General features: G+C 56.7%; 53 protein-coding genes and 1 pseudogene (2 of these 54 running past the window's edge). 29 read left to right on the forward strand and 25 right to left on the reverse strand.

All coding sequences use genetic code 11. From position 1 onward, the window contains the following. Positions 1–94, forward strand: partial view of a RecQ family ATP-dependent DNA helicase gene (locus QT231_RS06720; RefSeq protein WP_308336141.1) — the 3' end only. It extends 1,913 nt beyond the left edge of the window; 94 of the gene's 2,007 nt are visible here — the last part of the coding sequence; its start codon lies off the left edge, out of view; its stop codon occupies positions 92–94. A gap of 10 nt (positions 95–104) precedes the next feature. On the opposite strand, the gene QT231_RS06725 is transcribed toward QT231_RS06720, so the two are convergent. From QT231_RS06725 to QT231_RS06745, 5 genes are read right to left on the reverse strand one after another with little or no spacing between them, the layout of a single operon-like run. Next, positions 105–1,526: an FAD-dependent oxidoreductase gene (locus tag QT231_RS06725; RefSeq protein WP_308336142.1), complete on the reverse strand. Its 1,422-nt coding sequence runs from the start codon at positions 1,524–1,526 to the stop codon at positions 105–107. Next, on the reverse strand, positions 1,526–2,458 hold the full coding sequence (locus QT231_RS06730) for a polysaccharide deacetylase family protein (RefSeq protein WP_308336143.1): 933 nt from the start codon (positions 2,456–2,458) through the stop codon (positions 1,526–1,528). The genes QT231_RS06725 and QT231_RS06730 overlap by 1 nt, the downstream gene beginning before the upstream one ends. 4 nt (positions 2,459–2,462) lie before the next feature. Continuing rightward, the gene (locus QT231_RS06735) at positions 2,463–3,416 is read right to left on the reverse strand and encodes a polysaccharide deacetylase family protein (protein WP_308336145.1); all 954 of its coding nucleotides are present in this window, start codon (positions 3,414–3,416) and stop codon (positions 2,463–2,465) included. A gap of 28 nt (positions 3,417–3,444) precedes the next feature. Then, the gene (locus QT231_RS06740) at positions 3,445–4,110 is read right to left on the reverse strand and encodes an isochorismatase family protein (protein WP_308336146.1); all 666 of its coding nucleotides are present in this window, start codon (positions 4,108–4,110) and stop codon (positions 3,445–3,447) included. Positions 4,111–4,167: 57 nt separating this feature from the next. Next, positions 4,168–5,073, reverse strand: coding sequence for an oxaloacetate decarboxylase (locus tag QT231_RS06745; protein WP_308336147.1), 906 nt, complete (start codon positions 5,071–5,073; stop codon positions 4,168–4,170). Positions 5,074–5,299: 226 nt separating this feature from the next. Between QT231_RS06745 and QT231_RS06750 the strand changes: the two genes are divergently transcribed. The 6 genes from QT231_RS06750 (at position 5,300) to QT231_RS06775 (ending at position 11,309) form a co-directional block, all read left to right on the forward strand. After that, on the forward strand, positions 5,300–6,106 hold the full coding sequence (locus QT231_RS06750) for a GntR family transcriptional regulator (RefSeq protein WP_308336148.1): 807 nt from the start codon (positions 5,300–5,302) through the stop codon (positions 6,104–6,106). A 143-nt stretch (positions 6,107–6,249) separates the two neighbouring features. Beyond that, positions 6,250–7,677, forward strand: a complete 1,428-nt coding sequence (leuC, locus tag QT231_RS06755) for a 3-isopropylmalate dehydratase large subunit (protein ID WP_308336149.1) — start codon at positions 6,250–6,252, stop codon at positions 7,675–7,677. Then, complete coding sequence (leuD, locus tag QT231_RS06760) at positions 7,677–8,315, forward strand: 3-isopropylmalate dehydratase small subunit (RefSeq protein ID WP_308336150.1); 639 nt, start codon at positions 7,677–7,679, stop codon at positions 8,313–8,315. The genes leuC and leuD overlap by 1 nt, the downstream gene beginning before the upstream one ends. Positions 8,316–8,427: 112 nt before the next feature. After that, complete coding sequence (dctP, locus tag QT231_RS06765) at positions 8,428–9,426, forward strand: TRAP transporter substrate-binding protein DctP (protein WP_308336151.1); 999 nt, start codon at positions 8,428–8,430, stop codon at positions 9,424–9,426. A gap of 63 nt (positions 9,427–9,489) precedes the next feature. Then, on the forward strand, positions 9,490–9,996 hold the full coding sequence (locus QT231_RS06770) for a TRAP transporter small permease (protein ID WP_308336152.1): 507 nt from the start codon (positions 9,490–9,492) through the stop codon (positions 9,994–9,996). Then, positions 9,996–11,309 (forward strand): TRAP transporter large permease, encoded by a 1,314-nt coding sequence (locus QT231_RS06775; protein ID WP_308336153.1) that lies wholly within the window; start codon positions 9,996–9,998, stop codon positions 11,307–11,309. The genes QT231_RS06770 and QT231_RS06775 overlap by 1 nt, the downstream gene beginning before the upstream one ends. Before the next feature lie 85 nt (positions 11,310–11,394). On the opposite strand, the gene zigA is transcribed toward QT231_RS06775, so the two are convergent. The 5 genes from zigA to QT231_RS06800 form a co-directional block, all read right to left on the reverse strand. Further along, positions 11,395–12,621 (reverse strand): zinc metallochaperone GTPase ZigA, encoded by a 1,227-nt coding sequence (gene zigA / locus QT231_RS06780; protein WP_308336154.1) that lies wholly within the window; start codon positions 12,619–12,621, stop codon positions 11,395–11,397. 111 nt (positions 12,622–12,732) lie between these two features. After that, a complete protein-coding gene (locus QT231_RS06785) occupies positions 12,733–13,008 on the reverse strand; it encodes a TIGR03643 family protein (protein WP_308336155.1) in 276 nt (91 codons plus the stop codon). An 8-nt stretch (positions 13,009–13,016) separates the two neighbouring features. After that, complete coding sequence (locus QT231_RS06790; RefSeq protein WP_308336156.1) at positions 13,017–14,396, reverse strand: PepSY-associated TM helix domain-containing protein; 1,380 nt, start codon at positions 14,394–14,396, stop codon at positions 13,017–13,019. A gap of 96 nt (positions 14,397–14,492) precedes the next feature. After that, positions 14,493–15,125, reverse strand: coding sequence for a class I SAM-dependent methyltransferase (locus QT231_RS06795; protein ID WP_308336157.1), 633 nt, complete (start codon positions 15,123–15,125; stop codon positions 14,493–14,495). A gap of 285 nt (positions 15,126–15,410) precedes the next feature. After that, complete coding sequence (locus tag QT231_RS06800; protein WP_308336158.1) at positions 15,411–15,758, reverse strand: helix-turn-helix transcriptional regulator; 348 nt, start codon at positions 15,756–15,758, stop codon at positions 15,411–15,413. Between the two features lie 471 nt (positions 15,759–16,229). Between QT231_RS06800 and QT231_RS06805 the strand changes: the two genes are divergently transcribed. From QT231_RS06805 to mdoH, 3 genes are all read left to right on the forward strand, one after another. After that, positions 16,230–18,578, forward strand: coding sequence for an EAL domain-containing protein (locus QT231_RS06805; RefSeq protein ID WP_308336159.1), 2,349 nt, complete (start codon positions 16,230–16,232; stop codon positions 18,576–18,578). A 356-nt stretch (positions 18,579–18,934) separates the two neighbouring features. Beyond that, positions 18,935–20,518 (forward strand): glucan biosynthesis protein G, encoded by a 1,584-nt coding sequence (locus QT231_RS06810; RefSeq protein ID WP_308336160.1) that lies wholly within the window; start codon positions 18,935–18,937, stop codon positions 20,516–20,518. Positions 20,519–20,522: 4 nt separating this feature from the next. Beyond that, complete coding sequence (mdoH, locus tag QT231_RS06815) at positions 20,523–23,054, forward strand: glucans biosynthesis glucosyltransferase MdoH (RefSeq protein ID WP_308336161.1); 2,532 nt, start codon at positions 20,523–20,525, stop codon at positions 23,052–23,054. 105 nt (positions 23,055–23,159) lie between these two features. On the opposite strand, the gene QT231_RS06820 is transcribed toward mdoH, so the two are convergent. Beyond that, a complete protein-coding gene (locus QT231_RS06820; RefSeq protein ID WP_308336162.1) occupies positions 23,160–24,107 on the reverse strand; it encodes a helix-turn-helix domain-containing protein in 948 nt (315 codons plus the stop codon). Positions 24,108–24,320: 213 nt separating this feature from the next. Between QT231_RS06820 and QT231_RS06825 the strand changes: the two genes are divergently transcribed. The 8 genes from QT231_RS06825 to QT231_RS06860 all read left to right on the forward strand — a co-directional run bounded on the left by QT231_RS06825 (position 24,321) and on the right by QT231_RS06860 (position 33,164). Next, positions 24,321–25,733: an ethanolamine ammonia-lyase subunit EutB gene (locus tag QT231_RS06825; protein ID WP_308336163.1), complete on the forward strand. Its 1,413-nt coding sequence runs from the start codon at positions 24,321–24,323 to the stop codon at positions 25,731–25,733. Next, positions 25,726–26,562, forward strand: coding sequence for an ethanolamine ammonia-lyase subunit EutC (gene eutC / locus QT231_RS06830; protein ID WP_308336164.1), 837 nt, complete (start codon positions 25,726–25,728; stop codon positions 26,560–26,562). Before QT231_RS06825 ends, eutC begins: the two co-directional genes overlap by 8 nt. 158 nt (positions 26,563–26,720) lie before the next feature. Beyond that, positions 26,721–28,154 (forward strand): ethanolamine permease, encoded by a 1,434-nt coding sequence (gene eat / locus QT231_RS06835; protein ID WP_308336165.1) that lies wholly within the window; start codon positions 26,721–26,723, stop codon positions 28,152–28,154. A gap of 111 nt (positions 28,155–28,265) precedes the next feature. Continuing rightward, the gene (locus tag QT231_RS06840; protein WP_215119287.1) at positions 28,266–28,766 is read left to right on the forward strand and encodes a CIA30 family protein; all 501 of its coding nucleotides are present in this window, start codon (positions 28,266–28,268) and stop codon (positions 28,764–28,766) included. A 164-nt stretch (positions 28,767–28,930) separates the two neighbouring features. Further along, positions 28,931–29,314 (forward strand): photoactive yellow protein, encoded by a 384-nt coding sequence (pyp, locus tag QT231_RS06845; protein WP_308336166.1) that lies wholly within the window; start codon positions 28,931–28,933, stop codon positions 29,312–29,314. Between the two features lie 132 nt (positions 29,315–29,446). Further along, positions 29,447–30,592 carry an AMP-binding protein gene (locus QT231_RS06850; protein ID WP_308336167.1) on the forward strand — a complete coding sequence of 382 codons (1,146 nt, stop codon included), beginning with the start codon at positions 29,447–29,449 and terminating at the stop codon, positions 30,590–30,592. A 75-nt stretch (positions 30,593–30,667) separates the two neighbouring features. Next, positions 30,668–32,419: a bifunctional isocitrate dehydrogenase kinase/phosphatase gene (gene aceK, locus QT231_RS06855; RefSeq protein ID WP_308336168.1), complete on the forward strand. Its 1,752-nt coding sequence runs from the start codon at positions 30,668–30,670 to the stop codon at positions 32,417–32,419. 31 nt (positions 32,420–32,450) lie between these two features. Then, positions 32,451–33,164 carry an NAD-dependent deacylase gene (locus tag QT231_RS06860; RefSeq protein WP_308336169.1) on the forward strand — a complete coding sequence of 238 codons (714 nt, stop codon included), beginning with the start codon at positions 32,451–32,453 and terminating at the stop codon, positions 33,162–33,164. 5 nt (positions 33,165–33,169) lie between these two features. Here the strand turns inward: QT231_RS06860 and bioA are convergent. The 6 genes and pseudogenes from bioA to bioB form a co-directional block, all read right to left on the reverse strand. Continuing rightward, a pseudogene (bioA, locus tag QT231_RS06865) lies at positions 33,170–34,441 on the reverse strand (adenosylmethionine--8-amino-7-oxononanoate transaminase). Beyond that, positions 34,438–35,127 carry a dethiobiotin synthase gene (gene bioD, locus QT231_RS06870; RefSeq protein WP_308336170.1) on the reverse strand — a complete coding sequence of 230 codons (690 nt, stop codon included), beginning with the start codon at positions 35,125–35,127 and terminating at the stop codon, positions 34,438–34,440. The pseudogene bioA and the gene bioD overlap by 4 nt, the downstream one beginning before the upstream one ends. After that, positions 35,124–35,906, reverse strand: a complete 783-nt coding sequence (gene bioC, locus QT231_RS06875; RefSeq protein ID WP_308336171.1) for a malonyl-ACP O-methyltransferase BioC — start codon at positions 35,904–35,906, stop codon at positions 35,124–35,126. The genes bioD and bioC overlap by 4 nt, the downstream gene beginning before the upstream one ends. Next, positions 35,903–36,631: an alpha/beta fold hydrolase gene (locus tag QT231_RS06880; RefSeq protein ID WP_308336172.1), complete on the reverse strand. Its 729-nt coding sequence runs from the start codon at positions 36,629–36,631 to the stop codon at positions 35,903–35,905. The genes bioC and QT231_RS06880 overlap by 4 nt, the downstream gene beginning before the upstream one ends. Further along, positions 36,613–37,776 (reverse strand): 8-amino-7-oxononanoate synthase, encoded by a 1,164-nt coding sequence (bioF, locus tag QT231_RS06885; RefSeq protein ID WP_308336173.1) that lies wholly within the window; start codon positions 37,774–37,776, stop codon positions 36,613–36,615. The genes QT231_RS06880 and bioF overlap by 19 nt, the downstream gene beginning before the upstream one ends. Next, positions 37,763–38,863 (reverse strand): biotin synthase BioB, encoded by a 1,101-nt coding sequence (gene bioB, locus QT231_RS06890; protein WP_308336174.1) that lies wholly within the window; start codon positions 38,861–38,863, stop codon positions 37,763–37,765. The genes bioF and bioB overlap by 14 nt, the downstream gene beginning before the upstream one ends. Before the next feature lie 165 nt (positions 38,864–39,028). Between bioB and QT231_RS06895 the strand changes: the two genes are divergently transcribed. From QT231_RS06895 to QT231_RS06905, 3 genes are all read left to right on the forward strand, one after another. Next, positions 39,029–39,334, forward strand: a complete 306-nt coding sequence (locus QT231_RS06895) for a nucleotidyltransferase domain-containing protein (protein ID WP_308336175.1) — start codon at positions 39,029–39,031, stop codon at positions 39,332–39,334. After that, entirely contained in the window at positions 39,331–39,810 is a 480-nt protein-coding gene (locus tag QT231_RS06900) for a hypothetical protein (protein WP_308336176.1), read from the forward strand. Before QT231_RS06895 ends, QT231_RS06900 begins: the two co-directional genes overlap by 4 nt. 126 nt (positions 39,811–39,936) lie before the next feature. Then, positions 39,937–40,758 (forward strand): tRNA-uridine aminocarboxypropyltransferase, encoded by an 822-nt coding sequence (locus tag QT231_RS06905; RefSeq protein WP_374694382.1) that lies wholly within the window; start codon positions 39,937–39,939, stop codon positions 40,756–40,758. Here QT231_RS06905 and QT231_RS06910 read toward each other — a convergent pair. The 7 genes from QT231_RS06910 to def form a co-directional block, all read right to left on the reverse strand. Next, positions 40,696–41,967, reverse strand: coding sequence for a TraB/GumN family protein (locus QT231_RS06910; RefSeq protein ID WP_308336178.1), 1,272 nt, complete (start codon positions 41,965–41,967; stop codon positions 40,696–40,698). The genes QT231_RS06905 and QT231_RS06910 overlap by 63 nt on opposite strands. Positions 41,968–42,048: 81 nt before the next feature. After that, the gene (locus QT231_RS06915; RefSeq protein ID WP_308336179.1) at positions 42,049–43,497 is read right to left on the reverse strand and encodes a TrkH family potassium uptake protein; all 1,449 of its coding nucleotides are present in this window, start codon (positions 43,495–43,497) and stop codon (positions 42,049–42,051) included. Positions 43,498–43,549: 52 nt separating this feature from the next. Beyond that, positions 43,550–44,923 (reverse strand): Trk system potassium transporter TrkA, encoded by a 1,374-nt coding sequence (gene trkA / locus QT231_RS06920; RefSeq protein WP_308320563.1) that lies wholly within the window; start codon positions 44,921–44,923, stop codon positions 43,550–43,552. Between the two features lie 175 nt (positions 44,924–45,098). Beyond that, the gene (locus QT231_RS06925; RefSeq protein ID WP_008959783.1) at positions 45,099–45,305 is read right to left on the reverse strand and encodes a dodecin; all 207 of its coding nucleotides are present in this window, start codon (positions 45,303–45,305) and stop codon (positions 45,099–45,101) included. A gap of 49 nt (positions 45,306–45,354) precedes the next feature. Continuing rightward, positions 45,355–46,692, reverse strand: a complete 1,338-nt coding sequence (rsmB, locus tag QT231_RS06930; RefSeq protein ID WP_308336180.1) for a 16S rRNA (cytosine(967)-C(5))-methyltransferase RsmB — start codon at positions 46,690–46,692, stop codon at positions 45,355–45,357. Next, complete coding sequence (gene fmt, locus QT231_RS06935; RefSeq protein ID WP_308336181.1) at positions 46,689–47,681, reverse strand: methionyl-tRNA formyltransferase; 993 nt, start codon at positions 47,679–47,681, stop codon at positions 46,689–46,691. The genes rsmB and fmt overlap by 4 nt, the downstream gene beginning before the upstream one ends. Before the next feature lie 47 nt (positions 47,682–47,728). Continuing rightward, a complete protein-coding gene (gene def, locus QT231_RS06940; RefSeq protein ID WP_308336182.1) occupies positions 47,729–48,241 on the reverse strand; it encodes a peptide deformylase in 513 nt (170 codons plus the stop codon). Positions 48,242–48,424: 183 nt separating this feature from the next. Between def and QT231_RS06945 the strand changes: the two genes are divergently transcribed. From QT231_RS06945 to aroE, 5 genes are read left to right on the forward strand one after another with little or no spacing between them, the layout of a single operon-like run. Then, on the forward strand, positions 48,425–49,270 hold the full coding sequence (locus tag QT231_RS06945; RefSeq protein WP_308336183.1) for a peptidoglycan-binding protein: 846 nt from the start codon (positions 48,425–48,427) through the stop codon (positions 49,268–49,270). A 36-nt stretch (positions 49,271–49,306) separates the two neighbouring features. Next, complete coding sequence (dprA, locus tag QT231_RS06950) at positions 49,307–50,443, forward strand: DNA-processing protein DprA (protein WP_308336184.1); 1,137 nt, start codon at positions 49,307–49,309, stop codon at positions 50,441–50,443. Between the two features lie 43 nt (positions 50,444–50,486). Further along, a complete protein-coding gene (locus QT231_RS06955) occupies positions 50,487–51,044 on the forward strand; it encodes an L-threonylcarbamoyladenylate synthase (protein ID WP_215119144.1) in 558 nt (185 codons plus the stop codon). A gap of 59 nt (positions 51,045–51,103) precedes the next feature. Beyond that, positions 51,104–52,042: an oxygen-dependent coproporphyrinogen oxidase gene (hemF, locus tag QT231_RS06960; RefSeq protein WP_308336185.1), complete on the forward strand. Its 939-nt coding sequence runs from the start codon at positions 51,104–51,106 to the stop codon at positions 52,040–52,042. Beyond that, complete coding sequence (gene aroE / locus QT231_RS06965) at positions 52,039–52,866, forward strand: shikimate dehydrogenase (protein WP_308336186.1); 828 nt, start codon at positions 52,039–52,041, stop codon at positions 52,864–52,866. The genes hemF and aroE overlap by 4 nt, the downstream gene beginning before the upstream one ends. A 24-nt stretch (positions 52,867–52,890) precedes the next feature. On the opposite strand, the gene QT231_RS06970 is transcribed toward aroE, so the two are convergent. Continuing rightward, a complete protein-coding gene (locus tag QT231_RS06970) occupies positions 52,891–53,850 on the reverse strand; it encodes a LysR family transcriptional regulator (protein ID WP_308336187.1) in 960 nt (319 codons plus the stop codon). 118 nt (positions 53,851–53,968) lie between these two features. Between QT231_RS06970 and QT231_RS06975 the strand changes: the two genes are divergently transcribed. The 3 genes from QT231_RS06975 to dctP (QT231_RS06985) all read left to right on the forward strand — a co-directional run. Next, a complete protein-coding gene (locus QT231_RS06975; RefSeq protein WP_308336188.1) occupies positions 53,969–55,102 on the forward strand; it encodes an iron-containing alcohol dehydrogenase in 1,134 nt (377 codons plus the stop codon). A 42-nt stretch (positions 55,103–55,144) separates the two neighbouring features. Continuing rightward, the gene (locus QT231_RS06980; protein WP_308336189.1) at positions 55,145–56,731 is read left to right on the forward strand and encodes an aldehyde dehydrogenase (NADP(+)); all 1,587 of its coding nucleotides are present in this window, start codon (positions 55,145–55,147) and stop codon (positions 56,729–56,731) included. Positions 56,732–56,874: 143 nt separating this feature from the next. Next, positions 56,875–57,112, forward strand: partial view of a TRAP transporter substrate-binding protein DctP gene (dctP, locus tag QT231_RS06985; RefSeq protein ID WP_308336190.1) — the 5' end (the start) only. The gene runs 752 nt beyond the window's last position; 238 of the gene's 990 nt are visible here — the first part of the coding sequence; the start codon lies at positions 56,875–56,877; its stop codon lies beyond the right edge, outside the window.

The following is a 57,112-nucleotide window of genomic DNA, read 5'->3' on the forward strand; positions in this document are numbered from 1 at the left end:
GGCGCGAAGTCTTAACGGCTTTGCGGTCTTTGAGCAACAAGCCTACCCGGAAGTACGCCAATGGGCGGAGGTGATGCTTAGGAGCGATGCTTAAAGGCTACGCTCTAGGGCAACACCGCCGAGCTTAGTTTTAAGTGCAGCAACTCAGCGGCGCTTTTGCCCGCTACGGCGCCCAGCACTACCGCGCTTAGCAGCCCGTTGCCGGATAGATAACCACTGTCGTTAGAGCCGGAAACCCCACGGGCAGCACCGCCTGCGGCGAACAGGTTGGGTAACGCCTGGCCTTGGGTATTGAGCACCCGGGCGGCAGAGTTCACTTCTAAACCACCCTGGGTATGAAACAGCGCACCGGTTACACGGATAGCGTAGTAGGGTGGCTTGAGCAGGTTCACCGCCTCAAAACGGCGGCCAAATGCACCCGCCGTTTGCTGCTCTGCATGCTGCTGCATCTCCATAAAAGTAGTCTGCAGTGTGGCTAGTGGCAGGCTCAAGCCAACCGCCATCTCTTCAAGGCTGGCAAAGCTGCGCACCGCGCCGCTCTCCTGGGCATTACGGTAATCTTCGAAGGCCTGGGCCGATTCATGAATGCGGGCGTCATAAAGATTCCAGGCAATTTGTTCTGGCTGCGCCAATACCTTGGCCGCCTGTTCGGAGTAGCCGCCGTGCTCATTGGAAAAGCGCTCACCGTTTACATTGACCTGAATGCCCCCTTGCATCATCAGTGCCCAGCTTATTAACGTTTGATGGGGCGTCGCTAACGAGCCGTGCCCTTGGCAGGCGCCAAGATCTTTAGTGCTTGCGCCCATGGCCTGGCCCCACAGTAACGCATCGCCCTGGTTACCTTCATGGCCATAATAGAGCGCGTGTTTCAGCGTTGGCAGATAGCGTTCCACCAGCTCTGCGTTACCGCCATAGCCGTTGCAGGCCAGAATCAGCGCGTCGCAGCCAATGGTTTCGTGACTGCCATCAGGGCGCTCTAGCGTTACACCGCGTACCCGCTGAGTGTCATCAACGTGTAAATCCACCACCCGTGCCTGGGTCAAAATATCGATGCCCGCCGCCTCAGCGGCGTTGAGCAGTGCGCCCATCAGCTCTTCCCCGGTGCGCCGTGGAGTGGCGTGCATGCGCAGATGGCGGTGGCCTGGGTAGAGAAAGCCCTCCACCAGCTCAAAGGGTATGCCGTGCTGATCCGCTAGCCACTCAATGGTTTGGCCGGATTGGCTGGCGAGCAGCTCGACAATCGCCGGGTCTGCCTCAAAGCCGTTCTTCTTTTGGATATCTTCGGCCATGGCGTCGGCGGAGTCGGTAACGCCAAGCGCGTGTTGAAAGCGTGTATTGGCGGCGGGAATAAACCCTGTCGACATCGCCGTGCTGCCACGGGGAAGTGCGTCGCGCTCTAGTACTGCAAGTTCAACACCGACTTCCTGGGCAGCCAGTGCGGCGACTAAGCCGCAGGCCCCCGCGCCAATAATCAGCAGCGGCAGATGGGCATCAAAGCTGTCGTTGTTGTAAGGAAGTATCGCCATTACGCCTGCTCCGATGTGTGATGAAACGCATCCAGAATCTCGCCTGCGGGCGCTTGCCACACCTCCGCGTGGCTGCTGATGTGGGCCAGCACTTCTTCCAAGCAGGCAATGCGGTGGGGCTGGCCGATCAGCCAGGGGTGCAGATTCAGCGCGAACAGGCGGCCACCTTGTTCGTGGGACTCTTCCAACAGAAAATCGAAGGCGTCTTTTACCTGGGTTACCCAGGAATCTTCCGAATGCAGGTTCTGGCTCATTACAAACTGGTCTTCAATTTCGGTGGCTAGCGGCATCATCGTCAAGGAGCCCGCTTGGCTATGAAAAGCATAGGGCATATCGTCGTTGACCCAGTCGGCGCAGTACTCAATGCCGTTTTCTGCCAGCAGATCCGGCGTGTTGAAGCTCTGGTGCTTGGCCGGGCTTAGCCAGCCGCGAACGGGTTGGCCGGTGACGCTGCGCAGGGTTTCCACGGAGCGCTTTACCAACTCAGCCTCTTCTTCTATCGGCTGGCCGCCGTAGTGCAGGTGATCCATGTTCCAGCCGTGGGCGATAAATTCACCGCCGTGCTCTTTTAGGCGCTGCACCAGATAGGGCGTCTGCTCGGCGAGCTGCGCATTGATCGCAAAGGTGGGCGTGATGTTGTGCGCCGCCAGCGCCTTGAGCACGCGATAGATTCCCACCCGGTTGCCGTAATCCCGCAGTGAGAAGTGACGTAGATCCGGGTAGGGCATGGTCATGCCGTTAGGCACTTTAAACGGTTTGCCGCGCTGGTTGAGCGGGTAGAACTGCAGCGAAATATTGATCCACACCGCCAGGGTTTTTCCTTCGGGCCAAGTGATCGGTGCGCGTTCACTCAACATCGACCAGGCATAGCGTTCGTGGTCGTAGCCTTGGCGGCGCAAAGGGTAGTCGAGATAGTCGTCATTAAGCGTCATAGCGTTACCCCTCCCTGCCGGTGGTGGCGGCCTGGGCCGCAATACTGTCGAGTGCGGCGTCGTAATAGTTAGCCAAGTAGTAGTCGGCAATCTCGCGGCCGGTGGCGACCCACACATCCGGGTGGCTGGTGATGTACTCAAGCGCTTCTTCAAAGGCCTTAATACGGTGCGGGCAGCTCACTTGGTAATTGTGAGTTGGAATACACATCACCGTGCCGGACTCGGCGCCCTCTAGATACAGGCGGTCGAAGTGGCGCTTGAGCATGGTGGCGTATTGGCGCGGCTCCACCTTGTTCACGGCGTAGACGATGGTGTCGTTCATCTCCAGTGAGTAGGGCATGGAGATAAACCGCTTGCCGGAGCGAACGCTGACAGGCGTAGGCTGGTCATCGTGGAACAGGTCGCAGGTGTAAAGACCGCCTTTGTCGCCGAATAACTCTTCACCTACTTCGGCAAACAGATCCAAGGTGCGCTCCGAGTGGGAGAGCGCCGGCGCCAGATACCCAGCGCAGGCCTGGCCGGTATGGCGGTGGATGGTTTCCATGCTGTCGCGGATCATTGCCCGTTCCTGGTCTTCGCTAAGGCCGTAGGTGTAGCGGGTGTTGTAGATGCCGTGGCTGAAGAACTCCCAGTTGCGCTCTTTGCACATCCGGATAATCTCGGGATGGTGCTCGCATAGCGCCACCGACAGCGACACCGAGCCGCGAATGCCGTACTTGTCCAGCAGGGCCATCTGACGCTGGTGGCCAACCCGGTTGCCGTAGTCGCGAATGCTGTAGCCGGGCACCGAAGGGTGCGGATGCGGCCAGGGGCTGCGCTGGGGATTCTGCGGCGGGTCGAGTTCGTAGTACTCGATATTGGGCGCGACCCAGAAGGCTACCTTGGCGCCTCCTGGCCACTCGATCTTGGGGCGTTGGTCGTAGGCCCAGTAGTCGTAAACGCCTAGTGATTCTTTCATAACCGGCTCCTCTGAAGCTTGGTAGGCCTTAGGCGTCGCCATTCAGCCACGCAAGTACATTGGCAACTGGCAGCACGTCCGCATACTTGAGGTGCAAGTCGGTGAGGTTGGCGTAGTGGTAGCTTTCGTGTTTATCCGCAACACACTCCATGGGCACGATAGTGCGGTAACCTCGGGACAGGCTTTCCACGGCGGTGGCGCGAATGCAGCCCGAGGTGGAACCACCGGTAATAATCACTGTATCGACCTGATGCCACACCAACAGGGACTGCAATGGTGTTTCAAAAAACGCCGAGGGCATGCGCTTGGTGTAGATCACATCGCGGCTGCGGTCGATCTCGCAGCGCTCGTCGAACTCTGCACGCTCAGAGCCGTACTTGATGTTCTGCAGAGAGTCCGGCGTATCGGTACGCGTGCCCCACACCCCCGCGTCTTCGGCAGAGTCTAAAAAAGCCACATGGGTCCAGACCACCGGCCAGCCTTTCTCTCGAAAACCATGGGCCAGTTGGTTGGTGTACTCCAACTGTTTGGGGTCGGTTTCGTAGGCGGTTTTGAAGAGATCGGTGCGAGTGTAGGCCTTTTGCGGGTCGACGTTGACCAGCACCGCCTTGTTGCCGAAGCCAAACGGTACCCGCTGAGGGTTGGCCATGACATCGTTAAAAATCTCTTTTGCCGTTTTGTCGGTGGTCTGCATGGTCATCTCCTGAAATTGCTTATTTATAAATAATCGGCACGGTCTGTTGAGCGAGCGCTAGCGATTGTCGTACTGCTCGCCCAGCTCCAGCATCGCCTGGGTGCCTAAGTAGTCGTTAAGCTGTTTGAAATCGAGCATCTGATCGCGGAAGGCGTCGGTGGTGCCGTCCTGTTTCAGCGTGGCAAAGAAGCGGCTGGCCATGTGGGTAATTGCCCGCACCAGCGCGCCGGGGAAAATGACCAGCGAGAAGCCTAGCTCTTCCAGCGCCTGGGCGTTCTGCAGCGGCGTGTCGCCCCCCTCGACCATATTGGCCATAATCGGCACTTTGCCTCTGAACTGGGTCATGATCTTACTGATATCTTCGTCGCTGCGGATGCCTTCGATAAACAGCATATCCACGCCCGCCTCGAAATAGGCCTGAGCGCGCTCAATGGCGCTGTCGGTGCCTTCTACGCCAAGCGCATCGGTTCGGCCAATAATCAGCGTGCTATCGCTTTCACGGGCGTCCAGTGCAGCATGCAATTTACCGACCATTTCGCTTTTGGAGACCAGCGTTTTGCCGCGCAGGTGACCGCAGCGCTTCGGATAGGTTTGATCTTCCAACTGAATGGCGTTGGCGCCAGAACGCTCCAGCAGGCGTACGCTGCGCATCACGTTCATGGCGTTGCCAAAGCCGGTATCGCAATCCACGACAACGGAGAGGTTGGTGCGCTCGCGAATATGTGACATCGCGGTGCAAATTTCGGTAATGCTGAGAAGGCCAATATCCGGTCGACCCAGCTGGGTATAGGCCAGGCTGGCGCCGGAAAGATAGACGGTTTCAAATCCTGCCTGCTCTGCAAGTGAAGCGCCAAGGGCGTCAAACACGCCGGGGGCGACCACAATGGAGGTGTCCTGCAACTGCTGTTTAAGCTGGGCGGGCTGTCGTGAGGCCTGCTGAGAAGTAATTTGTTGGCTTGTCATAACAATCTCATTAAGTGTTGGTAAGCGTCAGCGCGGTTTATCGAGAGTCACCTGGTTAGCGATACTTAAGGGCGCTGGTTCTGCAATAATGGCTTTCAAGCGGCAGTAATTGTGTTATTGATTAACTGTTGATATGTATTATATATAATACATTTTTATGTCTATTAATATCCCTACGTCAAGCCTGACATAATTTTTTCGAACAACATCCTGAGGAGAGGCGTGGATGAGCGAGGCAAAACCCTCTGCGGTGGGGGGTACCAAATCACACCGTATTTACCTGCTGTTGAAAGACGCCATTTTGAGCGGGCGGCTGCCAGCGGGCAGTAAATTGGCCGGTGAAAATAAGCTGGCGGAGCAGCATGGCGTGTCACGCGTCACTGTCAGGCGTGCGATGGAGGCGCTGCAATCGACAGGATTGATCGAGCGTAAGGCAGGAGTGGGTACGGTGGTGCTGGAACAGCCGTTGGACGCTACGGTGATGACTGCAAGTGTGTCCAATCTGATGCCTAACATGGTCAAAATGAGCCAGGCCTCCCAGGTGCGGCTGCTGGAGTTTGCCTATGTGCTGCCGCCGGAAATGATCCGCGAGCAGTTGGGTATGGCCCAGGGGGGGAAAGTTCAGCGCTCGGTGCGGGTGCGTATGGTCGACGATAAGCCGTTTTCACACCTGGTGACCCACGTACCTGAGTCGATCGCCCTGCACTACAACGAGATGGATTTAGCCAATACGCCGCTGTTTGTGCTGCTTGAGCGTAGTGGGGTGAAGGTTGACCACGCTTCCCAATCGATTTCTGCCACGTTGGCAAGCCACGAGGTGGCCGAAGCGCTGGATGTTGCGGTGGGTTCGCCGCTGATTTCACTCACCCGTGTGGTGTTTGATGAGCAGGGCCGGGGGGTAGAGCATTTGGATGCCCTCTACCGTCCGGATCGTTATCGCTTCCAAATTGACCTAGAGCGCAACGGCGACGATCACTCCCGCTACTGGGAGCCTAAGGTGGCCGGAATGCCCACCAGTGGGAAAGCAGAGTAGCAATATGGCTTGTTTTTAATGTATTAAATTTAATACAGATTTAAAATTATAAAAAATACATTTGACCTGTGCTATTGAATTGCGCTACTTGTATTGGGTGAGAATGATAAGACCAACGAAGGCCGAGGCAATGAGCGAAGACCATGAGTACCCCTACAACGCTGTTTGACAAAGTTTGGCGCGCCCATGAGGTTCACCGCAGTGAAAGCGGTCAGAGCCTGCTGTGGATTGATCGCCACTTTGTCCACGAAGGCTCTTTTCACGCCTTCAATAAACTCGCTGAACGCCAGTTGCCCGTTGCTCGGCCCGATTTGACCTTTGGTATTGCCGACCACTACGTGCCAACCCTATCCCGCGATCTGGCAGGCGCTGCCGACCCCAAAGTGCGTTCAATGATTGAGCAGCTCTCGCAAAATACCCAGCAGAACGGGGTGACGCTGTTCGGTTTGGATGACCCGCGGCAAGGTATCGTGCATGTATTAGGCCCCGAGCAGGGGCTTACCCAGCCTGGCATGGTGATGGTTTGCGGCGATAGCCACACCGCGACCCACGGCGCCTTCGGCAGTATCGCCTTTGGTATAGGCGCCTCGGAAGTGGCTCATGTGCTGGCTACCCAAACCCTGTGGCAAAGCAAACCCAAGGTGATGCGGATCACCGTCGAAGGCCAACTAGCCGAAGGCATCACCGCCAAGGATATCGCACTGACCTGGATTTCACGCCTGGGCGCTGACGGCGCGCGGGGATACGCCATCGAGTACGCTGGAGAAGCGATTCGTTCGCTCTCCATGGAAGCACGCCTAACGCTGTGCAACCTCTCTATCGAAGGCGGTGGTCGTTGCGGCATGATTGCCCCCGACCAAACCACCTTCGATTACCTGCGCGAGCGCCCCTGGAGCCCGAAAGGGGATGTCTTTGATCAAGCCTGCGCCTATTGGTCAACGCTCTACAGCGACCCAGCTGCCAGCTTTGATCTTGAAGTGACACTGCATGCGGACGAAATCGCCCCAACGGTGACCTGGGGCGTTTCGCCGGAAGAGGCGCTGCCCATTGATCGCGCCGTGCCCGACCCAGAGCAACTAAGCGACCCGGCAAAAGCACGCCAAACTCGTGACAGCTTGGCCTATATGGGCTTAACGGCGGGGCAAAAGCTTACCGATATCAAAATCGATCGGGTATTTATCGGTTCCTGTACCAACGCCCGGATTGAAGACTTACGCGCCGCTGCCGCCGTGCTGGCTGGGCACAAAAGCCGCGTACCCGGCATGGTCTCGCCAGGCTCAACGCTGGTGAAAACCCAGGCCGAAGCTGAAGGGCTAGACCGCATCTTTATCGACGCCGGGCTTGAGTGGCGCCACTCGGGCTGCTCTATGTGCGTGGGTATGAACGGTGATTTGGTCGCCAGCGGCGAGCGCTGCGCCTCTACCACTAACCGCAATTTTAAGGGCCGCCAAGGGCCAGGGGCGCGCACTCACTTGATGTCGCCTGCAATGGTCGCTGCCGCGGCGGTCAATGGTCGCCTAGCGGATGTGCGTACGCTTAGTTCCACCGTTCAGGCATCAGGAGCGCACTAATGCAACCCATTACCGTATTGAACACACTTGGTGTGGCCCTTGCCGCGGCTAACGTGGATACCGATCAGCTCATCCCGGCGCGTTTTATGAAAGAGCCGCGCAGTGTCGGTTACGGCCAGTTTCTGCTTTATGACATCCGCCACGATGAACAGGGCACACCGGACGCCGAGTTTATTCTTCATCGCCCCAACGCGGGTGAAGCGGAAGTCATGGTTAGCCGCCGCAACTTCGGTGCGGGGTCGTCTCGTGAAGCAGCGGTTTATGCGCTGGTCGATTACGGCTTTCGCTGCGTGGTGGCGCCGAGCTTTGGTGATATTTTTGCCTCTAACGCCGTCAATAACGGCTTACTGCCTGCAGTCGTGGGAGAGGATGACGTCGAGCGTTTGCTCGCAGCCATCGGCGATGCTCCGGCGGCTATTCACGTTGACTTAGAGAAGCAGGTTGTCCGTGTCGCCGCAGTGGAAGTCAGTTTTTCCATTAGCCCCGTATGGCGCACCAAGCTGCTCAATGGCTGGGACGATATCGATATGACCCGCCAGCACGCCGACACGATTATCGATTTTGCAGCCCAGTACGCCAAACAGTTTCCCTGGACGGCGGCGCAGCCTTCCGAATCCACCATTATCAGTAAAGGGTAGCGGCGCCTAGTGTTACTCAAATAGCAGATCACCATAAAAACAGCACGCACGCTTGCATCAATGGTTCCAAAACACCCAATAACGTAATTCCTTTTGTGCAGGAGACTAACCAATGAAAAAAGTAACGCTAACGATGGGCATGCTGACGGCCCTGGCCTCTACTCAGGCACTGGCGCTGGATGAAATTACCGCCGTGCATGCATTCCCCCCTTCGCTGATCTATACCCAAAGCTTTCTAGAGTTCGTCGATAAAGTGAACGAGCGCGGTGAAGGCGTGGTGCAGATCAATGTGCGCGGCGGCCCTGAAGTGATTGGCCTTTCCGAGCAGCCCGATGCAGTGCGCAACGGCGTAGTGGATATGGCCTATACCGCCGCAAGCTTCTACGCCGGTACCGTGCCAGAGCGCGATGCCATGGTGGCTTCTAACACCAATGCTATTTACGCCCGTGAAAATGGCGGTATCGACCTGCTCAATGAGATTCACCAGGAGAAGATGAACACTTACTACCTGGGCTGGTTCGACAGTGGCGTGAGCTACAACTTCTACACCATTGACGAGCCCACCATCGACGACGAAGGTAATCTCAATGTTTCGGGCCTACGCCTACGCAGTAACCCGGTGTACGACGCCTTCTTCCAGGACTACCTGGGCGCTCAGCCGATCAGCCTGCCGACCACAGATGTTTATGCGGCCCTGGAGCGGGGCGTAGTCAACGCCACCGGCTGGACGCAGATTGGTCTTAAAGACCTCAACTGGGATCGCTTCCTTAATTACCGAGTGGATCCTGCCTTCTTCTCCACCGATATGGGCGTGATTGTTAATCTGGATAGCTGGAACCAGCTAAGCGAAGAATCCCAGCAAATTCTCCAGGAAGTCGCCATCGAGCACGAGCGTGAGAGTGCCGAGAAGCTGGCGGATTTAGCCGAAGAGCAGCAGGCTCAGCTTGAGGCCGATGGTATGCAAGTCATTACCCTGGAAGGCGAAGCTGCCCAGCGCTTCTCTGATGCGGCCCGGGATGCCACCTGGGAGCGTATGCGTAGCCAGATGGAGCGTCACCCTGCAGGGCTTGAGCACTACGATACGCTGATCGAAAAATTCAACGATCTATAGAAACGTAGGGGCGCGGAGCAATCGAGCGCCCCGTTTGTGTGGCTTATTGTCCAGGGTTTTTTTATGCGCTACGCACAACGCGGCTATTTACTGCTGCTCAACGGTATGGCTCTGCTGGCCGCTATCATGCTGGTCTGGCTGATGGTGGCCGTGGTGCTCTCGGTGGTGATTCGCAATTTAGGCCTTCAACCTTCAGCGTGGTTTTTCCTCTCAACCGAATACGCCATGTTTTATCTCACGCTTTTGGGAGCGCCCTGGTTAGTACGTCAAAAAGGCCACGTGCATATCGAACTGCTTACCTCGGTACTGCCGCCTGCAGCGCTGAATATTCTTAGCCGTGGGGTGTCGCTGCTCTGTGTAGTGGTATGTGGCGTGCTGGCGTGGAAAGGGCTGGATTTGGTCATGCTCAATATTGAACGCAGCGACTATGACGTGCGGGCTTTCTTTGTGCCGAAGTGGATATTGACGATTGTTTTTCCGATCAGCTTCACCTTAATGGCAATCGAATTTGGCCGCTTCGTGGTGGGCCATGAAATTCTTCACAGCGGCGAAGCGGGGATTAAAGAATAATGGAATGGTACTTTGCGCTCGCTTTTCTGCTCTCGCTGATACTGCTGTTTATGGCCATTGGCACCCCCATTGCCCTGGCGTTTTTGGCCGCCAATGTGATTGGTGCCTGGCACTTTATGGGTGGCCAAACCGGCATCTTGCAGATGCTCAACAACGGTTTTGGTGCGCTCTCTAGTTTTAATCTAGTGCCCATCCCGCTGTTCTTGCTGATGGGCGAACTGTTCTTCCGTACCGGTCTAGGTATGAAAATGTTCAACGCCGTGGATCAGCTAATGGGCAAGGTGCCGGGGCGTTTATCGTACGTCACCGTGGTCGGCGGCACGGCGTTCTCAACCTTAAGTGGCTCTTCTATGGGCTCCACTGCGCTGATGGGCTCACTGCTGGTGCCGGAAATGGAGCGGCGTGGCTATAAAAAGAAAATGGCGATTGGGCCGATCCTGGGCACCGGCGGTCTGGCGATTATCATTCCGCCCTCTGCGCTAGCGGTACTGCTAGCTACTTTGGCAAAAGTGGATATTGGCGCGCTGTTGATTGCGGGTATTCTGCCGGGGCTGACGCTAGCGGGTTTCTATATCGTCACTATCTTTATTCAGACCAAGCTGGATCCTTTGGCTGCGCCGAATTATGAGCTTGAACCGGTGCCGTTTTCGGCAAAGCTTAAACTGATCGTGACCGATATTTTGCCCATGCTTAGTGTCATGGTGATTATCGTTGCGTTAATGCTGATTGGCTTTGCTACGCCGTCAGAAGCCGCCGCCTTTGGTGCGCTGGGTGTGATTATCCTGGCGTTTATCTTCCGCTGCATGACCTGGGAGGCGTTTAAGCTTTCGGTCTCTGGCGCACTGAAAGTAACGCTGATGGCCTACCTGATCGTGTTTGGTTCGGCTACCTTCAGCCAGTTGCTCGGCTTCTCAGGTGCATCGGGTGGGCTGATCGGCTGGGCCACCAGCTTTGATCTTTCACCCATTCTGATGCTATTGGCGATGTTCGCGGTGCTGCTGGTGCTGGGCACCTTTATGGAGCAGATCTCCATCATGATGCTGACAGTACCGATCTTCTTCCCGCTCGCCCAGGCGTTGGGCTTCGATCTGGTGTGGTTTGGTATCGTTGTTTTATTGGCGCTGGAAATCAGCTTCTCAACGCCCCCATTAGGGCTGCTGCTATTCGTGATGAAAGGGGTGGCGCCTGCGGGAACGACCATGAGCGAAATATACTCGGCGGCGATCCCTTATATCCTCTGTTCGATGCTGCTGGTGGCGGTGCTGATTGTGTTCCCCGGCTTAGCCACCTGGTTGCCCAGCATGCTGCAGTAAAGCTTTTAGCAAAACAAAGTACGGGCAACAAAAAAGAGAGAGGCCGCAGCCTCTCTCTTTGCTATTAAACGCTATCAATCATTATCTATTCCCAGGAAGGGAAGGGGTCAGGCAACTTCTTCCAAACCTCCATGCCTTCCAGTAGTTCTGACTCGCTTAGCAGGCAGTCATCCAGCGCTTCGCGCATTTTGGCTTGATCCAGGTTCTGACCAATAAACACCAGCTCCTGGCGCATATCGCCAAACGGCTCCTGCCACTTCTCCATAATGAACTGGCGAGTTTCGGGGTCTTGGGGCCAGCGCTCTTCGGGAATCGCTTTCCAGAATACCCCGGCCGGGCCGTGGTGGGCGATGCCACCCGCCTGACTCCATTGGCCTGCGAAGCGCGGGCGCGTGGCGAGCCAGAAGAAACCTTTTGAGCGCAGTAGGCCTTTACCAAACCACTCCTGATTCAGCAGATCGTGGAATTTCTGCGGATGGAAGGGGCGGCGGGCGTGGTAGGCAAAGCTGCCAATCCCGTACTCTTCGGTCTCTGGTACATGCTCGCCACGCATCTCTTTTAGCCAGCCGGGTGCCAGCTGGGCGCGCTCGAAATTGAACTTGCCGGTATCGAGTACTTTATCCAGCGGCACCCCGCCTTGGGTGATCGGCACCAGCTCCGCGTCGGGGTTAAGTGAGCGTAAAATGGCTTTTAAAGCGTCCAGTTCTTTGTCGCTAATCAGGTCGGTCTTGCTGATCAGCAGCACGTCGCAAAACTCGATTTGATCGACCAGTAGGTCGGCGACATTGCGCTCATCGTCTTCACCTAAGCTTTCGCCTGCTTCGGCGAGGCTTTGCGCTTCGCGGTACTGTTCTAGAAAGTTAGCTCCATCCACTACCGTGACCAGCGTATCCAGCCGTGCAACGTGGGAAAGGCTTTGGCCGCTTTCATCTTCAAAGGTAAAGGTTTCCGCCACCGGTAGCGGCTCGGAAATGCCGGTGGACTCGATCACTAAATAATCAAACTTGCCTTCCCGAGCCAGCTGGCTGACCTCTTCCAGCAAATCTTCGCGCAAGGTGCAGCAGATGCATCCATTGCTCATCTCCACCAGACGCTCTTCACTGCGATTAAGTGCCACGTCACCATCCAGTGTCGACTCGCCAGGGCCGCCGCGCACCAGCGCGCCGTCGATATTCACCTCGCTCATATCGTTAACGATCACGGCTACGCGCCGACCTTCACGGTTGGCCAGAATATGATTGAGCACGGTGGTTTTACCGGCACCCAGAAAACCCGAGAGCACTGTCACGGGTAGGGGAGAAAACGCTGTCATTGCTAGGTCACCTCTAAATGGGTTTATGTTATGTGATAATATAACAATTAAGGCGTCTAGAGAAAGGCTTCTTTGGGAGGTGGCTCGGACAGTTTTGTATACGCTCGTTTCTTATCGCTTGTACTGCGTTGGGCAGTAACCGCGTAGCACATCCGGCGAGCGCAGGGCTTGGTGTTTGGTAGTACGACCGGTGACACGTTTGCGCCATAGGCGAAACGAGGCGGGTTTGAGCTGATGGCGCATCACCTCAATCACATCGGGTTCGGCAAGGCCAAACAGTGTTTCGATGGCTTCAAAAGGCGTGCGGTCTTCCCAGGCCATTTCAATAACGCGCGACTGTGCGTCATCGGGTAGGCGGCGAAAGCGCTTAACGGGGGCTGTGGGCATCTTTCACCTCAAGGTATTCGATTTAGACTGCGGACAGTGTAACGCTTTTTAATAGTCCAGCGCAGCGCATCAATCACAACGAAAAGCGCCAAGCTTACCCCCAGTACGGGTAGTGCCGCGCCCAGGGCGATAGAAACGAGCAGCACGCTTAGTTTGGCCGTAAGCGGTAGCAGTAGCCAGGGCTCAGTGATCGTTGGAAAGCGCTGACCGCTTGCTGCTTGTAACCGCCGCCATGCCATTAAATAACCCCATACGATCAATGTCACAAGCCCGGCGGCCATCAGCGCCAGAACGACTTGATTCGCAATCCCAAACAGAACCCCCATATGTAGATCGATCCCCCAGCGGGTGAGTTTGGCTGCCCAGGGAAAGGTGGCAAAGTCGGTTTGATCGGTCACTGCCATGCTGTGCGGATGCAGTGCTACTTGATCTACCTGGGTGGGCCATTGGCGGTCAATTTCGGCTACCCGCCATGCCTGTTGGGGAGTGCCTGGGGGCGTTATTTGGATGCGCGCTGCGCTGAGGCCCGCCTGACGGGCAGCATTTAGCGCCCGATCAAAGTCTTCTAGCCTAATAGACGTGGCCACCATGGCCATGTGGCCGTGATGTTCGGCATGTTCGTCGACGACGTGGCTATCGGTATCGTTCAATGCCGTCGAGGCACTTGGCGTGCCCCAGCCCCAGGCATGACGAAGCTCGGCAATATTGCCCCCCGCCCACTGTGACCACGTGAGCCCGGTGGCTGAAAAGAACAGTAACCCCAGCGAGAGTATCAGCCCAAGCGTTGCGTGGCGTCGGCGAGTCCTGTGAGGGCTGACAAGTGCTTTAAGCGAGCGGCGCTGACGAATCCACAGCACTGCGCCGCCTAGCGCAGCAACCCATAGCCATGAGGCGGCCAGTTCACTATAAAGACGTCCCACGTTACCCATTAACAACTGGCGGTGAAAGTGATCAATCGCGGTGCGTAGTGGCAAGATGCCACTGGTACCGTAAACCGTTGTATCACCGGTCACTTCCAGCGAAATCGGGTCAACGAATACAGCACGGTGTTCAGATGGGCCAAGGCTGGGCTCGCTATACATCAGTCGAGTCGTGCTGCCGAGTTCCGGTGCTGGGCGCACTGCGTTTGGCAAGGTGGCGTTGCCCAGGTAGTGTTGTGCCGCAGCAATTTGGTCGGCAAGTGGGTGGGCCTCTCCCCGGGTAGTCCCATACAGAGTGTCGTGGTAAATCCACTCTTCAAGCGGTGGGCTGAGTAAGTAAGCAACACCTGAGAGTGCCGCAATAAGCATAAAAGGGCCGACGAAGAGGCCGATATAGAGGTGTAGGCGGCTAATTAGGGCAAAAAGTAGTTTGCCAGTGCGGGGAGAGGAGCGGGTTGGGGCTGTCATTCGCTGGATCCGAGTGGCATCGGTAAAAGAGAGAGACAGCTTAGATAGTTTACTTAGCAACCGCTAGCCTACACACAGCGGTAAAAAGTCACACGCTTAACGGTTAGATGTCGTGGGTTTTGCGGCTAGGACTGCACGAAATAGACCATTCATTAGCACCGGTTCGTCGTGACGAATCTGGAACCCAGCATCGGTGAGCAGAGGCTGCGCTTGGCGGGTAATGTCGGTTGCCAGGGCTGATGTTAGTAGGTTCAAGAAGCGCCGGCCCGGCCCTGCAGGTTGTGCGTCCGGCTGAAACTTATCCATTACACATAGCTGTCCGCCGGTTTTAAGCACTCGGTGCGCTTCGGCAAGCCCTTGTCGTGGGTCGGGCATCACCGCCAGAATCAAGTGCATAACCACTACATCAAAGTGCTCCTCGGGGTAACTGAGTGCTTCGGCATCCATCACACCGCACTCCACATCTCTACTAAGCGCTTCTGCCCGTTTAATCGTTCGCTTGACCATTGCAGGGGCTATATCAGTGGCGTGTAATTCGATGTTCTGGGGCAGGAAAGGCAGATCCAAACCTGTCCCTGCGCCTACCAGCAGCACCCGCATGCCTGGCTCCCAATCCACTTGGCCAAGCGCAATGCGCCGCGGCCTTCGAAACGCCCGAGCGGCGACCACATCGTAGAAAGGTGCGTAAAAGGTGTAGCGTAGGCGATTCCACGCGGTGGTGTTGAGCATAACGCCTCTTTGCAGCGCAACGCTGCGATTGCTGAACGGCGGGTGTTGACTGCCGATATCAGACTACCTATAGCATGAAAGTAATCATTCAACCAATCGCGAGTTCTCTTGTTATGTCACTCATTTTATAAAGCTGGTGTTGTGAGGTTGTATATAATCAGTCATTTTTAGTTTCTGTGTTAAGTGTAAGAGGTAGTAGAAGGTTAGTGCCTTTGTTATTGAGTATGAATAACTATTTTTGATAGATGTTAATATGGTAGTAGCGCGGTTTTTCATTATATATCATTATCCCTTCTGAAGGCGTGCGGCTAAATTTTCAACAATATCGATAACGAGCTTGCGATCATTTTGATTTAAGGGGGCTAGAAGCTGTTTCATTCTGCTTGACTGATCATCGATATGAAAGCTGGCTTGTCCAAACAGCTCTGCAGCTTCGCAGTTGAAAATTTCAGCAAGCTCAATTAAGCGCACAATATTGGGGATCACCCGCCCGCGCTCTATACGCGAAACGGCTTCATTGCCAACACCTAAGCGCTCAGCAACCTCTTCTTGGGTCAATTGACTGCGAACCCGCTGTTTTGCAATGGCTCGGCCAATACTGCCCGCTAGCCGTTTCTGTTCTGTTTTATTCACAATGCCCTCCATTAGACCTAGATGGTTGAGGAACGACCTATTGACATGAAGGACTGTTTAGGTTGAATATCATCTTCTAAGGTTGATTTGGATGCTGATAGTTACTTTTTGTTGCATTTATTTACTCGTTGAAATAAATGATTGGCTGGTATGGGTTTAATTGAATATCCAACAAAGCATAGATGCGTAAATGAAAAACCTTAGCTATGAAGTGCACGATTGAAGGTGTTTCGAGAGGTGTAAGCTGAAAAGCTTAAATGTTCGTATTTGAGTTGATTTTATTTTTAAGTTGGCATCGCTGTTTTAGAGAATAAATTTAGTTGGTGTTGAATGGTTTTCGTTTTTTAAGTTTTAGCGTTTGAAAAGGCTGTCGGGAAAAATTTATGCGGCAGGCGGATGTTTTTTTCAAATAGACTATTCAAGAAAAACGGGATAGAAGCTTGATGTTTAAATCTGAAGGCGCTTAATAGCATGCCCCCTACTTCTGCACCAGAGATTTTTCGACAGTTGGCGGATAAATTGTCCTACCTCAGTGAAGAGGGTTTTTTTCACCACCTCGTGAGATCCTTGGCGGATATTCTCGGGGTTGATCACGCTGTTGTTGAGCATGTTGATAGCCACCAGAGTATTTCGACAACACTGGCGGCGTGGTCTCAAGGTGAATTCATTGATACGGCTCCCTATTCGCTCCAGAACACACCATGCCAGCAGGTCGCCAATCATTCACGTCTGTTTGCCGCCTCCCAGATTCGCGAGCAGTTCCCGGATGATCACCGTCTGGCGGCCCTGAAAGCAGAAGGGTATTTGGGGATCTCTATCGCGGCGCCTGGCGGCGGCTTTTTGGGCGCTATTGTGCTGATGCACTCCTCTGCCCTGGGGCTTCCTCCGTATGCTGACGAAGTATTACGTATCGCTGCGGCTTTGGCAGGCGCCGAGTTGGCACGCCAGTTATCGGAGAGTCAAACACGTGAACGTCTGTTGCATAAACAGCTAGCACTGCAGCGCATTGGTCGATACAACGAGGACTTGATTAATACCATTCATGAGCAGCAACGCTTCCAACACGCTGTTGTTAGCGTGGCAACCGCCGTATCAGCGGAAAATGGCGAAGCGTTTCTGCATCAACTAACCGGTCATACGGCTGAGGCGCTATCTGCCGAAGTGGGGTTTATAGCGTTGCTGGATGAGCAGGATTCCGATATTGCACGTACCTTAACGCTGTATGTAAATGGTCAGCGCCAGGATAATTTTGCTTATTATCTTCCCGGCGTTCCTTGCCATAAGGTCATGATCGAGCAGGAGTGTATCGTTCACGAGGGCGCCGCCATTATGCTGCCTGGTGAGACCAATGGGGCGCTTTCGTGGGTAAACGGCTATGTTGGGCGGCGGCTGGATGATAGTCATGGTCAGCCTATGGGGCTTATTGGCGTAATGTTTAAAAAGCCGCTGGACGATGTGGATGTTGTGCGCAATGTACTGCAGATATTCGCCGCGCGGGCAGCTTCAGAGCTTGAGCGCCAGCAAGACGAAGTACGCATTCGCCAGTTGGCCTTTTGTGATTCTGGCACTCAATTGCCCAATCGGGCTGCCTTTATGCGCCACTTAGAGAGCGTGGTTGCCGATCCCCAAACCACTGAGTTAGCGCTATTGCTGCTAGACCTTAATCATTTCAAAGAAATAAATGATACGGCTGGTCACGATCTGGGTGATTTAGTGCTAAAGGCCGCTGCCGAGCGCTTTGCGGCGTCGTTAACGGAGGGGCAATACCTGGCCCGGTTAGGCGGCGATGAGTTTGTGGTAGTTTGCCCTGGTGGTGAGGCAAACGGCGCGTTAGCGACTGCTCAGCGGCTGTGGGACAGCATCGCATTGCCGTTTATTGTTGAGCAGCACTCTTTCGAACTTTCAGTGGGAATCGGCCTCGCGCTTTATCCCCAGCATGCGGCAACGCCTTTAGAGCTGTTAAAACACGCAGACATTGCCATGTATCAAGCCAAACGGCAAAAGCTTCCCATGTGTGTATTTGAACCTTGGATGGAGCGTGTCGTCGCTGAACAGCTGCATATCGCCAAACGCTTAGCGTCTGCCATTGCAGAAAAACAGCTGAGTTTGCACTTTCAGCCCCAGGTCGATTTACACAGCGGCAGGCTAATTGGCGCTGAAGCCCTTTGTCGCTGGCACGATGAGGAACTGGGCGACGTTTCGCCGGGTAAATTTATTCCTATTGCGGAGGAGCGCGGCATGATCGTTGCGCTCGGCAGTTGGGTAGTCGAGGAAGCCTGCAGGCAGCTTGCTGCATGGCGAGAGCAGGGGCACACCATGATGCCGGGTCAGTTGGCGATTAATATTGCCGCCCAGCAATTTGAAGAGGAGGACTTGGTGGCCAGCGTGCTCAATCGCTGTGCCCAGTTCGGCATTGAAGCGTCCCAACTGAGCCTGGAAATTACCGAAAGTGGCATCATGGAGAATCCTGAAAAGGCGATTGCTATCACTGAAGTGTTAAAGAGCAAAGGGCTAGGGCTATCCATCGACGATTTTGGCACCGGGTATTCGTCGCTTGCTTACCTAAAGCGCTTCGCCGCTGACAAAATCAAAATTGATATCTCCTTTGTGCGCGATATGCTTACCAGCGACAATGACCGTGTCATTGTGGCGACGATTATTGTCATGGCGAACACGCTGGGCCTTGAGACCATTGCGGAAGGCATAGAGAACCAAGACCAAATCACCGCATTGCTGGCAATGGGCTGTGCTCAGGGGCAAGGCTACTACTTTGACCGACCTTTAACCGCTGAGATGTTTGCCCATCGCTGGCTTCGCTAAAGCAGTAGATTGATTTTTCCTTAAGCGTTCGCGAAAGGCACCTACCAAACCGCTATCACTATTAGACCACCCGCTTAAGGTGGTGCCTGTTCACGCGGCCAAACGAATCGAGCAAGTCTAATTTTTGCTTCAGCCCTTTCAAAAAGCCCGGTCAGTCAGGGTGCCAAGTAGTCTAGACTCATGCTATACCTAAGCTGTAATCTCATCTTCATATGTGCTCACGGTGTGAGCTTTAGCGATGGTGAGCAATAGCAAAAGGACGCATTTAGCTGATCGAATGGACTCTATCGTATGTCGGTTCGGCAAATAAGCGAATTTGAAGTAAGTCAAAGGATTGTACAGGAGCATTACGCTAAATGAGTGGATCGACCCCGCGAAATAAACTTACACACCGCAAAGGCTTTTTTTCAGTAGCCGTGCTAGGCGGGTTACTGATTGGAAGCCTCCCAGTTGAGGCTTTGGCGTTTGGCTTCGATGATGTCGCCCGAAGGGCAGAGGAGCTAGCCCAACAGGGCTACCGCCCCCCAGAAACATCGTTGCCAAACGAGCTGCGCGAACTCAGCTATGCAGAGTATGCGCAAATACAGTACAAGCGAGATCGCGATGTGTGGAGCGGTAATGACGTACCTTTCACGCTAAGCTTTATCCATGAAGGCATGCATTACGACAGTGCCATCCAACTCAACAGTATTGATGAGGAGGGCGAGGTTCATGGCTTTGCTTACAACCCTGATGATTACACATACGGCGATTTAGACATCTCCGATGACGTTAAGCATAGCGACGGACTGGGTATCGCTGGCGTTAAGATCAATTACGCTCTCAATGGTGATGATCCTAATGAGGTGATGGTATTTCTCGGGGCAAGCTTTTTTCGCGCTGTTGGAAGAGGGCAGGTTTATGGTCTTTCAGGGCGTGGGTTGGCCGTTGATACGGGATTGCCTTCGGGCGAAGAGTTCCCGCGTTTTACAGAAATGTGGATCGTCGAACCGAACCCAGAAAGCCAGTATTTAACGATTTTCGCGCTGCTCGATTCGCCCAGCGTTACCGGTGCCTATCGTTTCGTATTACGCCCGGGTGAAGGTACGTTGGTCGACGTACAGTCGCGGCTATATTTACGCCGGGCAGTCGAAAAGTTGGGCATAGCGCCGCTAACCAGTATGTACCTTTACGGCCCGGAACAGCCTTCATCGACACAACACTATATGCCGGCAATCCATGACTCGAATGGCCTATTAATCGATGATGCCCAGAATGGCTGGCTGTGGCGCCCGCTAGCCAATCCGGCCAGATTGATGATGAATAGACATGCAACGCCTCAGCTGCGCGGTTATGGCCTGATGCAGCGTGGTCACGATTTTAGCGATTATCAGGATCTTGACGCGCGTTATGATCTGCGCCCAAGCGTCTGGATTGAGCCACTCAACGAATGGGGGGCGGGTAGCGTTGAGCTGATTCAGATTCCGACTGACAACGAGACCAACGATAACATCGTATCGATGTGGCTAGCGGATGAGCCCCATGAACCGGGAACGCCGCTGGCGTTCGATTACCGCATTATATTCACCACTAATGAAAGCCGTCATCTTGACCCTCAGCTTGCCTGGGTTGAAGAGACACGTCGCTCACGGGGTGAGGTGATTCGCGATGACCTAGTGCGGGAGCCAGACGGTACACTCGCCTTCGTCCTCGATTTTGTCGGGCCTTCGCTTGAGGGTATCGGCAACGGCGCAAACATAAGCGTTGATGCAAGCGTGGGCGATAATGGTGAATTAGCCGCTAGCCGCGTTGTGCATAATCCAGCCACTAACGGTTGGCGTGTATTTGTCAACGTGAAGCGCAATAACGGTAACCAGCCTTTGGATATCAGGGCCAAGCTAATGCTTGATGGCAAGCAAGTATCTGAGACTTGGTACTATAGACTACCCGCCAATGGCTGAGAAAATGTCTTCTTCACAGGCAACGCCAACGGATATTTATTTAGAGCGGTTGGCGTTGGAGACCCAGAATCGTGAGGAGCGCTACAAGTTACTGGTCGGTGATCTTGATAAGCACGAAATGGCTTCTCTACATGCTGCGCTAGGTGAGTGTAATGAGGATCATTGTGATGGCCAAGCCGAAGGCCATAATGAAGGCCACAGTGACGAAAATAATGATCCGGCGGCTTTATCGGTGGGGCGGCGCTTGGCGCTTGCCTATGCGGAGCCGCCTCTCGCGCCGCCAGAGGTGCTGTCAACGGACACATCGGGCATTACGCGACTGCGCACTGCACCAGCGATGAAGCGAACGCCGTTGGCCCCCCAACAGTGGTCGACCAATCCTTTCGTGAATATTGGCCGACGTTTCAAGCGCTGGGCTAGCGGTGATGTTCGTCGGCGCAAAAGAGCGTCACCCTCCGCGTCTTGGAAGTGGGTGGCCTCAAGGCGTCGTTGGATTTTATTAGTGTTGATTTTTGGTCAAAGTATCATCGCCGCCAATCAGATGCGCACCGTTCTCCCTGGCCAAGGCCTACAGTGGCTTGAGATCGCTATTTTGTCACTGTTTGTACTGCTATTCGCCTGGGTATCCGCAGGGTTTTGGACGGCCTTGATGGGGTTTTTCCAGCTATTACGACGCCATGACCGCTACGCCATTGATAGCGAGGTGGGTGATGAGCCGATAGATGATGAGGCACGCACAGCGTTGCTGGTGCCCATCTGTAACGAGGACGTTGCCAGGGTATTTGCCGGGGTGCGCGCCACCCTGGAGTCTTTGCGTAGCACGGGTAATGATCGGCATTTTGACATCTTCATCCTGAGCGATACCTCCGACCCTGATATTGCCATTCAAGAAACCTATGCATGGTTGGTGTTATGTCGCGATCTGGAAGCTTTCGGGCAGGTTTTCTATCGCCGTCGACAGCGCCGTGTAAAACGTAAGAGCGGTAACCTTGACGATTTTTGCCGGCGTTGGGGGGCACTCTATCGCTATATGCTGGTATTGGATGCCGATAGCGTTATGAGTGGTCAATGCCTTACCCGGTTGGTGCAAATGATGGAGGTGCATTCCAATGTTGGTATTATCCAAACGGCGCCCCGCGCTTCTGGACGTCACAATTTGTACGCTCGCATGCAGCAATTTGCGACGCGGGTTTACGGGCCGTTGTTTACTGCCGGGCTGCACTTTTGGCAGTTAGGCGAATCGCATTATTGGGGCCATAACGCGATCATTCGCTTAGCGCCGTTTATGCAGCACTGCATCCTGGCGCCACTGCCCGGTAAAGGCTCGATGTCGGGCGAGATTTTATCCCACGATTTTGTCGAGGCAGCGCTGATGCGTCGCGCCGGTTGGGGGGTATGGATTGCCTACCAACTGGAAGGCAGCTATGAGGAAATGCCGCCTAACCTGCTCGATGAGCTCAATCGCGACCGGCGCTGGTGCCACGGCAATTTGATGAACTTCCGGCTGTTTTTCTCGCAAGGCATTCATCCCGTACACCGGGCCGTTTTCCTGACTGGTTTAATGTCCTATCTTTCTGCGCCGCTCTGGTGCCTTTTTTTAGTCCTTTCTACCGCACTTTTAGCCGTGCATACCTTTACCACGCCCAACTACTTTCCTGAACCGGGTATGATGTTTCCTGTTTGGCCGCAATGGAATCCAATGTTAGCGGTGGGATTGTTCGGTGTGACGGCGCTGCTGCTGTTCTTGCCTAAGCTGCTCAGCGTATTGCTGGTGTGGGTACAGGGAAGCCGACAATTTGGCGGGCCACTCAAGGTGTTAGCGAGCATGGTGCTTGAGTCGCTATTCTCGATGTTATTGGCGCCAGTCAGGATGCTGTTCCACACTCGCTTTGTACTAACATCATTGATGGGGTGGGCGGTTCAATGGCGCTCGCCATCGCGGGAGAATAGTGACACGACGTGGGGTGATGCCCTCCGTGCTCATTGGAGCCAAACCTTGATAGGGGCAGTGTGGGCAGCGGGGGTTTACGTTATGGAACCCACATTTCTGTGGTGGCTCTCGCCCATCGTCGTTTCTTTAATGTTATCCATTCCGGTGTCAGCACTCTCGAGCCGTGTCTCGTTAGGACGGTTCTGCTTTCGAAAGCGGCTGTTCCGGATTCCCGAAGAAACGCAACCACCACGGGTACTGCGACGCATGGTGAGCTTGCTTTCCCGCATGAACACAGGAATGGCGGCGCCGTCTTTTGCCCAAGTGGTGGTAGACCCCGTACCGAATGCGTTGGCGACTGCCTTAGGGACATCACGGCATACCGATGTTGAGCCAGTACGCCGACGTCGAGCCGAGCGGGTTGCACGCGGAGTAAGGATGGGGCCGACGGCAATGAGTCGGCTGGAGCGGTTGGATTTTCTCGATGACCCGGTGATGATGTCGCAACTGCACTATCACATTTGGGACGATAGCAAGGCGCACCACAGTTGGTTTGACTATGGTCTTCCAGGGCGTGAATCCAAGCATCTGCCTACGTTTAGCTAAGCTAATGATCACTTTCAACGACTGACGATTTTAACCAGTACCGCGCGTTTAATCAGGCCGGCTGAGAGGCTGGCTTGTATTGCCTATCTGCTATTGTCGAGTTGCTCACAACGTTTTCGCATGCAGTGTCTGTGAAGGAGACTCCCCAAACTGCTGCTTATAGTCGTGGGCGAATTGACCCAAATGCCAAAACCCCCAATAGGTAGCTATGCCGGTTACCGACTGCTCCGGTGACGCTGCTCTCAGCGCCCGACGCACACGATTCAGTCGTGTTAGGCGTAAAAACTGTAGTGGGCTAATGCCTAAAATGGTCGTAAAGCTGTATTGCAGCGTGCGGCGGCTAACATGGGTTAGCTGGCAAAGCTCCTCCATGGTCACTGGGCCATCCAAGTGCTCGTCAACATAGCGCTTAACGCGGTCAACCACTTCCTTGCGGTGAGCATAGCTGGGTGGCAGCTCCGCGCTAGGCTGCTCGGCTTGCAGCAGTTCCAGCAGCGCCATAAGCAGAATATCTTGATGAATATGGCTGGCGATCGTCAGCGTCTGGCTGGTGAGTAAACGTTCGATAAGAAACGATACGGCATTCAGCGTTTCCTTGGGCGCAGGCCGACGCGGTCTCTCCTGCCAGTGCTTATCCAAGCTCACACCCTGCCGTTGGGTGGCCTCTGCTAGTGCTGGCAGCTGAATCACTAGTCCATAGATATCGAAGGTTTCGGGGGTTACCAGTTCAAAGTCCCTCCCGCCAGGGCGGCACATCACCTCGCCCAGGCTAAGCGGTTGACCATTGATACGCGTACCCTGGCGAGTGGTAGGAATCCCGATCCACAGCGAGTTCGGCCACACCCGGCAATCCTGACGTAGCGCCTGCCCGGTGTACTCCTTAAACACCTGCATGGTTTCAAGTGCCACTTCATCCAGGCGACCATAGAAGCTGCCAGGGCTAAGCTGGTCGTACTCCTGCTGCCAGCGCGTCAGGTTTTGCGCGTGCTCATCGGCATCAAACGCTTCCTGTATGCATCTTTTTGGTGCAAATGCGCTGTCGAGCGTGGTCATGGGGGCTCCTCGGGGCGTTATTCTCGCTCAATACTGCTTGGTTAACGCCTTAACTTTCTGTATTTGTTTACATTTATAAAATAATACCGGGTTTGCCAAAACTCGATACTCGCTATCTATTGATAACGCTATGGTAGAAACAAGCAAGTTTTCTACCTCAACGCGCAGTCAGCGCGATGACAAAGCAGACGTCATATAAAAAAGGAAAGCTCCATGGCGCAGACCTATCACACCACGGTGGGGAGCCGCAGCTACCGCTTCGCAAGCCTAGCCGAGCTGATGGCCAAAGCCACGCCGCCTCGTTCCGGTGACCGTTTGGCCGGTGTCATGGCGGAGAGTGCCGAAGAGCGTGTGGTCGCCCAAATGGTATTGGCCGAACTGCCGCTCACTACTTTTTTAAACGAAGCGTTGATTCCTTATGAAGAGGATGAGATCACCCGGCTGATTATGGATGAGCATAATGCCGCCGCCTTCGCTTCCATCAGCCATCTCACCGTGGGCGACTTTCGTAACTGGTTGCTCTCCGATCACGCCACCAGTGAGGTACTAACGCAAGTCCGTGCGGGTATTACTCCCGAAATGGCCGCCGCTGTCAGCAAACTAATGCGCAATCAGGATCTGATTCTGGTCGCCAAAAAGTGCCGGGTCACCACGGCGTTTCGCAATACCATCGGCCTACCGGGGCGGCTCTCTACACGCCTCCAGCCTAATCATCCCACCGACGATGTCACCGGCATTGCCGCCAGTATTCTCGATGGGCTTCTCTATGGCAGCGGTGACGCGGTAATCGGTATTAATCCCGCCACCGATAACGTCGCCCAAAGCGTCAAGCTGATGCGCTTGATGGACGACGTCATTCAGAAGTATCAAATCCCCACCCAATCCTGCGTGCTTACCCATGTGACGAACACGCTGGAAGCTATCGAGCAGGGCGCCCCGGTCGATCTGGTGTTTCAATCGATTGGCGGCACTGAAGCCACTAACCGCAGCTTTGGTTTTGACTTGAGCACCCTCGCTGAAGCCGAAGCGGCGGCGCAGTCGCTCAACCGCGGCACGGTGGGGCGCAACGTGATGTATTTCGAAACCGGTCAGGGCAGTTCGCTCTCCGCCGATGCCCATCACGGGCTCGACCAGCAAACCTGCGAAGCCCGTGCCTACGCGGTGGCGCGCAAATTTAACCCACTATTGGTCAATACCGTGGTGGGCTTTATCGGCCCCGAGTACCTGTTCGATGGCAAAGAGATCACCCGCGCAGGGCTTGAAGACCACTTCTGCGGCAAGCTGTTGGGCGTGCCCATGGGCTGCGACGTTTGCTATACCAACCACGCCGAGGCCGACCAGAACGATATGGATAACCTGCTCACGCTGCTCGGCGTGGCGGGCTGCAACTTCATCATGGGTATCCCCGGCTCTGACGACATTATGCTCAATTACCAGACCACCTCCTTTCACGATGCGCTCTACGCCCGGCGGGTGCTGGGGCTAAAAGCGGCACCAGAGTTTGAGCGCTGGCTTGAAGAGATGCAGATCTTCCAGGATATCAGCACTCATCGGCTCAACGACCAGCTGCCCGCTGCCTTTGCCAACAGTCTGCGCCACCTGCCCCAGGAGCCTCGTCATGGTTGATAAGCCAACATCGCCCATTGTGGTGGAGAATCCCTGGGAGCGACTCAACGCCTTTACCGACGCACGCATTGGCCTGGGGCGCGCGGGTATAAGCCTGCCGACCAGCAAGCTGCTGGCGTTTCAACTCGCCCACGCCCAGGCTCAAGACGCCGTTCACACTCCGCTGGATGTCGACGCCCTCGCCGCCGAGTTAACCGCAGCGCTTGAGGTATCAGAGGCCCCCATACGCTTACATAGCCATGCCCAAGACCGCGCCATGTACCTGCAGCGGCCTGACTATGGCCGCCGCCTCAACGATGAAACCCGGGAGCAATTACAGCAAGCCGCCGCCTCTCAGCAGCGCTATGACCTGGCGGTAGTGATTGTCGATGGGCTCTCTGCGCTGGCCGTGCAGCAGAACAGCGCGCCGTTTCTTAGCACGCTGTATCAGATGTTCAACAGCGATGCTGCCGATTGGCAGCTAGCACCGCTGACCATTGTCGAGCAGGGGCGTGTGGCGATTGGCGATGAGATTGGTGCTCTGCTGAACGCCGACGCCGTGCTGGTGATGATCGGCGAACGGCCAGGGCTAAGCTCGCCGGACAGCCTGGGGCTGTATATGACCTGGGCGCCGAAACCGGGGCTAAAAGATGACCGCCGCAACTGTATTTCCAACGTTCGTCCGGCAGGTTTGCAGATCGAGGAGGCCGCCCGGCGCTTCTTTCTGCTGTTAAAAGAGGCCCGTCAGCTCAAGGTGTCGGGGGTTAAGTTGAAAGACCGTAGTGAAGACGATGTGCTGGAAGGCGACGCCGCTCCCGGTTCAATACGCAACTTTCTGGTCGCCGATTAACGACCTTGGCGCACGACAACAGCCGCATAACAACAGACGTATCACAGCAGACGTATAACAATCAGGACGTAACAATTCTCCAATAACAATATGGAACGCAGTAAGCAGCACAGCACGCCGCTGACGACACTTTCGTTCCACACCATGAGGGCAAAACGATGACACAACCATCAGTTGATCAGGCGTACTTGGCAAAACGCCAACTGCGTAAAGGCACCGCCGGCTGGATGCTGCTGGCGGGGCTAGGGGTTTCCTACGTGATTTCCGGTGACTTCGCCGGGTGGAACTTTGGTATCGCCGAAGCAGGCTGGGGCGGCTTTGCGGTTGCCGCCTGCTTAATGGCGTTGATGTACTTAGCGCTGGTGCTGTCGTTGGCGGAAATGTCCGCCGCGATTCCTGCGGCGGGTGGCGGCTACAGCTTTGCCCGCCAGGCCATGGGGCCGGCCGGTGGTTACCTCACCGGGCTTGCGGTATTGATCGAGTACGCCCTGGCGCCAGCAGCGATCGTGATCTTTATCGGCGCCGCGGTGGAGTCGTTACTGGGCATTAACGGCCCGCTGGTGTATCTGCTGTTTTACGCCGTGTTTATCGGTATTCACCTGGCGGGGGTGGGTGAAGCGCTAAAAGTCATGATGGTGATTAGTGGCCTGGCGGTGTTCGCCATTATTGCCACCGCCGTGGCACTGATCGGTAGTTTTGACGCCACCAACCTGTTTGATATTGCCCCCACCGATGCCGCAGGTGCCAGCACCTTTATGCCGTTTGGTTGGTACGGTATCTGGGCGGCGCTACCCTTCGGCATGTGGCTGTTCCTGGCGGTGGAAGGCGTGCCGCTAGCGGCGGAAGAAGCCAAAGACCCAGCCCGGGATATGCCCAAAGGCATTATCGGCGCGATGCTGTTTTTGCTGTTCACCGCCTTGCTAGTCGTCGTTCTGCTGGCCGGTGCGGCGGGGGCTGAAATGATCGGTCAAAGCGGCGTGCCGCTGGTGGATGCGCTGAACGCGGCGGGTAACCCAACGCTTGCCACGGTGGTTAACGTGCTGGGCTTAGCCGGACTCATTGCTTCCTTCTTTTCGATCATCTATGGCTATAGTCGCTTGGTGTTTGCGCTCTCACGAGCAGGCTACCTACCTAAGCAACTGTCGCTGACCAGCGGACGTAAAGTGCCCTATCTAGCGCTGATCGTGCCGGGCGTATTTGGCTTCCTGGTGTCACTCAGCGGTGAGGGCGACCTGATGTTGGGGATGGCCGTGGTCGGCGCGACTATTTCTTATGCGCTGATGGCGCTGAGTCACATTATGCTGCGGGTACAACAACCTGACTTGCATCGGCCGTATAAAACCCCTGGCGGTGTGGTGACATCAGGTATTGCGCTGGTACTGTCGTTGGTAGCACTCACCGGGGTATACGCCTTTGATCCCCGCGCGTTCAACTACACCATCGTGCTATTCATCGCCGGTGCGGCTTACTACTTCCTGTACAGTAAAAATCATTTGGTGGCGAAAACCGCCGAGGAGGAGTTTGCGCTGGTGTCCGCTTCACCTGAAGAACTGGATGAAGGCGAAACCGCACCGGCCGCCGCTAAGCTGTAAGCGAGCCAACGAGTAGGCTACTGTGATAAGCCCCGGGCGGTAAAAACGTCTGGGGCTTTTTTATACCTATGTATTTATGCATCTATCTATGAACCGTTGCGAGGTGGCCGCATGACGCTGAACTTTAATGATCCCAGTGAACAGCAGCGCTGGTATGCCGTCGATGATGGTGTCATGGGCGGGGTTTCCCAGAGCGGGTTTAGCGTTATCGAAGGTGAAGGTCGCTTTCATGGCGAGGTGTCGCTGGAAAACGGAGGAGGGTTTGCCTCCGTTCGCCGTGAGCCCAACGGTTTTGAGCCAACGCTAGCGGATGCCCTGGGCATAGCGCTAACCGTGCGAGGTGATGGACGTACCTATCAACTGCGCCTGAAAAGCTCCTCCCTGGGTGACGCCTCTGCCTACCGGGTGAAATTCACCCCTGCTCAAGATTCCTGGGAGACACTGCATTTCCCATGGAGCGCCTTTGAAGCGGTGCGGCGGGGCACCATGCTTAGCGATGCCCCTGAAGTCATGCCAAGCGAGATTCACCAACTCGGTTTCTTAATCGCAGATCGCACCGCAGGGCCCTTCTGTTTGCAGGTAAGTGCTATAAACGTAGTGCTTGATAAATGATAAAAGCAGTAGCGTTGCCATCCAATAGTAGTAGTTAGTTGCCTTAGTTTCATGATACTGATAATTTCGTTAGGGCTTATAGCTTGTGCATAATATTTGTGACAGGTTTGTAAAGAATTGGTGGGTAAAAATGCCTACCATTCGTTCAATCAGGAGGTGTACTAATGGCAATGGAAACGGTTCGTTTTGGTAGCGACGATATTGAAAATTCGCTGGCGAAGATGGATGACAAAAAACTCGACGATTTAGCTTTCGGCGCTATCCAGTTGGATGCCAACGGTAAAATTATTCAATACAACGCAGCGGAAGGCGGCATTACCGGGCGAGACCCCAAAAGCGTGATCGGTAAAAACTTCTTTACCGAGGTAGCACCCTGCACCCAAAGCAAAGAGTTTCAGGGGCGTTTTAAAGAAGGCGTCAAAAGTGGCGACCTCAATACGATGTTTGAATACGTTTTTGACTACCAGATGACGCCTACGAAAGTGAAAGTGCACATGAAAAAAGCCATTTCAGGGGATACCTACTGGATTTTTGTTAAGCGTTTATAACCCGCTTATCGGCCGCTTGCTTAATGGTTAACAGGGAGTGGGCGGCCTGGCGCTTGAGCTGAACAATTTTTCTTGCGAGTCTCGACTTGTAGCTAAGAAAAAATAGTAAGAATAAATAGTTAAGGAAAAAAGATGCCTCAGTGGCTAAGCGAAGCCGATTGCAAAGCGGTTCTGCAATCACTGCTGAGCGCAGAACTGGCTGTTTATCGGGGTACCTCCGCGCCAAATTGGCAGGATACACCGACTATCGACTCCCTCGAACGACTTCACCTCGCTGCTTGTGTTAACGAGTTCTTCTGTTTACACGAAACAGGTGCCGAAGACCGCCTGCTAATGACCCAAAATTTTGATGACTGGGCCACCTTAGTGGTGCGAACCATCACTGAAACCTCAGGGCTGACGTTTAGAACCTCGGGCAGTACAGGCTCTCCCTCTGCTCATCTACACCGCTGGAAGGATATCGAAGCCGAGGCGCATGCCTTGATACAGCGCTTTGCATCGCGAGTGCCGATACACCGCGTGATTAGTTGGTTACCGCTGCACCACCTGTACGGCTTTATGCTGGGCGTGGCGCTACCCGCTGTTAGTGGGATCCCGCGCATTAGTGTCGACAACGCAGCGCTACCAACGTTATCTGCTGGTGATTTAGTGGTCACGGTTCCTCCCCGCTGGGACTATTTGGCCCGTTCCCGCAACGGTTGGCCTGCCAGTGTCGTCGGCGTGTCTTCGACCGCACCGCTTTCAGCCGACACCTCAGATGCGTTGATCGCAAGTGAGCTAACCGGGTTACTGGAGATTTACGGCAGCACCGAAACCGGCGGTGTTGCCACCCGCTGGCAGCAGGACGAGCCTTATCGGCTGCTATCCCATTGGCAGCGGGTTGATACGCAGCATATTCAGCGCGTTAATAGCCACACCGCAACGCCGTCGCTGGCCACGCCATTGCTAGATAGCACTCAATGGCACGACGAACACACCTTTACGCTGCAGGGGCGTCGCGATGACGTGGTGACGATCGGTGGCGTGAACGTCAGCCCCCTGTATGTGGCCGAGCGTTTGCGTGCGCTGGAAAGTGTGGCCGAGTGTTCGGTACGTACCACGGGGCCCGCTACAAAACGGCGTTTGAAAGCCTTTGTGGTTCCTGTGAATAACGAGCAGGAAGCCGCAAATGCGATCGCTCAATCCATCGTTCAGTGGCCTGCCGCCGAACGCCCCGTTGGGGTGACTTACGGCGATGCTCTGCCCACCAATGAGATGGGCAAGCTAACTGACTGGTAAGTGCCTACACCAAGGTCGTCTCGCATGTAGTTTGCCGTTACACGAAGCTGGTAGAAATAATCAGGAGTTTGGCCAGTGAAACACTCACCGGGGTATCGCCTAGCGGCAACGATTTTGCACGGTTTTGACGAGTATCGGACGCGCTTTAAAGAGATCACCTCTGACGCCAGCCGACGCTTTCGTGATGCTGCGTGGCGTGATGCCCAACTGGCGTCGGCGGAGCGGATCAATCTCTATAAGGAAAAAATCGACGTCACTCTGAGTCGCTTAAAGCGCACCTTTGATCCTGAGGTTGTGTCTCACTGCGAGTGCTGGCGGGAAGCGCGCTACCACTACGCCGAACTGATCAGCCACCGGCTCGACTTTGAGTTGGCGGAAACCTTTTTTAACTCGCTGTTCTGCGCCATCTTCCACCACCGCCATATCCGCAACGACTGGATGTTTGTGTATAGCTCCCGGGAAGATGCTGCCCGCCGCTCGGGGATTGAGCTATGCCGCAGGCACAGGGTCAATGGCGATTGGCAGGCGGCGCTCAAGTGGGCGCTTCTCGATGCGCCACTGGATAATCGCTTTGCTGATATAGACCAGGATACCCACCTCGGGGCCAGCTTCTTAACACAGCACTTACCCGTGGCGATTTTGAACGGCGATGACACCGAAATCGAGCTGTTGAATAGCGTCTTTTACCGCAATAAAGGCGCCTACTTGGTGGGGCGTATCCGCGGTGGCGGCGAACAGGTGCCGCTGGTACTGCCCGTGCTTCACGGCGAGGGATTTGGTGAGCAGCAGGGCGGCGATCCCTGCCTGCATCTGGACACGGTGCTGATCGAAACCGACGAGGTGTCGATTATCTTCTCCTTCACCCGTGCCTACTTTCAGGTGGAGGTGGCGGTACCCAGGGAGTTTGTTGATTACCTTCAGCAGTTAATGCCGCACAAGCCGGAAGGCGAGCTCTACGCTGCCATCGGCTTTTTCAAACACGGTAAAACCGAGTTCTTCCGGGCCTTGAACCGTCAGGTCGCCAAACGCGAAGATCAGTTTGTTATCGCTCCTGGCGTGCGCGGCATGGTGATGGCGGTGTTTGTACTGCCCAGCTTTCGCACCGTATTTAAGATCATCAAAGATAAATTTGATCCGGCTAAAGATGTTACCCACGCCGTGGTGCGCGAAAAGTATCGGCTGGTAAAGCGTCACGACCGGGTAGGCCGCATGGCCGATACCCAGGAGTTTTCAAACTTTATTGTCCGTCAGGATCATTTTTCGCCGGAGTGCCTGGAACACTTATTGGAAGTCGCGCCTTCAACCGTGGTGTTGAAAGACGATAAGGTGATTATCAAGCACTGCTATACCGAACGCATGATGACGCCGCTGAATATCTACCTGGAGCAGTGCGGCGACGCAGAGAAAGAAATGGTGCTTAAGGATTATGGCAACGCCATCAAGCAAATGGCGGCGGCGAATATCTTTCCCGGCGATATGCTGCTGAAAAATTTTGGCGTTACCCGCCACGGCCGGGTAATTTTCTACGATTACGATGAGGTGTGTTACATCACCGAGTGCCGGTTTCGGCACATGCCAAAAGGGCAGGGGGTCGATGCATCCAGTTTGTCCATCGGCCCCAACGATATTTTCCCCGAAGAGTTTGGCCCCTTTATGTTCGCCAATAAAACGCTGCGCGATATGTTCATGGCGCAGCACCCCGAACTCTTCGACCCCGATTACTGGCTGGAACTGCAGCAGGCCATTATCGATGGCCGCGTCATTGATGTTTACCCGTATCGTAATAAACAGCGCTTTGCGGGTAGCATTGGCCAGCTAGTATATTAAGCAGGGTTGGAACATAAATAACGAGGTCATCATGGCAGCAAGCCCGCATTTGGTGGTGTTTACCGGCTCGGGGATTAGCGCCGAGAGTGGGATTAAAACCTTTCGTGCCAGCGACGGCCTGTGGGAAAACCATCCGGTTGAGGATGTCGCCACCCCCCAGGCGTGGCAACGCGACCCGCAGCAGGTGCTGAATTTTTACAATCAGCGCCGGGAGCAGATCCGCAAAGCTAAACCCAATGCCGCCCACAAAGCGCTGGCCGCTCTAGAGCAAGAAGGCTTTACCGTCAGCATCATTACCCAGAATATTGACGACTTGCACGAACGAGCTGGCTCCCGCCAGGTGCTGCACTTACATGGTGAGATTTTAAAAGCCCGCTCCTCTATCGATGAGCGCATGCGCTACCCGTTGCTTAAAGGTGGGATAGAGATAGGCAACGTGTGTGATAAGGGCAGCCAGCTGCGTCCCGATGTGGTCTGGTTTGGCGAGTCGGTGCCGCTGTTTGCCGATGCCTGCGACATCGTTAGCCAGGCTGATTTTTTGCTAGTGGTGGGCACCTCGCTGGCGGTGATGCCTGCAGCATCGCTGCTATCTTATATTGACTACGATACGCCCTGCGCTCTGGTCGACCCAGAGGCGGATAGCCTTAGCCCGCCAGGGGTGCTGGCGATTAACACCACCGCCGGAGAGGGCGTTCCAGCGCTAGTAAATCGCTGGAAGCAGCAGGGTAATCTACTGCTTTCCTGAGCTGTTTACTGCTCAAGAAACCACGCCCTCATCACCTCGGTAATCTTCACCATCTCTGCTTCAGAAGTAATGTAGGCGGGCATGGTATACAGTCAGCGACCAATGGGGCGCAGCCAAACGCCTCGCTTGCGGGCGAAGTCACCTACCCCTTTTAGTGCATCGGCGGAGTGCGCTTCAATCACCGCCGTAGCGCCGAGTACGCGAACATCGGCCACGGTTGGGTACGCGTTGAGCGCACGGTCTTCCAGTAGCTCGCGTCGCAGCAAGCGATTAAGCGCCGCTATCTTGCCAAGATAATCCTCTTCCTCGAACACCCGCAGGCTTTCCAGCGCCACGCGGCAGGCCAGCGGGTTGCCCATAAACGTCGGCCCGTGCATAAACGCATGCTGGGGGCTGTCGCCGATAAAGGCATTGTGGACGCGATCCGTCGCTAGCGTCGCGGCGTGGCCCAAATAGCCACCGGTCAAACCTTTGGAGAGCACCATGATATCTGGCGTAACGCCCGCGTAGTCAGCGGCAAACAGCTTGCCGGTGCGGCCAAAGCCGGTGGCCACTTCGTCAAAGATCAGCAGCACATTAAACTCATCGCACAGCGCCCTGGCGCCAGCAACATAGGCGGGTGAGGTCATATTTAGACCGCCTGCGGCTTGTAAAAGCGGCTCCATCAACAGCGCGGCGATCTCGCAATGGTGGCGCTCGAGCACCTCACGCAGAGCGCTAAGGTCATGTTCTACCTGTTCGTCGCTGGCATCAAAAGGAGCCGTAGGCGCTGGTGCGAAGTGGTGCTGGGGAAGCAGGCTGGCAAACAGGCTATGCATGCCCTCTTCCGGGTCGCATACCGCCATGCAGCCGGTGGTGTCGCCATGGTACGCCTTCATCAACGAGAGCATCTTGCGCTTACCGGGATTGCCGGAGAGCACCTGATACTGCAAGGCCATTTTCATCGCCACTTCCATGCCCACCGAACCGCTGTCGGAATAGAACACGTGGTTAAGCCCGGCGGGGGTAATGCGTACCAGCTCGCGGGCCAACTGGTCGGCGGGGTCGTGGGTTAAGCCACCGAGCATCACATGGCAAAGCTGGCCTGCCTGTTCGCGAATGGCCGCTACCAGGCGGGGGTGGCCGTATCCGTGAATCATGCACCACCAGGAGCAGGTGGCGTCCAGCAGGCGTTCGCCGCTCTCAAGCACGAAGTGAGCGCCGTCACCGCCGACTACCTTGGGGGCGGGCGTCTGGGTTTTTAAGTGGGCATAAGGATGCCAAACCGGCGTCGTCATAACGGCTCCAGGGAGAGGTAGGGGGCAGCAGTAGCGGCACTGGGGGTGTCGAGATGGGGGATAATGCCTAAACAGGGGGCGGCCAGTTTAGTATTTAGATGCGCGATGTTGGCCTTAAAACGGGCAGTGTCGGCCGCAAAATCGGGATCCACCACGCTGCCCGCCCAGCCGGCGAGTGCCAGTCCGTCGGCTCTAATCGCTTCCGCCGTTAAGCGGGCATGGTTCAAACAGCCCAGCTTTAAGCCGACGACCAGAATCACCGGCAACTCAAGCGCCATCGCCAAGTCGGCAAAATCCTCCTGGTCGTTTAACGGCACGCGCCAGCCACCGGCGCCTTCAATCAAGGTGAAGTCTCTGGGTGTTTGGCTAAGCGTTTCGCGTAGTGAACTCTCGATGGCGCAAACCTCAAGCGGCTGGCCTGCCTCCATCGCGGCGAGATGAGGCGCAATGGCGGGGGCAAAGGCGATGGGGTTAACCGTGGCATAGTAGACCGGCGGCACACTCTGCTGCTGTAACATCAGTGCATCATCATTACGCAGACCTTCGCTAGTCTGCTCGCTGCCGGAAGCCACCGGCTTAAGGCCCAGCGTGCTCAACTGCTGTTGGTGGGCGGCATGTAATAAGCCGCTGGACACCAATGTTTTACCCGCATCGGTGTCGGTGCCGGTCACAAACCAGATGTTCATAGCGATTTTTCCAATTGCAGTGTTAAACAGTGGTAGCTCACTGGCAGGCCTTCCGGCTGGCGCAACTGTTCAAAGCGCGCTTTTGCAGCGGCGATATCCGCTCGGGTAAGGCAGGTGTTTGGCCGGGGAAGCTGGGCGCCGACGCCTTTAATGGAGGCCATCACGGCTTGCAGGTCGGGGTAGTAAAAGCGCTCAACGGTGGCCGTTTGTTGGTTGATGGTTAAACCGCTTTTAGCCATCGCCCGTTCGACGCTTGCTTGATTGGGCGGTTGCAGCAGCGCCTCGGGGCGCTGCCAGGCAACGGCGATCTCTTCCAGAGTGCCGGGCAGCAGCGTGGTGATATGCGCCTGCCCGCCGGGAGTGAGAACCCGGTAAAGCTCTCCCATCACCGCGCCAAGATCACGGCACCACTGCACCGCCAAGTTGGAAAACACCAGATCAAAGGCATAGGCTCCAAACGGCAGTGCCGCCGCGTCGCCCTGCTGCCAGTGGATATCGACACCATAGCGCTGGCGGGCTTGTGTCAGCATGCCGGGGGCTAAATCTAACCCGGTGATCTGAGCGCGGGAGTAACGTTTGGCTAGCTGTTGTGTCCAGTAACCGGTGCCGCAGCCCATATCGAGTATGTTATAGGCATTGTCGGGTAGCGAGTCCCACATCCGTTGACCTATTTGGCGCTGTGCGCTGGCGAGCGCATCGTAGCGTGGGGCGGCCCGGGAGAAGGCGTGAGCAACCCGCGCCTGCCAACTAGCATTGCTGTTCACCGTTAGAGCGTTCATAAAATCGCCATCTTAGCGCTAGCCATCTGAGTGGCATGATGGGTAATCGTAGTGACGAGAGCCTGGGGCTGGGAGAGCATGGGACAGTGGCCAACCCCGGTTAAAAGCTCACTGGCGCGGCGCTGGGCGGTGCCGATTAATGGATCGTGTTCGCCGGTGAGCCATGCCACTGGGCAAGAGGCCGCCGCTAAGCGTCGACGGTTATCAATCGACGCCAGCCAATCCAGGCCAGTAGCGAGCGTGTCGCTGTCGGCGGGTAGCGTGTCGCCCAGCAAGTCATGCAACTGCCGATAAGCCTGCCGGGGACTGGGCTCGCCTTGCGCCTGCCAGCGCAAAAAGTGCTGCCAGGTCGCGGTGGGGTCGCGCTGAAAGGCACGTCGAAAGGCGTTAAGCTCGGCAGAAGTGACACCGTCGGTTGCGCAGAAGGTGCTACCGGCACCGAGCAAAATCAGCCCGCGTGGTGGGGGCAGTTCTTCAAAGAGTGCCGCCGCCAGTAACCCGCCTAGCGACCAGCCGACCCATACCGCATCGCTGGCTAACGACTCGGACATCACCTCCGCCAGCTCTGCCAGGGTGGCATTCGCTCCGAGCGCAGGGGCATCGCCATAGCCAGGCCAGTCGACTGCCTGGGCAGACAGGTGGGCAGGCCAATGCGCTGCCAATGGCTGCCAGATACGCCGGTCGATTCCCCAGCCGGAGAGCAGTATCAAACGCAGGGGCTGCATAACGCCTCTTGGCACTTGCACTGGTTGAGCGCCGCTAACAGCTGGTCAATATCGCTCTCCTGGTGGCGAGCGCTTAGGGAGATGCGCAGCCGGGCCTCCCCCTTGGGCACCGTTGGCGGGCGAATCGCTCCCACGTGAATGCCTAGCTTTTGCAACTGCCCCGTCCAGCGTAAAGTGCGTGCTTCATCTCCCAAGATCAGCGGTTGAATGGGTGTGGCAGAGGTGCTGATTGGAAGCCCTAGACTCAGCGCCTCGCGGCGAAAGTAAGCGATATTGGCGTTGAGCTGGGCGCGGTGTTCAGGTTCACCCTGAACGATCTCCAGCGCTTTAAGGGTGGCCGTGGCAATCGCCGGGGGCTGGGCGGTGGTGTAGATATAGCTGCGGGAAAATTGAATCAGGTGGTCGATTAACGCGGCACCCCCGGCCACAAAGGCCCCCGCGGTTCCCATTGCTTTACCTAAAGTGCCGACCAAAATCGGCACCTCGGTGCTGCTCCAGGCGCTACCCACGCAGCCGCTGCCATTTTCACCCAGTACGCCCACGCCGTGGGCGTCGTCGATCATTAGCCAGGCGTCATGGCGTTGGCTAACGGAGACTAAACTGGCGATGTCGGCCACATCACCATCCATACTAAACACACCGTCGCTGACCACGAGCTTATGGGCACACTCACTGCGCCCCAGCAGGTTTTCCAGATCGCTTGTGTCGCGGTGATGGAAGCGCCGCGAACGGGCGCCACTTAAGGCGGCACCATCGATTAACGATGCGTGATTAAGGCGGTCTTGAAAAATAGCCGTATGGCGATCAGCCAACGCTTGCAGAACCCCAAGGTTGGCCATATAGCCGGTCGAGAACAGCAGCGCACGTTCTCGGCCTGTCCAGCGAGCCAAGGCGTCTTCCAGGGCGTCGTGAACCGCCAAATGGCCGCTAACCAGATGCGATGCACCGGCGCCCGCGCCGTAAAGCCGCGCGCCTTCCGCTTGGGCTTCGCTGACTCGTGGGTCTTGAGACAAGCCCAGGTAATCGTTACCGGCAAAGTCGAGCGCACTAACTGTCATGACGCGGCGTGTTCGCCAGCGATTTGCCTGCTGGCGGTTTAAGCGGGCATCGGCTAAGCGCTGTTGCCACGCGTTAGACACTGGCATCGACTGCTAGCTCGGCAACGCGTTCGGCATGCACCTGCTGCTGCGCCTGTTGGGCAAGGCGTGCCGCTTGGGTGTCTTCACTCTCACACGTTTCGCGCTTTTCCGGGTGCAGGCCCAGCTTGGCAAACAGCGCACGGTCGCGATCTGCCTGGGGGTTACCGGTGGTAAGCAGTTTGTCGCCGTAGAAGATCGAATTGGCGCCTGCCAAAAATGCCAGCGCCTGGGTGGATTCACTCATCTGTTCACGGCCAGCGGAGAGCCGCACATGGCTTTGGGGCATCATAATGCGGGCGACGGCAATAGCACGGATAAACTCGATGGGGTCTAAGTCTTCGACATTTTCCAGCGGCGTACCGGGTACTTTGACCAGCATATTGATGGGTACGGATTCCGGGTGGGGCGATAGCTTGGCCAGCTGTTGCAGCAAGGCGCTACGATCTTTGGCGTCTTCACCCATGCCGAGAATGCCCCCGGAGCACACTTTCATGCCCGCATCGCGTACGTTGGAGAGGGTTTCCAGCCGGTCGCTGTAGGTGCGGGTGGTGATGATTTCGCCGTAGTACTCCGGCGAGGTATCCAGGTTATGGTTGTAGTAATCGAGCCCGGCGGTGGCGAGTCGGCGGGCCTGCTCGCCGTCGACCATCCCCAGGGTCATACAGGTTTCCAGGCCCACGGCTTTTACCTGACGTACCATCTCTTCGACCAGCAGTAAGTCTTTGTCGCGGGGGCTGCGCCAGGCCGCGCCCATACAAAAACGGCTGGCACCGGCCTCTTTCGCTGCCTTGGCTTGCTTAACGACTTTTTCGATTTCCAGCAGCTTCTCTTTCTCCAGCTGGGTATTGTAGTGGCCAGACTGCGGGCAGTATTTGCAATCTTCCGGGCAGGCGCCAGTTTTGATCGAAAGCAGGGTAGAGACCTGCACCGCGTTTGCATCGAAGTGAGCACGGTGAACCTGCTGGGCTTGGAACAACAGATCATTGAACGGTAGCGCGAAGAGCGCGTTGATCTCGTCCAGCGACCAGTCGTGGCGCTGCGGATAGCCTGTTTCAGTGCTTTGCTCTTGAAGTAGCTCGTGGGTCACGGTCATGGTTGTAAACCTTCCAGCTTTTAATAGTTGACGAAACTTTAGCGGCGTTGCGCTTTGGGTGTCAACGTTGGAAGGTTTTTAGGTTTACGGTGGTGGTGGGGAAATATGCTAGCCTTTATAAAACTAAAAACTAACGTGTTGAGAAAGTAGGCAAGGAGAGCAGCTATGCGTTTGAGCGACTATCAGCGTCAAATAATCGTCCAGTCAGTGAAAAACTGCTTTGGCGCTCAAGCGCGTGTAAAGCTGTTTGGTTCCCGTACCGATGATGGTCGCCGTGGTGGTGATATCGACCTGCTGATCACCACCGACATGCAGGATGTTAACGATATTGTACGAGCCGAAATGCGCTGCCAGGTACAGTTGCAGCAAGCGCTTGGCGAACAAAAAATCGATATGTTGATCGACTATCCCAATAGAGGGCACTACCCAGCTATTTTCCGCATCGCAGAACAATCAGGTATTGCGCTATGACTCAAGATATTTTGCAACAGCGTTTACTTGATGCTTGGCGCGAGTGTCAGCGGCATCGGCATTTTATTGACTATGCGTTGTCGTCTTTGCAAACGTCGCTCCCCATTACGGGCGAGCGCCTTACGCGACTAAGTGATGCGGAGATCCAAAGTCTGGATCAATTCGTGCTTCGGTTTGGCAAATTGCAGGACGCTATTGGCGCGCGGTTGCTCCCTTCAGTGCTGCTGTATTTACAGGAGCCTTATGAGGATCGCCCCATGCTGGATAAGCTTCACCGCTTGGAAAAGCTGGGCTACATCGAAGACAGTGAGCAATGGCAAGCGCTTAGAATGCTGCGAAATCGCTTCGCCCATAAATATCCGGATGATCCCGATAAAAATGCAGCGATTTTGACGTTGGCGATTGAGTCAGTCACTAGTTTGAGTTCTATTCTGGAGCGCATTGACCAAAAGCTTGCGCTGTCTTCTATTTCATAATCATTTCCTCATAGCCCTGATTTCATGGCCTTGCTCTCATAAACAAGCACCTAGCTGATCAGCGCTACCCTGCTTTATACTCTGCGCCCTTTTCGTTGTTAGTTGTTTCCCTCTTCTGGAGTGCGGATGTCTGCTTTTGATAGCTCTGTTGGAGAGAGTTCTGTTGGCGAGAGCTCTGTGAATGATAGTGCTGCTGATGCCGTCGTCGAGCATCCGCGTCCGCCGCGGCGGGAGTTTAAAGCGCGGGGGAGTTTTGTTACCCGTTGTGTTCACTGTCAGCTACCCGTGCTGAACTGCTTGTGTCCGTATCAGGTTAAGGCGGAGAGCCATGCCCAGGTATGGCTGTTAACGCACCCCTTGGAGCACTTCAAACCAACCAATACCGGGCGTTTGATTCGCGATGTGATCACTACGACCCAGGTATTTACCTGGTACCGCGTGGCGCCGGATGCCCAGTTAGCCGCGCTGCTAAAAGACCCGCGTTATGCGCCCTTTGTGATTTTCCCCGATGATCAACCCGACTACGCGGATCGGGTGGTCGGTATAGAATCGGTGCACGCGGCGAAAGCGCAGGCGCGCCTTCCGGTGTTTATCATTCTGGATGGCACCTGGCGTCAGGCGCGGCGCATGTTTCGTAAAAGCGCTTATCTGGATGCTTTGCCAGTGCTGCCCTTGAAAACCGAGCGCGAGACCCGCTACCGGCTGCGCAAGCCTGCATCAAAAGCGCATTTATGTACTGCGGAAGTGGCTATCGAACTGCTGCGTCAGGGCGGGGACACGGTTGCGGCGGAGGTGCTGGATGACTACTTCGAGGTGTTTAACGATAGCTACGCGGCGAGCCGATTGCATCACAAAATCGACCCGCCGACAGCCGCAATGCGGCGCCTAGCCAAACAGCGCGCCGGCGATTCTGAACCCGGCCACCCAGGTGCCCACCGCGGAGCCTAGCGTGGCAAGAATAAACACCAGCAGGGTGCGCGATACGCGGTTTTTCCACCAACCTTTTAGCTGGGTGACATCGTGGCGCAGCGATGAAAAATCGCGCACTTTGGGTTTGCGCATATAGAGCTCAACCCCGGCGGCCACAAAGCCAGCACCGATGGTGGGGTTCAGGGAGGTCAGCGGCGCGGCAAAGAAGGTGGCAATCACTGTCACCGGGTGCGCCAGGGCGATAATCGTCGCACCGCCGGAGAGAATACCGTTAATCAAGAACCATTCAACTACCAGTTGCCAGCCCAGGTCGGTGTTGCGTGAAAAACCAATCGCAAAGCCGGTAAGCACCAAGGCGGTAATCAACCACGGTAGCGCTTTCCAAATCTTGGACGGCGGCGGGGTGGCTTCAAGCGCTTCGCGCTCGACCTTAGGCTCGGCGGGCAGTGGCGCTTCAAGGTGCTCGCCGGTGCCTTTAAGGTGACCAGCGCCGAGCACCACTAACACGTGTTGATAGCGCCCTGGCGGCGCCTCCTCGGCCAAGCGCAGCGCCATATAGCGGTCGCGTTCGCGAATCAGCGGCGTATACAGCGCTTCCGACTCGGCGGCAAACTCGCTGAAGGTGGCCTCCAACATATCGCCCTCTTTGAGCTTTTCGATATCCTCTTTGGAGATATCCTGGCGGGAGAGCACGCTGCCCAGCAGGCCTGAAAACAGCGAGAAGCGCTGCCACCAGGGCACATTGCTGTAAATGCGTTTCAGGGTTAACCCCACATCGCGGTCAACCAGCAGTAGCGGTAGCTGGCGGCGGCTGGCTTCTTCAACGGCGGCGCGCATTTCGGCACCCGGCTGAATGCCGGATTGATCGGCAATCCGCTGCTGAAAGGCGCCCAGCGCCAGGCTCGCGGCCACCATGCCCGCTTTGCCTTGTTTAAAGACTTGAAACAGATCCTGCTCGCCCATGGCATCCGGGTTGGCCATGCTGTGGTGGCGAGCGTCGCAGAGTTCAATCGCTACCGCATCAAACGCACCGCAATCTAACAGCGCACGCACATCGTCGGCGCTTTCCGCCGACACATGGGCCGTGCCCAGTAGCGTGTAGCGTGTGTCACCCACCGTAATCGTTTTTAGCGGCCCGCTAGTCGCAGGCAGCGTGGCTGGCGTTGCCGCCAGTGGCCCCGTTTCTTCATGAGACGTTTCTTGGTGAGACGTATCGTCGTGGTTCATTAACAGCTCTCAAAATCAATAAGTGGGACTGATGTGAATGACCGATGTGAAGGACTGTTGCTAAGGACTGATGTGAAGGACTCAGCGCCGCCAGAAGGCGGGGGTAAACAGTACCAGTACCGTGAAAATTTCCAGGCGGCCGAGCAGCATGGCCATGACCAGTATCCATTTTGCCAGGCTGGGCATCTCGCCATAGTGAGTGTGGGACTCACCTAGCGCAGGGCCGAGGTTGTTGAGCGCTGACCCTACCGTCGACCAGGCGGTCACCTGATCAACCCCGGTTGCCATCACCCCTACCAGCATCAAGAAGAACAGCAGAACGTAAACCGAAAAGAATCCCCATACCGCCTGGGCAATGCTGTCGGGAACGCTGACCTTGCCCACTTTGACCGCAATCACCGCGTTGGGGTGGATCAGACGCATAATTTCGCGCATGCCCTGTTTGATGATCAAAATAATCCGGATCACTTTCATGCCACCACCGGTAGAGCCGGAGCAGCCGCCCACGAAGGCCGCCACAAATAATAGAAAGGGCAGGGCCCCGGGCCACATGGAGAAGTCAGCAACGCTAAAGCCCGCGGTCGTGGCAACAGAAACGACCTGAAAAACCCCGTGGCGGAGACCCCGTACGGTGTCATAGGTGTCGGTGAGCCATAGCGAAAGCACGGTGACCACGGCCAGTGCGAGCAGAAAGAGCATTAGAAAGCTTGCCTCTGGGTCGTGAAAATAGTGCATTACGCTTTTTTCACGCCAGGCGATGAAATGCAGGCTAAAACTGAACGCCGAAATCAACATAAAGCCGACACATATCATTTCAATCGTCGCGCTATCAAAGTAGCCGATGCTGGCGTCGTAAGTAGAAAACCCGCCTAAGGCAACGGTCGAGAAGCTATGACTCAAGGCGTCGAACCAACTCATCCCGGCTAGCATGTAGGCCACCATGCAGGCGAGGGTGAGGGTGGCGTAGATGTACCAGAGCGCCTTGGCGGTCTCAGTAATCCGTGGGGTGAGCTTGGAATCTTTAAGCGGCCCCGGGATTTCGGTGCGATACAGGGCCATGCCACCGACGCCGAGGGTAGGCAAAATGGCGACGGCCAGAACGACGATACCCATACCGCCCAACCACTGGAGCTGCTGGCGGTAGTAGAGAATCGATGCGGGTAAAAAATCGATACCGGTAATCACGGTGGCACCGGTAGTGGTCAAGCCGGAAAACGACTCAAATACCGCGTCGGTGATGCCCAGCGAGCCTTCGCCAAATAGCATCAGCGGCAGCGAGCCGAACAGCGCCAGCACCGTCCAGAACATCGCGGCGATAATAAAACCGTCGCGGATACGCAGCTCTTTTTGCGAGCGCCGATTGGGCAGGTAGAGCAGCAGCCCGGTGGAGACAGAAATCGCAATGCCGCTAATAAAGGCACTCCACACGCCGTCGCGAAACCACAGTGAAATCAGCGTGGGGGGGAGCATGGTCAGGCTGAACAGCATGAGCAGCAGCCCCAAAATGCGCAAAATAACCCGCAGACTCATGGTTGTCGCATGCTCCTGTTATTAGCCGCCAGAGGCAGTGATTCGAGGGTTATCAAAAGAACGTTAAACCGACTTGGAACAGACGCTCCACATCGCGAATGCGGCGCTTGTCGATCACAAATAGAATCACGTGGTCACCGCTCTCTACCATCACATCGCCATGGGCGATGATGACCTCTTTGCCGCGCACAATTGCGCCGATGGTGGTGCCATCGGGAAGATCGATTTCACGGATGGTGCGGCCGACTACTTTAGACGACTGTTTGTCGCCGTGAGCAATGGCCTCAATGGCCTCGGCGGCACCCCGGCGCAGCGAGTGGACGTTAACAATGTCGCCCCGGCGTACGTGGGTCAGCAGGCTGCCGATGGTGGCCTGCTGGGGCGAGATGGCGATATCGATCTCGCCGCCCTGTACCAAATCCACGTAGGCGGCGTTGTTAATCAGTGTTAGTACCTTCTTGGCGCCTAAGCGCTTGGCGAGCAGCGACGACATGATATTGACCTCGTCGTCGTTGGTCAGCGCGCAGAAGATGTCGCACTCTTCGATGTTCTCTTCTTCCAACAAGCGCTTGCTGGTGGCGCTGCCGTGGAGCACCACGGTGCGATCCAGTCGCTCAGACAACGTGGTGCAGCGCTCCAGGCTGTGCTCGATGATTTTAACCTGGTGACTATGCTCCAAATGTTCCGCCAGGCGTTCGCCGATATTGCCGCCTCCGGCAATCACCACCCGGCGAAAATCCCGCTCGACCCGGCGCAGCTCGCTCATCACCGCGCGAATATCCCGACGTGCGGCGAGGAAGAACACCTCGTCGTCGGCCTCAATCACCGTATCGCCGCGGGGAATAATCGGTCGGCTGCGGCGGTAGATCGCCGCCACGCGGGTATCCACGTTGGGCATATGGCGGCGCAGAAAGGCCAAGTCCTGGCCCACCAGCGGGCCGCCGTAGAACGCTTTCACTGCGACCAACTGTACCAAACCTCCGGCAAACTCCAGCACCTGCAGGGCGCCGGGATGCTCGATCAAGCGGCGCACATGGTCGGTGACCACCTGCTCGGGGCTGATCAGTACATCGATGGGAATCGCTTCGTGGGCAAACAGTCCTTTGCGGGTCAGGTACGCCGTGGCACGCACCCGGGCAATCTTGGTCGGAGTGCGAAACAGCGTATGGGCGACCTGGCAGGCGATCATATTGATCTCGTCGCTATTGGTGACGGCGATCAACATATCGGCGTCTTCGCAGCCTGCCTGGCGTAGCACAATCGGGTAGGAGCCCGCCCCGGTGACGGTGCGGATATCGATTTTAGTGTGCAGGTCGCGTAGTTTTTTGGCGTCAGTATCAACGACGGTGATGTCGTTCTCCTCGCGGGCGAGGTGTTCTGCCAGTGTGCCGCCGACCTGGCCGGCGCCGAGAATGATGATTTTCATTACTGAGCATCGGTTCCATTAAAAGCGCCAGCGCAGTGTCGTTAAGACCAGAAGGCGGTCTTAGGACGCAGTCCTGACGTTCAAGACGTAAATTGTCGTTCAGGTACGTCTATCATGCGCTGCAATAAAGACGGCGGCCAGTGTAAACCAGCCGCCGCTGAAAAGCAGGTGAGGATTACTCTAGCGTAAATCCCACTTTAACCGTTACCTGCCAGTGGGCCACTTGGCCATCTTCAATGTGGCCGCGTGTGTCGACCACTTCCAGCCAACGCATATGCTTAATCGTCTCTGATGCCTTGGCTAACGCATTCTGCACCGCTTCCTCAATACCTTTCTCGGAAGATCCGGTCAGTTCCACGTGCTTGTAGGTGTGATGACTCATAATATCTCCTTCCTTGTCAGAAATTCACTGCCCAGGCGTTAGTTATTACCTAAGCAGTACGCTTCTCTAGTCTGGCATAAAAAAAGCCATCGTGACTGCTCTGGGCCGGAAACAGCTGCCGACCCGCCCCGCTGACAATGCCCCAGGCAACGTCGTTAGGGGTGGTCACGCGGGCGTCAGGGGTGCGGGCGAGGAACGCCTCAATCTGTTCGCTGTTCTCTTCCGGTAGCACCGAGCAGGTGGCGTAGAGTAGCGTGCCGCCTTCGCGCAGCATTGGCCAGAGGTTATCCAATAGCTGGCGCTGAAGTTTAGCCAGCGGGCGGATATCGTCTTTGCGGCGCAGCTTTTTAATATCCGGGTGGCGTCGGATAACCCCGGTTCCCGAGCAAGGGGCGTCGAGCAGAATGGCATCAAACGGCGTGCCGTCCCACCAGTCGCGCTCGGTGGCATCGGCGTGTTCGAGTACCGCTTCGACGCCTAGACGGGTAAGGGTGTCTTCGACCCGCGCCAAACGCTGGTTATCGCTATCGACCGCCGTTAGGGCAATATCAAACTGCTCTAGCAAATGGGCCGTTTTTCCGCCGGGTGCGCAGCAGGCATCCAGTACGCGAGCACCCGGCCGGGGCGCTAGCGCGGGGCCAAGTAGCGCCGCCGAGAGCTGGGCGGCCTCATCCTGAACGCTCACGTGGCCCTCGTCAAAGCCGGGTAGCGTGGTCACATCGCAGGGTGTTTCCAGCGTAATGGCGTCTGGGGCATGGGGGCATAAGTGACCGTTCAGACCCTGCTCGGTGAGCATGCCCAAATAGACCTCGCGGTCGCTGTAGCGTTGATTCACCCTTAACGTCATCGGGCCGGCGTGATTGTTGGCTTCAATGATAGCGCGCCACTGCTCTGGCCACGCCTGACGTAGCGCGTTAAGCAGCCAGGGCGGATGCTCGAGTGCCACGCTCTCATCCCGGTCTACCTGGGCCTGGAGCGCCTCGGATTCGCGCTGCAGGCGACGCAGGCAGCCATTTAAGACCCGGGTGGCCCACTCCTTGTTGAGCAAGCGCGCAGCGCCTGCGGTTTCACCTACCGCCGCGTGGGCAGGAATGCGCATATACAGCAGCTGGTAAATACCCAGCAGCAGCAGCGCCTGAACATCGCTGTCGCGCTTTTTAAACGGTTGCTTAAGCAGCGCCCCTGCAAGGGCTTCCAGGCGCGGTAAGCGGCGGCAGGTGCCGAAGCAGAGCTCTTTGAGTAGCCCGCGGTCACGCGCCACCACGCTGTGTTCATCCAGCCCCGCCAGTGAGCCTTGGTCGCTAAGCACCGGGGCCAGCGCGCGGGCGGCAGCAGCACGCACTTCCTGGCCGCTGCCGCCACCTTGAGGGGAGCGCTTTTGGCTCATGGTGTTTCTCCTTCGCTGGCCTGAGCCGCTGGTTGACCGAGACGTGTGCCGATAGCCAGACGCGCGTGGCGCGCGTTCAGTAAGTCACGCACGGCCATGGCTTTACCGCCGGGCAGTTGCGCGCTGGTCACGCATAATACCTCGCGGCCCTCTTTCCCGCAGGCAATGCGCAGATGATCGTCGCCGTGATCCAGTAGCGTGCCGGGGGCACTGGGCGGATGTTTGCCTTCCTCTGCGCTGGCCATTAACAGGCGTAGGCGATCATCGCCAAGCCCGCACCAGGCAACCGGCCAGGGGTTAAACGCACGAATCTTGCTGGCCAACTGATGCGCTGACTGAGCAAAATCGAGCTCGGCTTCCGCTTTGCTGAGCTTGGCGGCATAGGTAACGCCCTCTTCCGGCTGAGGCGTGGCGTGAGCGGTGCCTGTGGCCAGATCATCCAGGGTATTGATCAACGCATTGGCGCCTTGAATGGCGAGGCGATCATGTAAATCGCCGCCGGTGGTGCGATCCGTAATAGGCGTACGCACTTCCGTAAGCACCGCGCCGGTATCCAGGCCAGCATCCATCTGCATGATGGTCACGCCGGAAACCGTGTCGCCTGCCTCAATTGCGCGCTGAATCGGTGCCGCGCCGCGCCACCGGGGTAGCAGCGAAGCGTGAACGTTAACGCAACCTAATCGAGGGATGTCCAGCACGGCCTGGGGTAGCAGCAGCCCGTAGGCAACGACGACCATAATGTCGGCACTGAGGGCAGCGAGCTCGGCTTGAGCCTCGGGCTCTTTTAGCGTTTGGGGCTGATAGACAGGCAGACAGTGCTCCACAGCCAGCTGTTTGACCGGGCTGGGCGTTAGCTTGCGGCCACGGCCGGCGGGGCGGTCGGGCTGGGTGTACACCGCCACCACCTCATGCTGGCTTTCCAGCAGCGCGGCAAGGCTGGAGGCGGCGAATTCAGGCGTGCCGGCAAAAACAACGCGCAATCGTGACATAGAGTGAGGGCTACCTAGCGTATCTGGTGTGTAAGTATGAAAAAGGCTTAGGCGTCCTGAATCTGCTTATGGCGCTTCTGCATTTTTTTGCGGATACGGTCACGCTTAAGCGGCGACAGGTAGTCCACAAACAGCACGCCCTCAAGATGGTCGTACTCGTGCTGGATACAGTGCGCCAGCAGACCTTCCGCTTCCAATTCGTAAGTGTCGCCATTGCGATCCAGCGCGTTGAGCTGCACTTTAAGATAGCGCGGCACCTCGGCGTAGTACTCGGGAATCGACAGGCAGCCTTCGGAAAGCGGTTCTTTCTCGTCGCCAATCGGGGTATAGCGTGGATTGATAAGCACCAGCGGCTGGGAGTTATCGTCGCTGACGTCCATTACAACGACACGGCGATGGACATCGATCTGGGTCGCGGCTAGACCGATACCCCGGGCGTCATACATGGTCTCCAGCATATCGTCGACGAGCTGGCGTACCTCATCATCGACGCTTTCCACCGCAGCCGCCTTGGTGCGCAGGCGCTCATCGGGGAATTCAAGAATAGGAAGTTTGGCCATGGCGTTACAATCACCGTTATGCTGAGTCTAAATTAAGTCAAGCTAGGCAGTGACGAGAGTCGCTTAACCTAGGTACTTTATGATGGGTCACTATATCATGCTGTCAACGTTTCTGGGCATAGGCGCATAGCGGCTTGTCACCAGCATAATAATCAGACTATTCACCTTTTGGGGGAGCGCAGGATGGCGGCAAAACAACACGCCTACCGGGGTGGGGTAAGTGGTTTGCTGCTGAGTGCAGTGATGATGGTGAGTAGCGAAGCCGCTGCATGGGAGCGTGATCAGCCGGTGATTAAACTCTTGCCGCAGGTGCGCACCTTGCCCCATCGTGAAGCAATTGAGCCCATCGCCCTGGAGGAAGCGCAGGCCTTTCTACGCGAGCACCGCGTTGTGGATGCTGCTGAGGCGCTGCAGGCGCAGGCTTATATCGTGTCAGGGGATGATCGCCGTTTGATTAGCGGCGCGGGGGATAAGGTCTACGTGCGTGGCGATGTACCGCAGCATGGTCAGGTGGGCATCTATCGTCAGTCGGAACCCTACCTAGCCATGGATGGCACGCCACTTGGCTTGGAACTGATTAGCGTGGGCGTTGCCCGCTATGTCAGCAGTGAAGACGATATTGCGCAGCTTGACGTCATCAGCTCCCATCAGGAAGTGCGGGTTAACGACATCGTCCTGCCGCTGGAAGAGCGCGAGCTGAGCAGCGAGCTGGTACCCCACGCGCCGCTCAATCCTGTCAAAGGGCATATTATTGCCGTCCCCGGCGGGGTGCGCTTTATTGGCCGCTTGCAGATCGTTACGCTGGATCTGGGCTCCCTGGATGGCCTGCGGGCAGGCCATGTGCTGCGGGTTTATCAGCAGGGGGAGGTGATCAACGATCCACGTACCCAAGAGCTTGTTCAGTTGCCGAGCAGTGAAGCGGGAACGGTGATGGTATTTAAACCTTATGATCAGGTCAGCTACGCCTTGGTGATGCAGGCATCCCGGGTGCTGGAAGTGGGCGATGAGGTTGGGTCAGGGACTCACTAGCGGCCGGTAAAGAAATACGTTTAAGAAGGAGGGAGTATGGACGCCCAGGCGTGGCTGGTGGTCAATGCGTTGCCGGGTATGGGGGCACTGCGTATCGCGCAACTAGTCGCTCGTCAGCCCCAGTGGCCGGAAGGCTGGCTGGCAGCACTACCGAGCCGTGCTGCCAGCGAGCTGCGCCTGTGGCTTGAGCATCCCACCCGCAGCTCGCTGCAAAAGGTGATTGATGAAACTCTGGCGTGGCAGCAAGGCGGCCCAAGCCGCCACGTGTTACATCGCGACCACCCTGCGTGGCCTAAGCTGTTAAACGAGTTGCCTGACCCGCCCGTGGTGCTCTGGGCTCTGGGCGACCTTGGCGCCCTGGAAGGCCCCAAGCTTGCCATGGTCGGCACGCGTCGCCCCACCGGTGAAGGCACCCATAACGCCCAAACCTTCGCCCGTGATCTCGCCCACCGCGGCTGGTGCGTGGTTAGCGGCATGGCGTTAGGGGTGGACGGCGTTGCTCAGCGCGCAGCACTAAATGCGGGAGGCCGCACGATCGGTGTCCTTGGCTGCGGCGTGGATGTGATCTATCCCGCCTCGAATCGCGATCTTTATGAACAGCTTAGTCGCCAGCCCGGCGGGCTGCTGTTGTCCGAGCATCCCCCTGGTACGCGGGCCCGTCCGGCATTTTTTCCACGCCGTAATCGAATCGTGACCGGCCTCTCGCTCGGCACGCTAGTGGTCGAAGCGACCGAAAGAAGCGGCTCGCTGGTCAGTGCACGGCTCACCTTGGAGCAAGATCGTGAACTGTTTGTGCTGCCGGGTTCACTGCACAACGTCCAGGCCCGCGGCTGCTTGTCACTGCTGCGCAAGGGCAGTGCCCACTTGGCCTGTAGCGTCGACGATATCATTGCCGACCTTGGCCACTGGGCGGAGGCGTTTATCCCACCCGAGGTGACTATTCAGCACCCCTTACTGGAAACGGCAAAAAAACCGACTAAAGAAGCGCCATTGCCGGAAAGCTTACCCGATTCATTATTAACGTCTCTATCGGCCACGCCAACGCCTATCGACACGCTGGTAGCGGCGACTGGCACGTCGGTCAGTGACTGCCAGCAACGGCTGCTGATGCTTGAACTAGACGGCTGGGTAAGCCAGCAGGCGGGAGGCTGGGTGCGGCTGCCACGGCCATGATAGGATAAAACCCTTAAAGGCCTGTTAGCCGTGAGGAGAGACCATGAGTTTGGCGACCGATCTAGCCCCTGCGATTAGCGCGCTGCGTAGTGGGGGAGTGATTGCCTGCCCCACCGAAGCGGTTTGGGGGCTTAGCTGCGATCCCGAAAACGACGCAGCCTTAGCCCATCTAATGCGTATGAAAGAGCGCGACCCCGCCAAGGGAGTCATCCTTGTCGCCGCAAATATCGAACAGTTCCAACCCTGGCTGAGCCAGCTTCCACTCGCGATGCATGCGCCCCTTGCGGCAAGCTGGCCGGGGCCTAATACCTGGCTGGTACCTGACTATGGCCGCAGCCATGGGCTGGTGCGAGGCGCCCACGAGCGGGTAGCGCTACGAGTCACCGACCATCCAGTGATGAAAGCCCTGTGCGAAGCCTTTGGTGGCCCACTGGTCTCCACCTCGGCCAATCGATCGGGGGAGCCGCCCGCCATGAGTGCTGCCGAGATCACTGATATCTTTGGCGATGAGGTTGCCTATGTGGTGGAAGGCGCGCTCGGCGGTAACGCCAAACCCAGCACCATCAGAGATTTAGCCACCGGTAAAATCATGCGCCCCTAGCAGCCGCTCAACTCACTATTAACCGATTACGATTCACCAATGACCACCCTGGAGTTACCGTGGCCCACGAGCACCTTGATGACGTTAAACGCTACCTTCTTGATCTGCAGGATCGGCTCTGCGCCGGATTAGCGGAAGCCGATGGCGCCGCCCAGTTCCAAGAGGATAGCTGGGAACGTGAAGAGGGCGGCGGTGGGCGCTCGCGGGTGATGACCCAGGGTGGCGTGTTTGAAAAGGGCGGCGTCAACTTCTCCCATGTCTATGGCGCCCAACTGCCGCCTTCAGCCACTGCCGCGCGTCCTGAACTCACTGGGCGTAGCTTTCACGCAGTAGGCGTCTCCTGGGTGCTGCACCCGGAGAACCCTCATGTGCCCACTAGTCATGGCAACGTGCGCTTCTTTATTGCCGAGAAAGTCGGCGAGCCGCCGGTGTGGTGGTTTGGCGGCGGTTTTGACCTAACGCCATTTTATCCCGTAACGGAAGACGTGGTGCACTGGCACCAAGTGGCAAAAGCCGCCTGCGAACCCTTTGGCGACGACGTTTACGACCGCTATAAAGCCTGGTGCGACGAGTATTTCTACCTCAAACATCGCGATGAAACCCGCGGGGTGGGCGGACTGTTTTTCGACGATTTAAACGAAGGTGAGTTTGCCGACTGTTTTGCCCTTCAGCGGGCAGTGGGCGACAGCTTCCTAGCGGCTTATTTGCCCATTGTCGAACGGCGTAAAAACGACGCCTGGGGTGAGCGCGAACGCGATTTTCAGCTTTACCGCCGGGGCCGCTACGTGGAGTTCAATCTGGTGTGGGATCGCGGCACGCTGTTCGGCCTACAGAGCGGCGGGCGCACCGAATCCATTTTGATGTCGATGCCGCCGTTAGCGCGCTGGGAATACGCCTTTGAGCCAGAGCCGGGTAGCGCCGAAGCGCGTTTGCAGGATTTCTTACAGCCCCGCGACTGGCTTGGAGAATTTGCTGAAATGACGGAAGAATCATCATGACCGATCGCTACTGCGTGTTTGGCAACCCGGTCAAACACTCCAAATCCCCGCAGATTCACGCTGAGTTTGCCCGTCAAACGCAACAAGCGCTTGAGTACAGCGCCGAAGAGGCACCGCTGGATGGCTTTGCCGGTGCCTGGCGCGCCTTTATCGACGCGGGTGGGCGGGGCGCCAACGTGACCGTGCCGTTCAAAGAGGAGGCCTTCGCGCTGTGCGATACCTTGAGTCACCGCGCTCAACGTGCGGGGGCGGTGAATACGCTGATTCTGGGCGGTAATGGCCGTACTTACGGCGATACCACTGATGGCATTGGCTTGGTGCGCGATTTGGCTTATCACCATGTAGCGTTAGCGGGAAAGCGTGTTCTGGTTGTGGGAGCAGGCGGGGCTGTGCGCGGCGTTCTGGAGCCACTGCTTGCCGAGCAGCCCAGTGAGGTCGTCGTGGTGAACCGTACCGCCGCCAAAGCCGAGCAACTGGCCAACGATTTTGCCGATCTGGGGCCTATCCGTGGCGGTGGTTTTGATACCGTTAACGGCACTTTTGATGTGGTGATTAACGGCACCAGCGCTAGCCTCTCCGGCGATTTACCGCCGCTGCCGGATACACTTTTTGCTCCGCATGCCTGGGCCTACGACATGATGTACGGCTCCGAGCCGACGGTCTTTTTACAGTGGGCTGGCCCCCGTGGTGCGAAACTGCTGGACGGCTTGGGCATGCTGGTCGAACAGGCCGCCGAGTCGTTTTTCCTGTGGCGCAATGTGCGTCCAGAGACGGCATCGGTACGCGAAATGCTCCGCCAGTCGCTGGAGTTTGACGCCTTTTAATGATGAAAGACGTTAGAGAGGTACTCAAAGGGACTCAATATGTGCCTCCACATCTGCATGTAGATTTCCAACTAAAGCGACTTCCCTCATGAACAACTGAGTGGCAGGCGATAAGCTAGCCCCTTTTCTGGTGACTAATTCGTAGGGTTCGCTACGCGAGTGCAACTGGATGGGTAGCCGAGACACCATGCCTGCATCAACAAAGGGTTTTGAGGCATCGACGGACATGAGTGCTACTGATTCGCGGTCATGGCCAAGCATTGAGATGCTCGTGAAAGCGGATGCCGTTTCAATGGGATAGAGAGGAAACGGTATCTTGGCCTCGTGAAACTCACGCTCCAGCAATAGCCGCATCGGCATGTTGGCGGGATACACAATCCACGAGGTGTCAGATAAATCAGCCAGTGTCAGCGCTGAGTGGCGAGTGAGCGAGTTGTCCGGGTGGCATATGACTGCCAACTCCTCCTCGTGGATGTCCACGCTATTGTATAGATGTGGCCTCTGATTGACTTGCGATCGGCAGATGGCGGCGTCGAGTCGACCGCGGTCGAGCAGGTTGAGCAGGCGCGCGCTGGTATCTTCGACCACCTCTATGGATATCGCAGGCTGCAGGCTGCGAACCCGCGACAGCGCCGCCGAAATCAGTGGCACAGCCCCCATGATCAATCCCACCGCAAGTCGGCCACCACGGCCTTGCTGCATGCTTTCCAGCTCTTCATGAAAGTGGGCCAGATCCGTGTTGATCAGGCGTGCATAGCGCACGGCACAGAGCCCCATGTCCGTCGTTTCCAGCCCCTTATGAGTACGCTGAAACAACTGTACGCCCAGCATGGCTTCTATTTCGTTGAGTGCCTTGGTAGCCCCTGGCTGGGTCAGCGCCACGGACTCAGACGCTTTTTGCACCGTGCCATGTTCATGTAAGGCAATCAGTAGGCGTAAGTGCCGCATGCGCAGACGGGAAATAATGGAAGTCAGTGTAGACATGAATTTTTGTTATGCCGCTATCAGAGGTTGTCATTATCCAGCGTTGGGCCACGTGAATATAGTCAATGCAGCAAGTCGCTATCTATTTCCGAATAATTAACAAAGACGAAAACACACTATGGCACTCATCAACTACGTGACCCAAGTACAGTTTGGCGACGGCAGCGTCGATCTACTGCAAGACGAATGCATCCGCCTGGGTATCCACCGCCCTCTGATTGTAACAGATGAAGGTATCCAACAAGCGGGACTACTGGAGCGGATACAGCGTGTCCTGAATCACCCCGCTGCCGTATATGCCCGTACGCCGCCCAACCCGAATGAAGGCGCGGTACGGGAGGCGGTGGCGTTTTACCAGTCGCAGCAGTGCGATGGTGTGATTGCGCTGGGCGGTGGCTCGCCCATTGACCTCGCCAAAGGGGTGGCGGTGTGTGTGGCGCACCCTGGGCCGCTGCGCCAGTTTGCTGTGATCGAAGGCGGCATGTCACGCATTACGGCAGCGACGGCCCCGGTGATTGCTATCCCGACAACGGCAGGTACCGGCAGCGAAGTCGGCCGGGGAGCCATTTTGATCCTCGACGATGGGCGCAAGGTGGGTGTGCTGTCGCCCAATGTCGTCCCCAAACTGGCGATCTGTGATCCTGAATTGACGCTTGGATTGCCCGCCCGCATGACGGCGGCGACGGGCATCGATGCCATTGCGCACTGCATGGAAACGTTCATGGCGCCCTCTTTCAACCCTCCGGCGGATGGCATTGCCCTGGATGGTTTGCGGCGAGCCTGGGCGCATATCGAAACCGCGGTCAACGAGCCAAGCAATCGTGAGGCGCGTACGAACATGATGAGTGCTTCCATGCAGGGAGCGCTGGCCTTTCAAAAGGGGCTTGGCTGCGTGCACAGCCTGAGCCACTCGCTGGGCGGGCTCAATCCGTCGCTGCACCACGGCACCCTGAACGCCATTCTGCTGCCCGCGGTGATCCGTTTCAACGCCCAGGCCGACACGATGATCAAGGACGACAAGCTGGCCCGGATGGCCCAAGCGATGAATTTGCCGGCGGGCCAGGATGTGGCAGACGCCATGCAGGCACTGACGAAGCGCCTGAACCTCCCCACGGGCTTGGGCGAGCTTGGCGTCACATCGGTCATGTTCGACGACATCATCAAAGGGGCACTGGCGGATCATAGCCACAAAACCAACCCCGTCGATGCCAGCGCGGATGACTACCGCCACCTTCTCGAATGTTCGCTGTAAACCCCAGCGAGCGATTCCTCTGAGCCATCGGGAGAGCCAAGTATGAGTACCACGTTGACCGGCCAGCAGTTCATAGGGGGCCAGCGAAGCGGCCAGGGCCAGGCGTCGCTCGCCAGCGTCGCTGCCGCGGATGGCAGCCACCATGACCTGGCCTACTTTCAGGCGACCGCGGAAGAGGTCGAGCAGGCGGTAGCGGCCGCCTCCGCTGCTTATCCGGCCTTTCGTCAGCGCTCGCCAGAAGCGCGCGCGCTTTTTCTGGAGGCGATTGCCGAAGAGCTCGATGCGCTGGGCGATGACTTCATCAATGACGTCGTGCGTGAGACGGCGCTACCTGCCGCCCGCATCAACGGTGAGCGCGGGCGTACCAGCGGGCAGTTACGGCTGTTTGCCGAGGTATTGCGCAGAGGCGATTTTTTAGGGGCGCGCATCGATCTGGCCCTGCCTGAGCGGTCACCCCTGCCGCGTGCTGATTTACGCCAGGTCAAGATGGGCCTTGGGCCCGTGGCAGTCTTCGGGGCCAGCAACTTTCCGCTGGCGTTTTCAGTGGCGGGGGGCGATACCGCGTCAGCACTGGCTGCAGGGTGCCCTGTGGTGGTTAAAGCCCACTCCAGCCATATGATTACCGCCGAGTGGGTGGGTCAGGCCATCGAGCGAGCCGCGCGTAAAACAGATATGCCCGCGGGTGTATTCAACATGATCTATGGCAGTGGGGTCGGTAAGAATCTGGTGCAGGCCGCTGGCATCAAGGCGGTGGGCTTTACAGGCTCGCTGTCGGGCGGGCGTGCGCTTTGTGATCTGGCCGCCAAGCGCCCGGAGCCCATTCCAGTATTTGCCGAGATGTCGAGCATCAACCCCGTCTGGCTGATGCCGGAGGCGTTGCGAGTGAGAGGCGAGCGCATCGCTACCGATTTAGCGGCCTCGGTCACCCTGGGGTGCGGCCAGTTTTGCACCAACCCGGGGCTGGTGTTGGCAGTAGATTCTCCGGAAACGGAGCAGTTCATTGCCTCGTTGGGCGAAGCGCTGGCGAGTGCCGATGAGCAGGTGATGCTCAACCGCCAGACTCTGGAGCACTATCAACAAGGCATTGCGCGGCTCGCGGAACTGCCCGAGGTCACCCAGCTAACCGGGGGCAGCGCTGAGCCAGGCAAAGCGCGAGCGCACTTGTTCCGCGCGGCGCCCGATTGTCTATTCAGGCCAGATCGTCCGCTGGAAGACGAAGTCTTTGGGCCGACCACCATCGTCGTGACGGTGCCGGATACCCAGACGCTCGCACGTTACTTCGACGTCATGCAGGGGCAGTTGACCGTCACTCTGCACGCCGAGCCGGAAGACCTCTCGGCCCACGCGGAGATGATGACGCAGTTGGAACATCGCGCCGGGCGGCTGCTGCTCAATGGCTACCCCACGGGCGTGGAAGTGTGCGATGCGATGGTTCACGGTGGGCCTTATCCAGCGACCTCCGATGCCCGCGGAACCTCGGTCGGCACGCTGGCGATCGACCGCTACCTGCGCCCCGTCTGCTTCCAGAACTACCCCGATGCCTTCCTGCCAAGCGCTCTCCAGAACGCGAATCCGTTAGGGCTGATGCGCTTGGTCAACGGGCAACTCACCCGGGACGCGCTCGGCTAGCGCACCGGTTCATTCGCACGCCATCACCACAATAAAATAAAACAGGTGCCATAAAAATGATGTTCAAAACGCCAACGCTAAAAACCTTCGATGTTCCAGCTGCAGTATGTATCAACTCTAATAATAATTCAGGAGCTAATCACATGACTTACTTTCGATGCGGCAAGAGTGGCGCGATAGCGGGAACGCTAGCGCTCTCGATGATTTGGGGGGTGTCAACGGCATTCGGTCAGACCGTTTTGACCGTTACCCACTCTTCACCCGCCGACAGCCATTTCGGCGAGGCGGCCATCGCCTTCAAGCAGAGCCTCGAAGCGCAAACCGAGGGCGCCATCAACGTTGTCATTCAGCGTTTGGATAATGAGCGTGAGGCACTGGAAA

The sequence above is a fragment of the Halomonas sp. SpR1 genome (assembly GCF_031010175.1).
Lineage (GTDB): Bacteria > Pseudomonadota > Gammaproteobacteria > Pseudomonadales > Halomonadaceae > Vreelandella.

Coding starts and splice junctions, on each gene's coding strand:
- QT231_RS06775 (WP_308336153.1), top strand. CDS start 9,996: ATGGAATGGTACTTTGCGCTCGCTTTTCTGCTCTCGCTGATACTGCTG.
- QT231_RS06860 (WP_308336169.1), top strand. CDS start 32,451: ATGGCAGCAAGCCCGCATTTGGTGGTGTTTACCGGCTCGGGGATTAGC.
- eat (WP_308336165.1), top strand. CDS start 26,721: ATGACACAACCATCAGTTGATCAGGCGTACTTGGCAAAACGCCAACTG.
- dprA (WP_308336184.1), top strand. CDS start 49,307: ATGGACGCCCAGGCGTGGCTGGTGGTCAATGCGTTGCCGGGTATGGGG.
- dctP (WP_308336151.1), top strand. CDS start 8,428: ATGAAAAAAGTAACGCTAACGATGGGCATGCTGACGGCCCTGGCCTCT.
- QT231_RS06740 (WP_308336146.1), bottom strand. CDS start 4,110: ATGCAGACCACCGACAAAACGGCAAAAGAGATTTTTAACGATGTCATG.
- leuC (WP_308336149.1), top strand. CDS start 6,250: ATGAGTACCCCTACAACGCTGTTTGACAAAGTTTGGCGCGCCCATGAG.
- QT231_RS06735 (WP_308336145.1), bottom strand. CDS start 3,416: ATGAAAGAATCACTAGGCGTTTACGACTACTGGGCCTACGACCAACGC.
- bioD (WP_308336170.1), bottom strand. CDS start 35,127: ATGAACATCTGGTTTGTGACCGGCACCGACACCGATGCGGGTAAAACA.
- QT231_RS06750 (WP_308336148.1), top strand. CDS start 5,300: ATGAGCGAGGCAAAACCCTCTGCGGTGGGGGGTACCAAATCACACCGT.
- QT231_RS06975 (WP_308336188.1), top strand. CDS start 53,969: ATGGCACTCATCAACTACGTGACCCAAGTACAGTTTGGCGACGGCAGC.
- QT231_RS06970 (WP_308336187.1), bottom strand. CDS start 53,850: ATGTCTACACTGACTTCCATTATTTCCCGTCTGCGCATGCGGCACTTA.
- QT231_RS06900 (WP_308336176.1), top strand. CDS start 39,331: ATGACTCAAGATATTTTGCAACAGCGTTTACTTGATGCTTGGCGCGAG.
- QT231_RS06945 (WP_308336183.1), top strand. CDS start 48,425: ATGGCGGCAAAACAACACGCCTACCGGGGTGGGGTAAGTGGTTTGCTG.
- QT231_RS06895 (WP_308336175.1), top strand. CDS start 39,029: ATGCGTTTGAGCGACTATCAGCGTCAAATAATCGTCCAGTCAGTGAAA.
- bioB (WP_308336174.1), bottom strand. CDS start 38,863: ATGACCGTGACCCACGAGCTACTTCAAGAGCAAAGCACTGAAACAGGC.
- eutC (WP_308336164.1), top strand. CDS start 25,726: ATGGTTGATAAGCCAACATCGCCCATTGTGGTGGAGAATCCCTGGGAG.
- QT231_RS06790 (WP_308336156.1), bottom strand. CDS start 14,396: ATGACAGCCCCAACCCGCTCCTCTCCCCGCACTGGCAAACTACTTTTT.
- QT231_RS06825 (WP_308336163.1), top strand. CDS start 24,321: ATGGCGCAGACCTATCACACCACGGTGGGGAGCCGCAGCTACCGCTTC.
- QT231_RS06980 (WP_308336189.1), top strand. CDS start 55,145: ATGAGTACCACGTTGACCGGCCAGCAGTTCATAGGGGGCCAGCGAAGC.
- QT231_RS06785 (WP_308336155.1), bottom strand. CDS start 13,008: ATGCCCACAGCCCCCGTTAAGCGCTTTCGCCGCCTACCCGATGACGCA.
- QT231_RS06905 (WP_374694382.1), top strand. CDS start 39,937: ATGTCTGCTTTTGATAGCTCTGTTGGAGAGAGTTCTGTTGGCGAGAGC.
- trkA (WP_308320563.1), bottom strand. CDS start 44,923: ATGAAAATCATCATTCTCGGCGCCGGCCAGGTCGGCGGCACACTGGCA.
- def (WP_308336182.1), bottom strand. CDS start 48,241: ATGGCCAAACTTCCTATTCTTGAATTCCCCGATGAGCGCCTGCGCACC.
- QT231_RS06745 (WP_308336147.1), bottom strand. CDS start 5,073: ATGACAAGCCAACAAATTACTTCTCAGCAGGCCTCACGACAGCCCGCC.
- QT231_RS06915 (WP_308336179.1), bottom strand. CDS start 43,497: ATGAGTCTGCGGGTTATTTTGCGCATTTTGGGGCTGCTGCTCATGCTG.
- QT231_RS06725 (WP_308336142.1), bottom strand. CDS start 1,526: ATGGCGATACTTCCTTACAACAACGACAGCTTTGATGCCCATCTGCCG.
- zigA (WP_308336154.1), bottom strand. CDS start 12,621: ATGACAGCGTTTTCTCCCCTACCCGTGACAGTGCTCTCGGGTTTTCTG.
- QT231_RS06955 (WP_215119144.1), top strand. CDS start 50,487: ATGAGTTTGGCGACCGATCTAGCCCCTGCGATTAGCGCGCTGCGTAGT.
- pyp (WP_308336166.1), top strand. CDS start 28,931: ATGGCAATGGAAACGGTTCGTTTTGGTAGCGACGATATTGAAAATTCG.
- QT231_RS06795 (WP_308336157.1), bottom strand. CDS start 15,125: ATGCTCAACACCACCGCGTGGAATCGCCTACGCTACACCTTTTACGCA.
- QT231_RS06910 (WP_308336178.1), bottom strand. CDS start 41,967: ATGAACCACGACGATACGTCTCACCAAGAAACGTCTCATGAAGAAACG.
- leuD (WP_308336150.1), top strand. CDS start 7,677: ATGCAACCCATTACCGTATTGAACACACTTGGTGTGGCCCTTGCCGCG.
- rsmB (WP_308336180.1), bottom strand. CDS start 46,692: ATGAGCCAAAAGCGCTCCCCTCAAGGTGGCGGCAGCGGCCAGGAAGTG.
- QT231_RS06880 (WP_308336172.1), bottom strand. CDS start 36,631: ATGCAGCCCCTGCGTTTGATACTGCTCTCCGGCTGGGGAATCGACCGG.
- QT231_RS06805 (WP_308336159.1), top strand. CDS start 16,230: ATGCCCCCTACTTCTGCACCAGAGATTTTTCGACAGTTGGCGGATAAA.
- fmt (WP_308336181.1), bottom strand. CDS start 47,681: ATGTCACGATTGCGCGTTGTTTTTGCCGGCACGCCTGAATTCGCCGCC.
- QT231_RS06810 (WP_308336160.1), top strand. CDS start 18,935: ATGAGTGGATCGACCCCGCGAAATAAACTTACACACCGCAAAGGCTTT.
- mdoH (WP_308336161.1), top strand. CDS start 20,523: ATGTCTTCTTCACAGGCAACGCCAACGGATATTTATTTAGAGCGGTTG.
- aroE (WP_308336186.1), top strand. CDS start 52,039: ATGACCGATCGCTACTGCGTGTTTGGCAACCCGGTCAAACACTCCAAA.
- QT231_RS06770 (WP_308336152.1), top strand. CDS start 9,490: ATGCGCTACGCACAACGCGGCTATTTACTGCTGCTCAACGGTATGGCT.
- bioF (WP_308336173.1), bottom strand. CDS start 37,776: ATGCCAGTGTCTAACGCGTGGCAACAGCGCTTAGCCGATGCCCGCTTA.
- QT231_RS06730 (WP_308336143.1), bottom strand. CDS start 2,458: ATGACGCTTAATGACGACTATCTCGACTACCCTTTGCGCCGCCAAGGC.
- QT231_RS06820 (WP_308336162.1), bottom strand. CDS start 24,107: ATGACCACGCTCGACAGCGCATTTGCACCAAAAAGATGCATACAGGAA.
- bioC (WP_308336171.1), bottom strand. CDS start 35,906: ATGAACGCTCTAACGGTGAACAGCAATGCTAGTTGGCAGGCGCGGGTT.
- QT231_RS06850 (WP_308336167.1), top strand. CDS start 29,447: ATGCCTCAGTGGCTAAGCGAAGCCGATTGCAAAGCGGTTCTGCAATCA.
- QT231_RS06840 (WP_215119287.1), top strand. CDS start 28,266: ATGACGCTGAACTTTAATGATCCCAGTGAACAGCAGCGCTGGTATGCC.
- QT231_RS06925 (WP_008959783.1), bottom strand. CDS start 45,305: ATGAGTCATCACACCTACAAGCACGTGGAACTGACCGGATCTTCCGAG.